Annotated in this window: 42 protein-coding genes, 1 tRNA gene and 3 pseudogenes (1 of these 46 running past the window's edge); 14 read left to right on the top strand and 32 right to left on the bottom strand. The window is 44.0% G+C overall.

From position 1 onward, the window contains the following. The 4 genes from AB5903_RS11495 to AB5903_RS11480 form a co-directional block, all read left to right on the top strand. On the top strand, positions 1–1,691 hold the 3' portion of the coding sequence (locus AB5903_RS11495; protein WP_005652349.1) for a DNA polymerase III subunit gamma/tau. Its footprint begins 133 nt before the window's first position; the window shows 1,691 of its 1,824 coding nt (coding positions 134–1,824); its start codon lies off the left edge, out of view; it ends in the stop codon at positions 1,689–1,691. 90 nt (positions 1,692–1,781) lie between these two features. After that, positions 1,782–3,716, top strand: a complete 1,935-nt coding sequence (locus tag AB5903_RS11490; RefSeq protein ID WP_005652351.1) for a sensor histidine kinase — start codon at positions 1,782–1,784, stop codon at positions 3,714–3,716. Beyond that, positions 3,713–4,804 carry a sensor histidine kinase KdpD gene (locus AB5903_RS11485; RefSeq protein ID WP_005652353.1) on the top strand — a complete coding sequence of 364 codons (1,092 nt, stop codon included), beginning with the start codon at positions 3,713–3,715 and terminating at the stop codon, positions 4,802–4,804. Before AB5903_RS11490 ends, AB5903_RS11485 begins: the two co-directional genes overlap by 4 nt. A gap of 138 nt (positions 4,805–4,942) precedes the next feature. Then, positions 4,943–5,113, top strand: a complete 171-nt coding sequence (locus tag AB5903_RS11480) for a DUF362 domain-containing protein (protein ID WP_004292360.1) — start codon at positions 4,943–4,945, stop codon at positions 5,111–5,113. Between the two features lie 256 nt (positions 5,114–5,369). On the opposite strand, the gene AB5903_RS11475 is transcribed toward AB5903_RS11480, so the two are convergent. The 4 genes from AB5903_RS11475 to AB5903_RS11460 form a co-directional block, all read right to left on the bottom strand. Beyond that, positions 5,370–6,563: a pyridoxal phosphate-dependent aminotransferase gene (locus AB5903_RS11475; protein ID WP_040315509.1), complete on the bottom strand. Its 1,194-nt coding sequence runs from the start codon at positions 6,561–6,563 to the stop codon at positions 5,370–5,372. An 81-nt stretch (positions 6,564–6,644) separates the two neighbouring features. Next, on the bottom strand, positions 6,645–7,859 hold the full coding sequence (locus tag AB5903_RS11470; RefSeq protein ID WP_005652360.1) for a bifunctional 3,4-dihydroxy-2-butanone-4-phosphate synthase/GTP cyclohydrolase II: 1,215 nt from the start codon (positions 7,857–7,859) through the stop codon (positions 6,645–6,647). A gap of 7 nt (positions 7,860–7,866) precedes the next feature. Beyond that, complete coding sequence (locus tag AB5903_RS11465) at positions 7,867–9,774, bottom strand: LptF/LptG family permease (protein ID WP_368117848.1); 1,908 nt, start codon at positions 9,772–9,774, stop codon at positions 7,867–7,869. Positions 9,775–9,850: 76 nt separating this feature from the next. Next, positions 9,851–10,237 (bottom strand): START-like domain-containing protein, encoded by a 387-nt coding sequence (locus tag AB5903_RS11460; RefSeq protein WP_005652367.1) that lies wholly within the window; start codon positions 10,235–10,237, stop codon positions 9,851–9,853. Positions 10,238–10,491: 254 nt separating this feature from the next. Here AB5903_RS11460 and AB5903_RS11455 point away from each other — a divergent pair. Next, positions 10,492–10,565, top strand: a tRNA-Met gene (locus AB5903_RS11455). A 188-nt stretch (positions 10,566–10,753) separates the two neighbouring features. On the opposite strand, the gene AB5903_RS11450 is transcribed toward AB5903_RS11455, so the two are convergent. The 3 genes from AB5903_RS11450 to AB5903_RS11440 all read right to left on the bottom strand — a co-directional run bounded on the left by AB5903_RS11450 (position 10,754) and on the right by AB5903_RS11440 (position 12,877). Beyond that, positions 10,754–11,194 carry a cold-shock protein gene (locus AB5903_RS11450; protein ID WP_005652368.1) on the bottom strand — a complete coding sequence of 147 codons (441 nt, stop codon included), beginning with the start codon at positions 11,192–11,194 and terminating at the stop codon, positions 10,754–10,756. 64 nt (positions 11,195–11,258) lie between these two features. Continuing rightward, on the bottom strand, positions 11,259–12,377 hold the full coding sequence (locus AB5903_RS11445; RefSeq protein ID WP_005652370.1) for a DEAD/DEAH box helicase: 1,119 nt from the start codon (positions 12,375–12,377) through the stop codon (positions 11,259–11,261). A gap of 200 nt (positions 12,378–12,577) precedes the next feature. Next, positions 12,578–12,877 (bottom strand): RNA-binding protein, encoded by a 300-nt coding sequence (locus AB5903_RS11440; RefSeq protein WP_005652372.1) that lies wholly within the window; start codon positions 12,875–12,877, stop codon positions 12,578–12,580. A gap of 356 nt (positions 12,878–13,233) precedes the next feature. Between AB5903_RS11440 and AB5903_RS11435 the strand changes: the two genes are divergently transcribed. Genes AB5903_RS11435 through AB5903_RS11420 form a run of 4 tightly spaced genes read left to right on the top strand, consistent with a single transcriptional unit; the run spans position 13,234 to position 18,243 of the window. Further along, positions 13,234–14,559, top strand: a complete 1,326-nt coding sequence (locus tag AB5903_RS11435; protein ID WP_117858641.1) for a TolC family protein — start codon at positions 13,234–13,236, stop codon at positions 14,557–14,559. Between the two features lie 23 nt (positions 14,560–14,582). Further along, positions 14,583–15,674 (top strand): HlyD family secretion protein, encoded by a 1,092-nt coding sequence (locus AB5903_RS11430; RefSeq protein WP_005652375.1) that lies wholly within the window; start codon positions 14,583–14,585, stop codon positions 15,672–15,674. A gap of 25 nt (positions 15,675–15,699) precedes the next feature. Further along, positions 15,700–17,340: a hypothetical protein gene (locus tag AB5903_RS11425; RefSeq protein ID WP_005652377.1), complete on the top strand. Its 1,641-nt coding sequence runs from the start codon at positions 15,700–15,702 to the stop codon at positions 17,338–17,340. Positions 17,341–17,376: 36 nt separating this feature from the next. Beyond that, on the top strand, positions 17,377–18,243 hold the full coding sequence (locus AB5903_RS11420) for a helix-turn-helix transcriptional regulator (RefSeq protein WP_005652379.1): 867 nt from the start codon (positions 17,377–17,379) through the stop codon (positions 18,241–18,243). 18 nt (positions 18,244–18,261) lie between these two features. Here AB5903_RS11420 and AB5903_RS11415 read toward each other — a convergent pair whose 3' ends face one another. From AB5903_RS11415 to AB5903_RS11380, 8 genes are all read right to left on the bottom strand, one after another. Further along, the gene (locus AB5903_RS11415) at positions 18,262–19,701 is read right to left on the bottom strand and encodes an ATP-binding protein (RefSeq protein WP_005652381.1); all 1,440 of its coding nucleotides are present in this window, start codon (positions 19,699–19,701) and stop codon (positions 18,262–18,264) included. 20 nt (positions 19,702–19,721) lie between these two features. Then, positions 19,722–20,846, bottom strand: coding sequence for a sensor protein KdpD (locus tag AB5903_RS11410; RefSeq protein ID WP_117741486.1), 1,125 nt, complete (start codon positions 20,844–20,846; stop codon positions 19,722–19,724). After that, positions 20,843–21,607 carry a hypothetical protein gene (locus AB5903_RS11405; RefSeq protein ID WP_034535875.1) on the bottom strand — a complete coding sequence of 255 codons (765 nt, stop codon included), beginning with the start codon at positions 21,605–21,607 and terminating at the stop codon, positions 20,843–20,845. The genes AB5903_RS11410 and AB5903_RS11405 overlap by 4 nt, the downstream gene beginning before the upstream one ends. Positions 21,608–21,614: 7 nt before the next feature. Then, positions 21,615–22,190: a K(+)-transporting ATPase subunit C gene (locus tag AB5903_RS11400; RefSeq protein ID WP_005652390.1), complete on the bottom strand. Its 576-nt coding sequence runs from the start codon at positions 22,188–22,190 to the stop codon at positions 21,615–21,617. 17 nt (positions 22,191–22,207) lie between these two features. Continuing rightward, positions 22,208–24,256: a potassium-transporting ATPase subunit KdpB gene (gene kdpB, locus AB5903_RS11395; RefSeq protein WP_040315517.1), complete on the bottom strand. Its 2,049-nt coding sequence runs from the start codon at positions 24,254–24,256 to the stop codon at positions 22,208–22,210. Between the two features lie 26 nt (positions 24,257–24,282). Further along, positions 24,283–25,989, bottom strand: coding sequence for a potassium-transporting ATPase subunit KdpA (gene kdpA / locus AB5903_RS11390; RefSeq protein WP_117985484.1), 1,707 nt, complete (start codon positions 25,987–25,989; stop codon positions 24,283–24,285). 12 nt (positions 25,990–26,001) lie between these two features. Continuing rightward, positions 26,002–26,082: a K(+)-transporting ATPase subunit F gene (kdpF, locus tag AB5903_RS11385; RefSeq protein WP_117666942.1), complete on the bottom strand. Its 81-nt coding sequence runs from the start codon at positions 26,080–26,082 to the stop codon at positions 26,002–26,004. A 464-nt stretch (positions 26,083–26,546) separates the two neighbouring features. Continuing rightward, positions 26,547–27,890 (bottom strand): sigma-54 dependent transcriptional regulator, encoded by a 1,344-nt coding sequence (locus tag AB5903_RS11380; RefSeq protein WP_117858648.1) that lies wholly within the window; start codon positions 27,888–27,890, stop codon positions 26,547–26,549. Between the two features lie 287 nt (positions 27,891–28,177). Here AB5903_RS11380 and AB5903_RS11375 point away from each other — a divergent pair, with 287 nt between their 5' ends. After that, entirely contained in the window at positions 28,178–29,515 is a 1,338-nt protein-coding gene (locus tag AB5903_RS11375) for an aspartate kinase (protein ID WP_117956021.1), read from the top strand. Positions 29,516–29,629: 114 nt separating this feature from the next. Then, positions 29,630–30,180 (top strand): annotated as a pseudogene (locus tag AB5903_RS11370) (aldo/keto reductase); the annotation flags it as partial. 195 nt (positions 30,181–30,375) lie between these two features. Here the strand turns inward: AB5903_RS11370 and AB5903_RS11365 are convergent. From AB5903_RS11365 to AB5903_RS11300, 14 genes and pseudogenes are all read right to left on the bottom strand, one after another. Then, positions 30,376–31,905 (bottom strand): hypothetical protein, encoded by a 1,530-nt coding sequence (locus tag AB5903_RS11365; RefSeq protein ID WP_060386479.1) that lies wholly within the window; start codon positions 31,903–31,905, stop codon positions 30,376–30,378. A gap of 13 nt (positions 31,906–31,918) precedes the next feature. Then, positions 31,919–32,698, bottom strand: coding sequence for a hypothetical protein (locus tag AB5903_RS11360; RefSeq protein WP_195658432.1), 780 nt, complete (start codon positions 32,696–32,698; stop codon positions 31,919–31,921). Positions 32,699–32,705: 7 nt separating this feature from the next. Next, positions 32,706–33,479 carry an endonuclease/exonuclease/phosphatase family protein gene (locus AB5903_RS11355; RefSeq protein WP_060386462.1) on the bottom strand — a complete coding sequence of 258 codons (774 nt, stop codon included), beginning with the start codon at positions 33,477–33,479 and terminating at the stop codon, positions 32,706–32,708. Between the two features lie 32 nt (positions 33,480–33,511). Beyond that, on the bottom strand, positions 33,512–34,468 hold the full coding sequence (locus AB5903_RS11350) for a FecR family protein (RefSeq protein WP_117858653.1): 957 nt from the start codon (positions 34,466–34,468) through the stop codon (positions 33,512–33,514). Positions 34,469–34,581: 113 nt separating this feature from the next. Then, positions 34,582–35,163, bottom strand: coding sequence for an RNA polymerase sigma factor (locus AB5903_RS11345; RefSeq protein WP_060386480.1), 582 nt, complete (start codon positions 35,161–35,163; stop codon positions 34,582–34,584). Between the two features lie 117 nt (positions 35,164–35,280). After that, positions 35,281–37,463 (bottom strand): annotated as a pseudogene (locus AB5903_RS11340) (alpha-N-acetylglucosaminidase). Between the two features lie 6 nt (positions 37,464–37,469). Next, positions 37,470–38,555, bottom strand: coding sequence for an acyltransferase family protein (locus AB5903_RS11335; protein ID WP_195658434.1), 1,086 nt, complete (start codon positions 38,553–38,555; stop codon positions 37,470–37,472). A 14-nt stretch (positions 38,556–38,569) separates the two neighbouring features. After that, a complete protein-coding gene (locus tag AB5903_RS11330) occupies positions 38,570–39,826 on the bottom strand; it encodes a GntP family permease (RefSeq protein ID WP_060386466.1) in 1,257 nt (418 codons plus the stop codon). A gap of 6 nt (positions 39,827–39,832) precedes the next feature. Continuing rightward, positions 39,833–40,975, bottom strand: coding sequence for a glycerate kinase (locus tag AB5903_RS11325; protein ID WP_272710939.1), 1,143 nt, complete (start codon positions 40,973–40,975; stop codon positions 39,833–39,835). 8 nt (positions 40,976–40,983) lie between these two features. After that, entirely contained in the window at positions 40,984–43,140 is a 2,157-nt protein-coding gene (locus tag AB5903_RS11320; protein ID WP_195658436.1) for an alpha-N-acetylglucosaminidase, read from the bottom strand. Between the two features lie 28 nt (positions 43,141–43,168). After that, positions 43,169–43,960, bottom strand: a complete 792-nt coding sequence (locus tag AB5903_RS11315; RefSeq protein ID WP_082709337.1) for an endonuclease/exonuclease/phosphatase family protein — start codon at positions 43,958–43,960, stop codon at positions 43,169–43,171. Between the two features lie 19 nt (positions 43,961–43,979). Next, positions 43,980–45,713, bottom strand: a complete 1,734-nt coding sequence (locus AB5903_RS11310; protein ID WP_272710938.1) for a RagB/SusD family nutrient uptake outer membrane protein — start codon at positions 45,711–45,713, stop codon at positions 43,980–43,982. Between the two features lie 20 nt (positions 45,714–45,733). Continuing rightward, positions 45,734–49,153, bottom strand: coding sequence for a TonB-dependent receptor (locus AB5903_RS11305; RefSeq protein ID WP_272710937.1), 3,420 nt, complete (start codon positions 49,151–49,153; stop codon positions 45,734–45,736). 198 nt (positions 49,154–49,351) lie between these two features. Continuing rightward, positions 49,352–50,060 (bottom strand): annotated as a pseudogene (locus AB5903_RS11300) (ComF family protein). A 789-nt stretch (positions 50,061–50,849) separates the two neighbouring features. Here AB5903_RS11300 and AB5903_RS11295 point away from each other — a divergent pair. Together AB5903_RS11295 and AB5903_RS11290 are read left to right on the top strand one after the other, a co-directional pair. Further along, positions 50,850–51,503 (top strand): DUF4136 domain-containing protein, encoded by a 654-nt coding sequence (locus AB5903_RS11295; RefSeq protein ID WP_195658437.1) that lies wholly within the window; start codon positions 50,850–50,852, stop codon positions 51,501–51,503. 61 nt (positions 51,504–51,564) lie between these two features. Beyond that, complete coding sequence (locus AB5903_RS11290; protein WP_005652409.1) at positions 51,565–52,194, top strand: porin family protein; 630 nt, start codon at positions 51,565–51,567, stop codon at positions 52,192–52,194. Between the two features lie 111 nt (positions 52,195–52,305). Here AB5903_RS11290 and AB5903_RS11285 read toward each other — a convergent pair whose 3' ends face one another. The 3 genes from AB5903_RS11285 to AB5903_RS11275 are packed head-to-tail and all read right to left on the bottom strand — an operon-like array spanning position 52,306 to position 56,988. Beyond that, complete coding sequence (locus AB5903_RS11285; protein WP_368117847.1) at positions 52,306–55,341, bottom strand: glycoside hydrolase family 3 N-terminal domain-containing protein; 3,036 nt, start codon at positions 55,339–55,341, stop codon at positions 52,306–52,308. Positions 55,342–55,344: 3 nt separating this feature from the next. Then, positions 55,345–56,190, bottom strand: a complete 846-nt coding sequence (locus tag AB5903_RS11280; protein WP_117666950.1) for a bifunctional UDP-sugar hydrolase/5'-nucleotidase — start codon at positions 56,188–56,190, stop codon at positions 55,345–55,347. 27 nt (positions 56,191–56,217) lie between these two features. Further along, complete coding sequence (locus AB5903_RS11275) at positions 56,218–56,988, bottom strand: 5'-nucleotidase C-terminal domain-containing protein (RefSeq protein ID WP_368117846.1); 771 nt, start codon at positions 56,986–56,988, stop codon at positions 56,218–56,220. Between the two features lie 225 nt (positions 56,989–57,213). Here AB5903_RS11275 and rplS point away from each other — a divergent pair, with 225 nt between their 5' ends. After that, positions 57,214–57,567: a 50S ribosomal protein L19 gene (rplS, locus tag AB5903_RS11270; protein WP_005652416.1), complete on the top strand. Its 354-nt coding sequence runs from the start codon at positions 57,214–57,216 to the stop codon at positions 57,565–57,567. Positions 57,568–57,671 lie beyond the last annotated feature (104 nt).

Here is a 57,671-nt window from a genome sequence, read left to right as displayed (position 1 = left end):
GCGGTCCGCGTGGCGTTGGAAAGACGACGTGTGCACGTATTTTTGCCAAAACCATCAACTGCATGAGTCCCACTGCAGAGGGAGAGGCTTGTAACCAATGCGAATCGTGTACAGCATTCAACGAACAGCGCTCATACAATATTCACGAGTTGGATGCTGCATCCAATAATTCCGTAGACGATATCCGGCAATTGGTAGAACAGGTACGTATCCCGCCCCAGATAGGCAAATACAAGGTATACATCATTGACGAGGTGCACATGTTGTCGGCTTCCGCTTTCAACGCTTTTCTGAAAACATTGGAAGAACCTCCCCGCCATGCCATATTTATCCTTGCCACTACTGAAAAGCATAAGATATTGCCAACCATCTTGTCGCGTTGCCAGATATACGACTTCAACCGCATCAGTGTGGAAGATACCGTAGCACATCTGGCCTATGTAGCTTCCAAAGAAGGCATTACCGCCGAACCGGAGGCACTGAACGTCATCGCACTGAAAGCTGACGGTGGTATGCGCGACGCCTTGTCCATATTCGATCAGGTAGTGAGTTTTACCGGCGGACACATCACCTACCAAAGCGTAATCGAAAATTTGAATGTACTGGATTACGAGTACTACTTTAAACTGACCGACCATTTTCTTGAGAACAAAGTCGGCGATGCCCTATTACTGCTGAATGATGTATTGAGCAAAGGATTCGACGGCAGCCATTTCATCACCGGGCTATCCTCGCATTTCCGCGATTTGCTGGTAAGTAAAGATCCCGCCACTCTTCCCCTGCTTGAAGTGGGAGCAAGCATACGGCAACGTTATCAAACGCAGGCACAAAAATGTCCGTTACCCTTCCTTTACCGTGCCATGAAATTGTGCAACGACTGTGATTTAAACTATCGCGCCAGCAAAAACAAACGATTGCTGGTAGAGCTCACTTTAATACAGGTGGCACAAATAACCGCCGAAGGAGACGACATAGCTAATGGGCACAGCCCTAAACAAGTCATGAAACCTATATTTACACAGCCTGCAGCCACTCAACAGCCACAGGCTACTCCCGCTGTACCCCGGCCGCAAGCACCCGTCATAGCTAAACCGCAAGCAGTTCCTACCGTTGCTCCCTCCACCGGCACTACCGCCACAACAGCAAATACTGCTTCGCACGCCACCCCTACCTCCATCTTGCTGGCACAAGGCAAAGAAGAAAAGAAAATTCCGGTTATAAAAATGTCAGGACTTGGCGTATCCATTAAACGCCCGAAAGCCGAGGAAGAGGTAAAAAATACGGCTACAGCCACTATCACACCACAAACAGCACAACCGGAAGAGGACTACATCTTCAATGAAAGAGACATAAACTACTATTGGCAAGAGTATGCAGGACGTATGCCCAAAGAGCAAGTAGCCATTGCCAAACGCATGCAGAATATGCACGTCACTCTACTAAATGCTACTACTTTTGAAGCTGTCGTAGATAATGAAATTGTGGCTAAAGAATTTATCTCAATGACTCCCCAATTACAAGAGTACCTACGTACCCGCCTGAAAAACCGCAAGGTAACCATGAGTGTACGTATCAGCACTCCCACTGAGAAAGTCCGCGCGTACGGCCGTGTTGAAAAATTCCAAATGATGGTTCAGAAAAACAATGCTCTTTTACAATTGAAAGACGAATTCGGATTGGAACTTTACTAAGCATTATAAGTAAAGAGGCTCAATATTCACATACACGTCACAACTTATTGAAAATAAAAGCATTATATTTTATTTTGCATATCGCTTTTTATGTTTATTTTTGCCAATAATAGACAAACAAAGCAAACAATGAGAAAAGACGTTGCCGTATTAATGGTGCTGTGGGTGATGTGTATACCATACGCTACCTTTATATGTGCCTCAGCCACTCCGAACAAATTAGATACGCTGAAAGCTTTTCTTCGAAAAAAAATACTTTACGATGAATACGTACCGATAGACAGCGTCATTTGCTGGAGCGAAAACATCCTACCGGTCATCAAGACAAACAATCGGAATGACGAAAACTACTTTTTGCTGCAACTGCAACTTGCCAATGCCTATACATTACGAGGCGACATCAGCCTCGCCATAGACCGGGCACGACTAATGTACGAAGAAGCCAAAGAAACGGAATATGAGTTCGGAATTGCAGTTGCCAACCAAGCCATCGGCGATGCTTACACCATAGCCAATCAATGCGACAAAGCATTGGATTCGTACCAGGATGCTTTAAAGGAATTAAACCATCTCTCGCAGCAACATCCCTACCGGATACAACTCTTATTAAAGATATCCAATGCTTTACAACGTAAAGGACAACTGGAAAAGGCTCAAAAAACATTGCATGACATAGAACAAACTCTTCAGAAACAACCGGACTATGCCACCAGTTTTTTTGCCAATATCGAAAAAGCCAACTATGCAATCTCTCACGGACATCTTTCAAAGGCTTATCTCAAGGAAGCCGCAGCATATCTGCACAACATGGATTCCATCTACCGGATACATCCTGAAAAGTTTTACTGTTTTCACCTGAAATATACTACCGCCGCCTACTATCGGGCAATGGGCAACTGGAACAGAATGTATTGGAACAAAGCCCTGCAGCTGTATGAAGAGCTACGACAAGAATACACGGTCAACAAACAGTCTGCCTATTACCGATGGATCACGCAAGAAACAATATACCTATATAAGATACAAGGGAAATCAATGGCCGCCTGCCTGTTGTATCAAGAATTATATTCCACTGTTGACACACTCACTGCAGAAGGTTATGTCCGACAAATCAATATTCTACGGGCCAAGTATCAGATAGACCAAATGGAAATAGCCAGTAGAGAAGAGCACAACAAATTCATCACTGGCATATTGACCGGGAGTATCCTATTAGTCTTCATATTTATTATTATAACCATCATGCTTAGAAAACAGCGACAGGAAATCGCCCTGTCTACACAAAAGCTGGAACACCTGCGCACCAATGCCGAAAATGCCACATCCGCCAAAAGCATATTCCTCTCGAACATGAGCCATGAAATACGTACTCCGCTCAATGCACTCTCCGGCTTCTCCTCACTACTGACCGAAGAAAACCTGGATAATGAGACGCGTCGTCAGTGCAATGAAGTAATCCTGCAAAATTCCGAGTTATTGTTGAAACTCATCAATGATGTGATAGATCTATCAAGCCTTGAATTCGGGAAAATACAATTCTGTATCAACAAATATAACGTTGTCAATATTTGCCGAAATGTAATCGATACCGTCAGCAAAATAAAACAGACTCAGGCAGCCATATGCTTCATAACCGAATTAGAGAGCATGGATATAGAGACAGACGATGCACGTTTGCAGCAAGTGCTGATAAACCTACTGATTAATGCAACCAAATTTACATCGCAGGGTAGCATTATCCTGGAGCTTAGGAAGCAATCGGAACAAGAGCTGCTCTTTTCTGTCACAGATACAGGTTGCGGTATCCCTAAAGAGAAGCAAGCCGCAATCTTCCGAAGATTCGAGAAACTAAATGAAAATGCACAAGGAAGCGGGCTGGGACTTTCCATCTGTCAGCTTATCATTGAACATATCGGCGGAAAAATATGGATTGACTCCGACTATACAGGCGGCTCACGCTTCTTCTTCACCCACCCCATCCGGCAATCACAGTCCACTAACCCCCAAAAGGAGAATAACGCATGAAAAGATCATTTATCATACCAACCTTACTCATCCTACTCCTGTCCGTACAAATTATCAATGCCGATGTACAAAGCCAGAATTCCGTGCTCCACCAGCATTCTATTGAAATAGAGAGATGCATAAACAACGGCATCCGAAAAGCCGATTCTTTGGTAAAAACCGGAAAACCAGATGAAGCACTTACATATTATAAGAGCAGCCTTAAGTCAAAAGACTCATTATATAATCTTATTACCAACTCCCAGATGGAAGAAATCCTTTCACTCTACAACATGGATAAGCTCATACTGCAAAGAGAACAAAGACACAGTATGTTTCATCAAACCTGTTTATACATCTCAGTCATCATTATCTTAGCTCTACTACTTTCCAATATCCATATATACCGAAGCCGGAAACGGCTGCAAAAGAATGAAAAAGAAATCAGAAGATTAACCTCCATTGCCGAAGAAGCCAATGAAATAAAAAGCCACTTTCTGACAAATATGAGTTACAACATCCGTATACTCTTAAATAATGTAGTAGGATTCTCGCAACTTATGACCGAAGACGGGAACCTGAACGAAAAGGAAAAACGAGAATACTCCGGCATCATTCAAAGCAACTCGGCTGAATTAATCCAACTTGTGAATAACGTATTAGACCTTTCACGTCTGGAAGCCAACATGATGAAGTTTCAGCTACAGAACTGCAATGTGCAAGAGTGGTGCAACGAACTCCCCTATCTGGTGCAGATGCGAAGTGAAGGATATATACATCTGGAGCTTCAAGCCGATGTGAACAATGCAATCATATACACGGATGTCAGCCGCTTCACACAAATAATTTCCAGCATGCTACTCTATCCTGTAGAGTGCAAAAAGCCAAGAAGAATAGGTATGCAACTGGTTTACAATCGGAAAAAACAGGAAATAAACTCCCGAATAGACAACAGTCCACTTGCTGATTCGGCATTTGCCTCACAAAAAGAAGCTATATTACAAAAAATCAATCTATTGTTTTTTGAACATTTCAACGGAAGTTATCGTGTAGAGAACTGTGAAAATAATCCGATTATATTTTTCACATATCCAGCGCTTATAACCTGATTATATGTACATTCACCTCAACCGTTATTTAGACAAGATACAAATTAAATGTTTTTAATCAAGATTGATAGCAAGTATTGAAGAAAACAACTATTTTTGCCAAATCAATTAGTACTAATAATTAAAAAATTAAAGAAAATGGCTTACGTAATTAGTGACGATTGTATTGCTTGCGGAACTTGTATCGACGAGTGTCCGGTAGGCGCTATCTCTGAAGGCGATATCTACTCTATCGATCCTGAAACTTGTACTGAATGCGGTACTTGTGCAGATGTTTGCCCTTCTGAAGCAATTCATCCGGGAGAATAATACAATCCTAAGAAAAAGAAAAAAGGCTCGGTTTCAATGAAATCGGGCCTTTTTATTTCAGTACTAAAAAGACTCAGTGCCAAGAAGAAAAATATACATCTTTATCTATACTGGCCAAACCCGCTTTTTGCGTGAAATATCTAAATATACAAAGAAGCCAACCAATCCACAATACATTTCAAACGTGAATTAGTTGGCTTTTTATATTGCAGAGTTACACCCCATACACCTGAGATGAACTTCTGTCATCAAAAGATTATACCAGCTTTGACAATGCTTCCTTGATACGGCTAATAGCTTCCACAATATTCTCATCGCTGGTAGCATAACTCATGCGAATACATTCGGGAGCACCAAACGATGTGCCGCCTACACAAGCTACATGAGCTACTTCCAACAAGTACATAGCCAAATCATCCGAATTCTCAATCTTACGGTCACCGGCAGACTTACCGAAGAATGAGCTACATTTCGGGAACAAGTAGAAAGCACCTTCCGGTACATTTACTTCGAATCCCGGTACTTCCTTAGCCAGTTTCACAATAAGGTCGCGACGGCGTTCAAAAGCCTTACGCATCTCTTCCACCGGAGCCTGCGTTCCCGTATAAGCAGCTTCAGCGGCTTTCTGAGATACAGAACACGGCCCTGATGTGTACTGCCCCTGCAATTTGTTAGAAGCCTTTACAATCCATTCCGGTCCTGCAATGAAACCAATACGCCAGCCTGTCATGGCATAAGCCTTGGAAACACCGTTTACAATCACTGTACGATCCTTCATTTCAGGGAACTGTGCAATGCTCTGGTGCTTACCAATATAATTGATATGTTCATAAATTTCATCAGCTATGACAATTACCTGCGGATGCTTTGCCAACACGGCAACCAATCCGGCCAATTCCTCCTTGCTATATACAGACCCCGTAGGATTGGAAGGAGAACAGAGAATTAGTGCTTTTGTTTTTGGCGTAATAGCAGCCTCCAATTGAGCCGGTGTAATCTTGAAGTCCTGCTCGATGCCCGCTGTGACAATCACCGGCTTACCTTCTGCCAGCTTTACCATTTCAGGATAGCTGACCCAATACGGCGCAGGCACAATCACTTCATCACCTGGATTCACCAATACCAGAATGGCATTGCAAACCGACTGTTTAGCTCCGTTAGCACAAGAAATTTGCGCAACTGTATAGTCCAGACCATTCTCCTTCTTCAATTTTTCTACGATAGCATTACGTAGAGCTGGATAACCCGGAACGGGAGAATAGCGAGAGAAGTTATCGTCTATCGCCTTTTTTGCAGCCTCTTTAATGTGGTCGGGTGTATTAAAATCAGGTTCTCCGACACTTAAATTAATTACGTCTACACCTTGAGCTTTCAACTCTGCACTTTTTTGAGACATAGCCAGCGTCGCAGAGGGCGACAAGCTATTCAAACGGTCTGATAATTGGTTCATTCTATTTCTATTTAATGGTTGTTATGCAAATCCGGTTGCAAAATAAACGATTTTCTTTGATATAATAAAACAAAAAGACAGTTACTTACTAAAATGGAGAGTGTGTCCCATACGCTCTTTCTTCGTACGCAAGTAACGCTCGTTATACTGGTTCGGAGTAGTTTCAACCGGTACATTCTCTACAATCTCCAGACCATAAGCTTCCAAACCGACACGTTTCACCGGATTGTTTGTAAGCAGACGCATCTTATGCACCCCCAATTCACGCAGTATCTGAGCCCCCACACCATAATCGCGTTCATCTGCCAGATGCCCGAGACAAATGTTGGCATCTACTGTATCCATACCGTCTTCCTGAAGTTTATACGCTCTCATCTTTTCCATCAGACCAATGCCCCGACCCTCCTGGTTGAGATATACGATAACTCCTTTACCGGCTTTTTCTATCACCTCCATCGCCTTGTGCAACTGCTCGCCGCAATCACAACGCATGGAACCGAATATATCCCCCGTAGCACAGGAAGAATGTACACGCACCAACACCGGTTCATCGGGAGCCCAAGTACCCTTAAACAAGGCCACATGCTCCAATCCGTTGGACTTCTGACGGAAAGGAATCAAGCGGAAATGTCCATGCTCTGTCGGCATATCCACCTCTACACCTTTTTCTACGATAGATTCCTGTTGCAAACGGTAAGCTATCATATCGCGGATAGAAATCAGTTTCAAATTAAATTCATCTGCCATTTTACGCAATTCGGGCAAACGTGCCATCGTACCGTCTTCGTTCATGATCTCCATAAGCGCGCCGGCAGGATAGAAACCCGACAAACGACACATATCAATCGTAGCTTCGGTATGACCAGCACGACGTAATACCCCTTTCTCCTGCGCATACAAAGGATTGATATGTCCGGGGCGACCGAAAGTAGCCGGAGTGGAAAGCGGATCGGCCAGTGCCTGAATGGTTGCAGCACGGTCTGCTGCAGAAACACCGGTTGTACAACCTTCTAATTTATCGACAGTCACCGTAAAAGGAGTACCCAATACCGAGGTATTGTCCGTCACCTGATGAGGTAAATCCAGCTCTTTGCAACGAGACACCGTAATCGGAGCACACAATACTCCACGTGCATGCTTCAGCATAAAATTCACTTTTTCCGATGTTATCTTTTCTGCTGCAATAATCAAGTCGCCTTCATTTTCACGATCTTCATCATCGACTACAATCACGAAATTGCCAGCCTTAAAATCTTCAATGGCCTCCTCTATCGTATTTAACTTTACTTTTTCCATATCTTTATTATTTATTCTGATTGACTTTTATAATATTCTGTATCTCTTCGTTTGTGTGGATAATCCGCTCCATGTCCTTATTCAAGCGGATACGGAATGCCCAAATACGGAAGTAAAAGAACAAGCCGACAGGCACTATCGCTCCACACAGCATATTCAACCAATAATTACGGAAAGGACGCACATGGGCATGAACAGCTATTACCGGGTAATTATTCAATGCTGTCAACAACGGTATAGACCTTGTGTTAGACATCTCGTCTATCAAAGTTTCCAACCGTTCATTGAGAGCCACCACCTCCTCATCGTGTGGCGCATCGTTCATCCATAATCTGAAATAATTGGGTGCTCGCATCAGAGTTTTCTTTTCGGCATACGCACGGCAATCCGCCGACAGCCGCTGAAGTTCTCCCGGCAAACGTACATAATCAGGATCGTGAATAATCACTTCTTTCCGGAACAAATGGCGGACACTGCGAATACCTGCTATCTTTTTAAACCAATTGATATAGGCATCAGCATTCAGCACCACCGAATCATTATTGGATTTATAAGTAAGGAATGCACCCAATGGCGCCAGCACAGCTGTACTGGTCCACATACCCATCCACACAATCCACTTACCGTCACGAGCCATCTTATAACCCGTATTGTTGATAATGTAATAGATGATAAAAATAAGCACGGACACTACTACAGGCATGCCTAAACCGCCTTTACGGATGATACCACCCAACGGTGCACCGATGAAGAAAAAAATAAGGCATGCCAACGAAAGCGTCAGTTTCTCGTGCCAGGAAGTCATATGGCGCCTCAAACTGTTTTCCGTCTGCGATATATTGAAACCCTTGAAACTCCAATCACTTGCAGCACTCTCCGCACGGCTGACAGCCGTAGACATTATCTTCTGTTTCTGCACTAAAGTAGCCACATTAAACAGACTGTCCACATCGTAGCTACCCAAAGTTGCAGATTCTATTTTTATCGTATCAGCCTTACTCAGCGTATTGGAGGTCGCCTTATAAGTACTCGCCATAGCCTCTTTATAATAAGTACGCCCGATGCTATCGTTCTGCACCTTCATAGAATCAATGCCGGCCTGCAACATTTTCATGTCCTTGCTATTGGATTGGTTGCTCATAAATCCGGCATCCACCATATTGAAATCCGAGTTGAACTCTATAATCGCATGCTTCTCAACGAACGCTTCCCGACGATAAGGCACATTTTTCTGATTCATACTCTGCGACTTCAGATTTTCAAACTGCTCACCGCTGTAAAGGTGAAGATAAAGATGCTGTTTGTCCGCTGTCATTTCCAATCTGCCGGAATCCGATTTGATAATCTGCGCATTCTCAAACCCTTTCTCGAAATTATAAATCAATACATCATACAGCATACCTGTCTTACGGTTTTTATGCTTTACGTAAAGGTTATACCCGTCTATCTCATCATAAAATACTCCTTCGGGAATGTCCACTTCGGGCGACTTCTGCTTCATGGATACCAGCAATGTCCATAACTTAGTCTGCGCTTTAGGGCCAATAACATTCTGAAAATAAAAGGAAACGCAGCAAATAATGGATATGAAAATTATCAGCGGACGCATAATCTTAAGCAAAGAAATACCTGCCGCTTTCATGGCAAGCAATTCAAACCGCTCTCCAAAATTGCCAAAAGTGATAAGAGCTGCCAGCAAAATAGCCAAAGGCAATGAAGCCGGCACCAGCGTCAGCGCCGAATAGAAAAAAAATTGGGCAAGAACATTCATCTCCAATCCTTTTCCCACCATTTCGTCTACATATTTCCACAGAAACTGCATCATGAAGATGAAAAGGCAGATAAAGAAAGTGCCCATAAAGAGCATGCAAAAGCTCTTTAAAATAAATATATCTAACTTTTTTATGCGCAGCATTTTACTTGTTTCATGCAATAAACGCACAAAAGTAGCACAAAAAAGGGAGTACGGGAAATTTTTAATTGAAAGTTAACTAAAAACCGCATGTTCTACGCAAGGTATCTACCTGAGATTCCCACAATTCACGCAAATCATTTGCTTCGTCTGCATTGGTGAAATCTGTTATTTCAAGTACAAAATCATTGGTTAACTCATTGTTTGTCATCTTTAATTCAAAATACTCACGCGGTTTTTCATTATCCAACCAACGAAAGCGGATAAAAGAGTATGCACGCACTGCAATGATTTCAGCATCACGTCTCTCTGTCTTTCCCCAAAAGAAAGACACTATCTTATCATCCGATTGCACCCTGTCTGCAAACCAACCCTCCAAACCTGTAGGAGTACTTATTGCTGTCCAAAGAATACTTTTAGAAGTCGCATTCAAGAGATATTCCAAATGTATTTTTTCCCTTTCCATAGTCTATTCTGCTTTTATTGCGCCAGCCAAGATAAATACTTTTTTCTAATTAGAAAAAATAATTCATTGATTTTATTCTCATTTGCTTTCTATTCAAAGTTAAAACGTTGATAATGTTATACAATAGATACAAAACAATAAGAGTAAAAAGTTTTTTTATCTCAAATCATAAAATATGCGACAAAAAAATACGCCTGAAAATTTTGGCAGTTTAAAGAAAAGCTATATCTTTGCACCCGCAATCAAGAAACAATGGCGGGATAGCTCAGCTGGTTAGAGCGCATGATTCATAATCATGAGGTCCCCGGTTCAATCCCGGGTCCCGCTACAAAGAAGATTTAGACTGTTAGGAGGCTTCCACTCTTGGCGGTCTTTTTTTGTTTTTTGCCTCAATTGGTAGCAAGTGACGCTATTGGTTGCCCTCCTTTCAAAAAAATTGATCATATTGGGGCAGTCCGAAAAAACACCCGGCAACAAAAGTGGAAAGCAAAGGATTTTTGCACTATGGCAAGCAAGTTATCTTTCCAGACAGATATTAACAGCATTCATCCCCTTTGCTCCTCGTTCGAGGTCGAATGTAACGATATTACCCTCTCTGACATCCGTAACAACATTGTTCACGTGAAAGAAATATTTTTCAATTCCTGCAAGGTCTTTGATAAATCCAAATCCTCTGGCTTCATTAAAGAACTCTATTCTTCCTCTCAAAATTACCGGTTCTTCATCTTCTTTCCTGGGAGTGGAAATCATTATCTCCTCTACATTAATCTCTTGCTTTTTGATATTCTCTTCGGGTGGAGTTGAAGTAATCATACCATATTCGTCCACATAAGCAATCATATCATCAAAACTGCTTTTTGTAGATTTTCTACCTTCTTTTCTTTTTAATTTTGCTTCCCGCTTAGCAAGTCTTTTCTTTTCATTCTCACGCTTTCCTACTGTCATGGATTTTGCCATAGATTTTATAGTTTAATGGGTGTATACTCGTCGGATAAATAAAATAATAAACTTAGAAACGACCTCAGATAGCAAACTCAACCTTGCTGAGTTTCTTACCTGTCAGCTTCTGAATATCGTTAACCAACTTACGCTCTTCCTGCGAGCAAAAAGTCAATGCCGTTCCTAAATTACCAGCTCTACCGGTACGTCCAATACGATGCACATACGTCTCGGGCACATCGGGAAGGTCATAGTTTATAACCAACGGCAACTCATTGATATCAATGCCTCTGGCTGCAATATCGGTAGCTATCATTACACGTATCTTACCCGTTTTGAAGTTTTCCAATGCAGATTGCCTTGCATTCTGACTTTTATTTCCATGAATAGCCTGACTACCGATACCTGCTTTGCTTAATACGCGGACAATTCTGTCCGCATTATGCTTGGTACGTGAGAAAACAAGCACCGACTGTCCCTCCGTTTTATGTAAAATAGAAATCAACAATTTACTTTTCTCTTTCTTCTCCACAAAATAAATAGTCTGTTCGATAGTATCTACCGTAGATGATTTTGGGGTTATAGTAATCTTCACCGGTTGTTTCAGCAGTGAGTTCGTCAAAGCGATTATCGTATCGGGCATGGTAGCCGAGAAGAACAAGGTCTGCTTTTCTTTAGGAAGTTTCGGCAACAAACGTTTGATGTCATGGATAAATCCCATATCAAGCATACGGTCAGCCTCATCCAGTACGAAGTGTCGCACATTATCCAAATGGATATATCCCTGATTCATCAAATCCAACAGACGTCCTGGAGTGGCGACCAATATGTCGACTCCTTTATGGAGCATATTTACCTGCGCACGCTGGTTTACTCCTCCGAAGATAACCCCATGACGGACTTGCGTATATTTGGCATAGTCGTCTATGCATTCGCTAATCTGCAATGCCAATTCACGGGTAGGTGTCAGTATCAAGGCTTTGATACTCTTATCCCGGTTTTTAAGGACTTGCAAATGCTGAATAATGGGAATGGCAAATGCAGCGGTCTTTCCAGTTCCGGTCTGCGCACAGCCTAATATGTCTTTTCCTGTTAAGGCGGCAGGGATTGCTTTTACTTGTATAGGGGTAGGATTGGCATACCCTTTTTCTTCAATTGCTTTTAAAATAGGTTCGGTTATATTTAAATCTTTAAATGTCATATATATTGTTTTTGAATGTGCTAAAACACTAGCACAAGTATAATGAGAGCACGCTTCACTCAAGTGGCCCATACAAAAAGTCTGATAAGTCTTTGCAGAATGAAAAGTGCAGGTAATGAAGCGGAACGCTTCCGCTAAATAAAAAAACGGAGTTTATTTATGAAAGGCAGGAAAGCAAGTTTCCCGCCTTTAGTCTGATATTAATATCTTCTGGAGTTATTATAACCACCACGAGAGCTACCATTCGAGGGTCTTTCCTCGCGAGGACGCGCAACGCTTACAGAAATAACCTTGCTGTCATATTCTACGCCGTTCAATTCGTCAATAGCTTTCTGTCCTTCTGTATCATTGTTCATCTCTACAAAAGCGAATCCTCTGGATCTACCGGTTTCTCTATCGAGAATTACTTTAGCTGAAGAAACTTCTCCAAACTCTGCAAATAAATTTGTCAAGTCAGCATTATTAATGCCATAACTTAAACCTGAAATGTAAATGTTCATTCTAAAAATGTTATAAAATAAATAATAAATGGAGTGAGGAGGATAATTAAAGAAGAGGACTGCTTACTAATAATATATTAAAAAGAAGAACTATACGATAATGATTCGTAACTCAAACTCTGGGACAAAGGTAGTATAATAAATTTGATAAATACATTTCTTCCTGTTTTTTTTCACAAGAAAGACGATTATTATCATTTATTAAGCAGGTACGGAAATTCAAAACAGTTGTTTTTTACCTATTTATATCCATAGTAAGAAGGATAAAAAGGAAAATATGAACACAAGCAGTCTATATATGGATAACATTTTCCCAAAATTAGCAACTAACTTTGCACAAATTATTGGTGATTATTATGAAAAAACTACTATTCATTTTTTCCTTTCTCTGTTTGTCGGCTGTCGAAGGATACGCCCAAAAGACTTTGACGCTGAAAGATTGCCTTGAAATAGGTATCGAAAACAACCTGTCCTTGGAAAGCAAACGCAAGGAAATGCAGAAAAGCAAATATGGAGTTTCTGAAAACCGGGCAAGACTATTGCCCCAAATCAACGGGTTTGCCAATTACAATGACAACATAGACCCACCCGTATCCGTTACCGACGGTTCGGCCTACGGAAATCCGTATAACATTACCTATACCCTACGGAACAGTGCCAATGCCGGCCTGCAGTTGCAAATGCCACTTTACAACCAAACCCTGTACACCACTGTTTCCATAGCCAAAACTATGGACGAGATAAGCCGTCTTTCTTATGAGAAAGCACGGGAAGACCTTATCCTGGAAATATGCAAGATGTATTATCTGGGGCAAACCACAGCCGAGCAAGTCACACTGATAAAGGCCAATATCACCCGGTTGGAAGAATTAAAAAACATCACAGTAGCTTTCCATGACAATGGTATGGCCATGGAAGTGGATGTAAAACGGGTCAATATCAATCTGGAAAATCTGAAAGTACAATACGACAATGTACTGGCCATGCAGGAACAACAACTGAACCTGCTGAAATATATCATGGATTATCCTGCCGAAGAACAGATAACCTTAGTTCCGGTAAACTCCGAGAACATTACGCCTGTTGAGTTGACCGGACTATCCGAAAATCTGTACGAACTCCAACTGCTGCAATCGCAAAGGGTCATGGCTGAAAAGCAGAAAAAGATGATTGGTCACGGTTATATTCCTTCATTAAACCTGACCGCCAACTGGATGTTCTCCGCCTATACGGACAAGGCCTACCGTTGGTTCCATTCCGGACCGTCCAACCATTGGTTCCGTTCCTACGGACTGGGCGTATCCTTACGCGTTCCTATATTCGACGGACTGGATAAGCGTTACAAAAACCGAAAAGCTGCAATAGACATCGAAAATATAAAGCTGGCACAGGAAAATACCCGCAAAAATCTGCAGACCCAATATCTGAACGCCACCAACGACCTGATGAACAACCAACGTAACTTCAAAAAGCAGAAAGATAACTACCTGCTTGCCGAAGATGTATATACGGTCACAATGGATCGGTACAGAGAGGGTATCGCTTCCATGACCGAAGTCCTGCAAGACGAAATGCAGATGAGCGAAGCGCAAAACAACTATATCAGCGCACATTACAACTATCGGGTAACAACCCTGCTGCTGTTGAAGCTGACAGGACAAATAGATACATTAATTAAATAACAAGTTAATCAAATCATCATAATATGGAAGCAATAGAAAAAAATAACGCATCGAACACACATCAGGAGAAAGCTAAAAAACTTCGTAAGCTACGTCGCTGGCAAATCGCAGTCAGCTTGTTGGGAGCAGCAATCGTTGTTTGGGGAATAGTGGAAGTTGCTTGTCTCTTCCTCGGCTACAATCGCACAGAAACCAGTAATGACGCACAGATAGAGCAGTACATATCCCCTATCAACCTACGCGCATCAGGCTATATCAAGAAGATTTATTTTACCGAACATCAAGAGGTACATAAAGGCGATACGCTCCTTGTATTGGACGACCGCGAATATAAGATACGCGTAATGGAAGCCGAAGCCGCACTGAAAGACGCACTGGCCGGCGCTACCGTAATCGGGGCCACATTGCAAACCACACAGACCACCGCTTCCGTGTACGACGCTTCCATCTCTGAAATTGAAATCCGTCTTGCCAAACTGGAGAAAGACCGCCAACGCTACCAGAACCTGGTGCAAAGAAATGCAGCCACTCCCATACAGTTGGAACAGATAGAAACGGAATACGAAGCCACCCGCAAGAAGCTGGAAGCAACAAAACGCCAGCAAAAAGCCGCTTTGTCGGGAGTCAATGAAGTATCACACCGCCGTGAAAGTACAGAAGCCGCCATCCAACGGGCAACCGCTGCTTTGGAAATGGCACGTCTGAATCTTTCCTACACTGTAGTAGTAGCTCCCTGCGATGGCAAATTGGGACGCCGGGCACTGGAAGAAGGCCAGTTCATCACAGCCGGACAAACCATTACTTATATCCTGCCCGATACTCAAAAATGGATTGTCGCCAACTATAAGGAAACTCAAGTGGAAAACCTGCATATAGGACAAGAGGTTACCATCACTGTAGATGCTATCAGCGACAAAGAGTTCACGGGAACAATCACAGCCATATCCGGCGCTACGGGTTCCAAGTACTCATTGGTTCCTACCGACAATTCAGCCGGAAACTTCGTCAAAATACAACAACGCATACCCGTACGCATCGACTTCACCAATCTTTCCAAAGAAGATAACGAAAAACTTGCTGCCGGTATGATGGTAATAGTGAAAGCCGAACTCTGATTTTCAATCATTAATTGTTAAGGAAATGCCCGCATATCCCAAAAACTATCCTTTCTATAACTGGGTGCCTAAACCGATAGGCATTATCATCCTGTTCATGTTCTTCCTGCCCATTCTTACAGTAGGCGGAACTTACTCTGCCAGCGGCACGGAGATGATGAGCGGTCTGGGCATCATATCCGAACATATCCAGTTTGCCAACTTCGCCACATCCATAGGCATGGCGGCATTCTGCCCTTTCCTGTACCGGCTGGTATGTATCCGCAGGGAGAAAATGATGTGTATCGTCGGATTTTCGCTGATGTATATCTTCAGCTACATCTGCGCCAAGACAGACAGCATATTCCTGTTGGCGCTATGCAGTCTGTTTATGGGATTCCTGCGTATGGTGCTGATGATGGTCAATCTGTTTACTCTCATCAAGTATGCCGGTAACGTAGAAGCAACCGAAAAGATCACCCCCGGCAATGAACCCACCACCGGTGAAGGCTGGGACAAACTGGATATTGAACGAAGCGCTGCACAACCCGCCATTTACCTGTTTTTTATGGTATTGGGGCAGTTGGGCACATCGCTTACAGCATGGCTTACTTACGAATACGAGTGGCAATATGTTTATTACTTCATGATGGGGTTGCTGTTGCTCTGTATCCTCATTACCTTCGTCACGATGCCTTATCATAAGTATGCCACCCGCCGTTTTCCTATCAACCTCAAACAATTTGGCAACGCTTCCATCTTCTGTATCACACTGACGTGCATCACTTATGTGCTGACTTACGGCAAGGTGCTCGACTGGTATGACGACCCTACAATCCAATGGGCAACGGTCGGTGCTGTGGTTGCAGGTATTCTGTTTGTCTACATAGAAGTAACCCAGCGCAATCCCTACTATCAGTTCGACGTACTCAAGTTGCGAACTATCCGCTTCGGATTCCTGTTCTACTTTCTGTTAATGGTACTGAACTCCAGTTCAATGTTCGTCAATGTATTTACGGGAATAGGCATGAAGCTGGACAACTATCAAAACGCGACATTGGGCAACTGGTCTATGTTAGGTTATTTTATCGGTGGCATTGCAACGATCTGGCTCAGCGTGAAAGGAGTGCACTTTAAATATCTTTTTGCCGCAGGTTTCCTGTTTTTGGGATTATCCGCCATGTTCATGTACTTTGAGGTACAGGGCGCAGGCTTGTACGAACGAATGAAATATCCAGTTATTATCCGTTCTACAGGCATGATGTTCCTATACTCGCTGATACCGACTTTTGCAACCCAGCGTATGCCTTATAAATACCTCTCATCGTGGATTTGCACAATGCTTACTGTACGTATGGTACTTGCTCCCAGCATAGGAACCGCATTATACAGCAATGTATTGCAGGAACGGCAGCAACACTACATTACCCGTTATGCACAGAATGTGGATATGATGCACCCCGAGGCATCCGCCTCATTTATGCAAACCGTACAAGGAATGCAATATCAGGGGAAAAGCAAGCAGGAAGCCGTTAACATGGCAGCCACATCCACCAAAGGGCGCATTCAGGTGCAGGCCACCTTATCGGCAGTCAAGGAGATGGCGGGTTGGACATTGTATGCTTGCCTTTTTTGCATGATATTTGTTGTGGTACTGCCCTATCCTAAACGGAAATTATTAACTTAGCACTGTTTTCAAACAAGAACCGTAAACCCTACTCTCATGGATACCCGACAAGAACGTTTATCGCGCCTTGACAGTGCGTTATTGGACAAACGGCAAATTTGCAGTTCGGAAGGCGTGCTTTGCGCCTTCCCGTCTGCCTTGAAAAGTCCGTTTATGATAGACGGAGTGGGACTTATAATTTGCCGTCAAGGAAGTTTCACCTTCATCCTTAACCAGAAAACATTTTCCGCCAAAGCCGGTGATACGCTCTTTCTGCCGAAGGACTCCTTGTTTCAGGTACTACAGGCATCCGACAACGTAGAGGTATATATCTTCATCTATCAGACCGACCCCATACGGGACTTTATGGGAAACTCGGTAGTATCCATGCACCTATACTCGCATCTGGCCACCGAACCGTGCTACGTATGGAATACCGGAGAAGAAGAAGAGGTTTTAAAATACCTGTCACTATTGGACAGTACGCTGAAAATAGAAGAGAATCCTTTTAACCGGTATGAACAGAAGTTGCTTCTGTTGGCACTGACCCACAGGCTTTGCTCGGTTTATACACGCAAACTCATTGCCGAAAAGACTTCCGTAAGCCACAAGCACGATATATTTATCCGCCTGGTGCAATTAATAGAACAATATTATACGAAAGAGCGGGGGGTGGACTTCTACGCGGACAAGCTATGCCTGTCGCCCAAATACCTCTCCGCCCTCTCCAAATCCATTTGCGGATACACGGTACAGGAGCTGGTATTCAAGTCCATTATCCGCAAAAGCATTTCACTACTCAAGAATACACAAAAGAACGTACAGGAAATCTCCGATTTCTTCAACTTCCCGAACGCATCCTATTTCGGCACTTTCTTCAAGAAACAGATTGGAATGTCGCCACAGCAATACCGCAGAATGTAGGGAAACATCATATTGCTATTACGCTTTCAGTCGAATAACGAAACGGCTGCCTTTTCCCAATTCACTCTGAACGGTCAGCGTGCCGCCATGAGCTTCTACAAAATCTTTGGATATGGATAGTCCCAATCCGCTTCCCTGCACTTTCGTACCGGGTACACGGAAGTAACGGTCGAAGATGCTCTGGTGATAGCGCGGATCAATACCTTTACCAAAATCTTGTACATAAAGTTCCACACTATTATCTTCCTGCCTTGCGCCGATAATGACATGCCCGTTTTCCTTGGAATAACGAATGGCGTTACTCAACAGGTTAGTGAGCACCCATGCTATCTTCTCGCTATCCACAAACAATTTCGGCATCTTCTCTTCCGGATATTCCACCTCAATCTGGATATTGAACTTATCGGCCTGCACCTGATTTGCCTTGATGGCATATTCTATCAGTTCGATAGGTTTCGTTATCTTCGGTATCATCTGCAACTTGCCGGCTTCCACCTGCGTCATATTAAGAAGCTCGCCTGTAATCCCCAGCAAGCGGTCAGCATTTTCCCTTATACTTTTCGAAAGTTGTTCCTGTTCCTCGTTCAAAGCGCCCACACGGTTGTCCTCTAAAAGCTGCAGACTCATAAGAATGGCGGAGATAGGGGTCTTCAATTCATGCGAAATCGTAGAAATAAAAGTTGTTTTTGCCGTATCCAGTTCTTTAAATTCGGTGATATTCTTCAACAGGATAACATCGCCCAGATTATGAGACTCGTCCGTATCGGCATCCGTATTCATAATAGTAATATAAGATGCCTGAAAATAGCTTTCCTTATTATCCGCATAAATTTTCAAAGGCTCTTTCTTCTCGCCCGGATTAACCAACTCCCTTATCAGCCTCCGGAGCAGATCGTTTTTCAGCGACAGTTCCTCTGCCGAACGGCGTATGACATCCTCACGCTTCAGATTCAGTACGGTCAGCGCTTCTTTATTGACGAAAAGAATTTCGTGTTCGCGGTTTAAGCCGATAATAGGTTCATGAATACTGTTTACGATGGCTTCCAGAAACTTTTTGGCGGATAAAATATCATTCAGCGTACTGGTACGATATTCCGTAAGGCGTTCCGCCATGCTGTTAAAACTATCGGCCACCTCGCGGAACTCTTCGTGTTCGCTCATGTCAAGGCGTTTTTCATAATTATGGTTAGCTATTTCGAGGATGCCCTGCGTCAGTTCCCTGATAGGTTTATTAATGGAGCGGGGCAACCATACCAACAACACGATACTGGCAAGAATGCAAATACCGCCCGTAATGGAAATCCAAAGCAAGGCCCGTTGCAAGCCGGGCATGGCGGCAGGGCTATCCGGCTCCGTAGCCGTCAGTATCTGGAGATTTACAACAGAAAGGGCTACCAGCAGGATTATCATACCTGCCAGAACACCTACACTGAGTATCAGTTTTGTACGAATATTCATAACGGTCAAGATATTAAATTTTATGCAAGTATAATCAAATCTACGTTTGCTTGCGCCAGTTCGTTCACAAATTTTCTATATTTCAGAACCATAAACAAGGATTGCGGCAAAGCGAACGAAGGACTGCCCATACAAACGGTCGTTATCTGCTTCTCTTTACAAGCCGTAACGATGCTGTCCAACACGTCTTTGGATTGCACCTGCATGACCTCTCCGCCCAATTCGGTCACCAGCTTGAAATGATTCAGCAGATGCCGCTGGTTCGCAAGGGCAATGCGGTCGGCACTCTCCCGGGGAGTCTGTACATAAAGGGCAACGAACGACGTATTATAACGGGTTGCCAATCGTGCCGCCTTGCGGATAATGCGGCGTGGCGTTTTCTCATGACTGCTGATACACGCCATGAACTTCTCATGCCGCACGCCCACACAGGAAACCACCACTTCATTCTCCACTTTCTTCTCCACTCTTAACGCCACCTCCTTCAGAGCCAGTTCGCGCAGTTGCAGAATATTTTCCGTCTTGAAGAAATTATTCAAAGCAAGGGCCACTTTATCCGGCTTGTATATTTTACCGGCTTTCAGGCGGGTTATCAGCTCTTCCGCCGTCAGGTCGATATTCACCACTTCATCCGCTTCTTCCAGCACACTGTCGGGAATGCGTTCCTTTACCTCGATACCAGAAATGCCTTGCACTTCTTCATTAATGCTCTCGATATGCTGTATGTTGACAGCGGATATAACATTGATACCCTCATCCAGCAAGTCCATTACATCCTGCCAACGCTTCTCATTCCTACTGCCTTCTACATTGGTATGCGCCAGCTCGTCCACAATAACGATTTCCGGATGGATACGGATGATAGCGTCAAGGTCCATTTCCTCGAGTTCCTTACCCTTATAGAATATCTTACGCCGGGGAATTACGGGCAGTCCCGCCAACACCGCCTCCGTACCGGCACGTCCATGCGTTTCCACATAGCCTATATTCACGTCTACCCCATTGTCCAGCAAGTCATGGGCTTCCTGAAGCATACGATAAGTTTTGCCTACACCGGCAATCATGCCGATGTAGACCTTAAACTTACCACGACGTGATTTCTTAATCAAGTCGAGGAAATGTTGTACACTCTCCTCCCTGCTCATGGCTTCAGAGTTATACCAAACACCAGATGCGCATCTTCCATACGGGGATTCCAAATAGCCTGCGCAAATATCGGTATCGCGAATTTGTCCGTCACCTTTATATCCTTCGTGGCTTTCAGTGCCAGATTGGTTACAGCGAATCCGCTGTTCGGTACTCCGTAAACACCTACGCCGGCTTCGTAAGGCAGAAAACCGCAAGTGGCATTCAAATCGACGGATTTAATGCTGAACGGATAGTTCAATTCTACATAAGAAGAATAATTCTGCTCTCCCTTCTCATTCTTATCCGCGCCGGCAAACATCGTGTACCAGGCTATTGACAGCGGAAACTTCTCCAACGGAAGTGTATAGGCAAGCCCCGCTTCAAAATGGTGGGCCGTTTCATGGCTTTTGAAGTTAAAATACTTATTGCTTCCCTGACCTGCCCACCAAAGACTGGCAACGGACAAGGTCAAACCGGAATCACCGAACGTATAAGCTGCCGTCAAATCTATTTCTTTGGCAGCCTCACCGTCCGAGGAACTTGTTCCATCGAAATCGGTAGAGCCCCATGCCGTCAACGCAAAGCCGCCTATCCCAAAGCCTAAAGTCGGCTGGAAACTAACTCCGGTTTGATAAAAGCCGCGCCATACATAGGAACTGATCAAATCACCCTGTATCTTAAATTCCTGCGCCTGCACTTTATCCACTCCCATAAAATTTACTGCCAAAGCGGCAATAACGCCTATTACCGTTACTTTTACCCGATTCATATCTTTCATTATTTTCTTATTTTCCATTTGCTTTTTCCAATGCAATATTCAGTTTCAGCACATTCACTTTCGCCGTACCGAACAATCCCAGCAACGGTTTTTCAACAGCCTTGTCAACGATGCCCCGGACAGTAGCCTCATCCATTCCCCTTGCCTCAGCCACACGCTTTACCTGTACATAAGCACTGGCAGGCGTAATATCGGGATCAAGCCCCGAAGCGCTGGCCGTTACCATTTCGGCAGGAACTTCTTTACGCTGCAAATAAGGATGATGCAGCAAGAATGTATCTATACGCGCTTCCACTTCCGCAAGGTATTCTTCATTTGCAGGGCCTTTATTGCTACCTGCCGAGCTGCTTGCATCATAACCGTCACCGGCACAGGAAGGCCGTCCCCAAAAATAAATGTCTTCCGTAAACATCTGCCCCACGTTGGCAGCGCCCACTGCCTTGCCGTTCAGGGTCAATACCTCGGCATTTCCTTTATTCGGCCCTGCAAATTGTGCGAATATCCACAATACAAGGATATAGAACACGGAAAAGAATATGCAGAAAGCGACGGTTATTCTAACTGATTTCCAAAGAGTTTTCATTTTCTTTTTATTTTAAATTAAAAAAACAAACTGACAAACATATCTATTAACTTAATACCTATGAACGGCGCTATGACACCACCCAAACCATAAATCAGCAAGTTGCGGCGCAGTAACGCGCTTGCGCCGATCGGTTTGTACCGGACGCCTCTCAAAGCCAACGGTATCAGTATGGGAATGATGACAGCATTAAAGATGATAGCCGAAAGAATGGCCGTTTCAGGGCTATGCAACCCCATGATATTCAATGGGGCCAATTGAGGGATAGCAACCATGAACAGTGCGGGAATAATAGCAAAGTATTTGGCCACATCATTCGCAATGGAGAAAGTCGTAAGCGTACCGCGCGTCATCAGCAACTGCTTGCCTATCTCTACTATTTCAATCAGCTTGGTCGGGTCATTGTCAAGGTCTACCATATTGCCGGCTTCCTTTGCAGCCTGCGTACCGCTATTCATGGCAACCCCCACATTTGCCTGCGCCAGCGCGGGGGCATCATTGGTTCCGTCTCCCATCATGGCAACCAGTTTGCCGGCCTGCTGTTCTTTCTTGATATACTCCATTTTATCCTCCGGCTTTGCTTCGGCAATGAAATCATCCACACCGGCTTTTTCGGCAATATATTTGGCGGTCAACGGGTTGTCACCGGTCACCATAACCGTCTTCACCCCCATTTTACGAAGACGTTCAAAGCGTTCCTGGATGCCCGGCTTGATAATGTCCTGCAATTCTATGACTCCCAATACCGCCTTATTGACACACACTACCAGCGGGGTACCGCCATTGCCCGAAATGACGGCAATCGCTTCTTCCACTTCTTTCGGGAATTTATTCCCCGCGCTTTCCACAATCCGACGAATCGCATCGAACGCACCTTTGCGGATTTGAGTACCATCTTGCAGGTCGACACCGGAACATTTGGTTTCGGCCGTAAACTTAATCATGTGGGCTCCCGCAGTATTGAGGTCGCGCATACGATGTCCGTTCTCACGCCCCAACTCGATGACGGACTTTCCTTCCGGGGTTTCATCGGAAAGCGAGGACAATAGGCAAGCCTCTACAAACACCTTTTCATCAATGCCCGGAGCCGGATGAAACTTGGTAGCCTTACGATTACCGATAGTAATTGTACCGGTCTTGTCCAACAGCAACGTATCAATGTCACCGGCAGTTTCAACGGCTTTGCCCGATTTTGTAATTACATTGGCACGCAGAGCACGATCCATACCGGCAATACCGATTGCCGAAAGCAAGCCGCCGATGGTTGTCGGTATCAGGCAGACAAACAATGAAAGAATAGCCGCAATAGAGATATACGTACCCGGATGGTCGATATTGGTATAGTCCGCCATCGGAATCAACGTAATACATACGATTACGAACACTAACGTAAAACCGGCCAATAAGATAGTCAGCGCTATTTCGTTCGGTGTTTTCTTCCGGGTGGCACCCTCTACCAGCGCAATCATCTTGTCGAGGAAACTCTCGCCCGGTTGTTGCGTAACCAACACCTTTATCTTATCCGACAGCACTTTCGTACCGCCGGTAACGGAGCTTTTATCACCGCCCGCCTCACGGATTACCGGAGCGGATTCACCGGTAATGGCACTCTCGTCAATAGAAGCCAACCCTTCCACAATCTCGCCATCGGCAGGAATCGTATCGCCGGCTTCGCAAACAAAGAAGTCTCCCTTCTTGAGACGTGCGCTGCTTACAGTGCGTAACTTGCCTTCCACCAAAACCTTTGCGGGCGTTTCTTCACGCGTTTTACGCAGGCTGTCCGCCTGTGCCTTGCCACGGGCTTCGGCAATGGCCTCGGCAAAGTTGGCAAACAACAAAGTGACAAACAATATCACAAACACCAGGAAGTTATAACCGAACGTCCCGTATTCCGATGTTCCCAAAGAGAGGATGCAGACTACCAGCATCACCAATGTCACCAGCTCCACAGTGAACATGATCGGATTCTTTATCATCACCCGCGGATTCAACTTCACGAATGACTGTTTCAAACTTTCCATTACTTGCTCCTTTTGAAACAAAGAAGCTGATTTTTTATCCTTCATAAACATATCTGATTATTCTTATCTCGTTACAAACTGAAGTGTTCGGCAATAGTACTCAACGCATGTGCCGGGAAGAAAGACAAAGCTGCCACGATAAAGATTACGGCAAAAGTCATTACGGCAAAAGTGAACGTATCGGTTTTCAGCGTACCGGCACTTTCGGGAATAAATCTCTTCTGCGCCAACAGACCTGCAATGGCAACCTGCCCTACAATAGGAAGAAAACGGCTCAGAATAAGTACCCAACCGCAGGCATAGTTCCAGAAATAAGTATTGTCGCCCAAGCCTTCGAAACCGGAGCCGTTGTTGGCAGCGCACGAAGTAAATTCATAGAATTGCTCGCTCAGCCCGTGAAAACCGGGATTGTTCAGCCAGCCGCCCTCACTCTCTACAAACTCCGGATGGTGCGCAAGGAGGTAACAAGACAGAGCCGTGCCTACCAATATCACAAACGGATGAAGCAGCGCAACGATTGTTGCTATTTTCATCTCCCGGGCTTCCACTTTCTTTCCGAGAAACTCCGGTGTACGTCCCACCATCAGTCCGCTGATAAAGACTGCGATAATGATAAATGTATAATAGTTCATCCACCCTACGCCGACACCGCCGAACCAAGTGTTTATCTGCATGTTCAGCATCTCCATCATACCGGACAGGGGCATCGTAGAATCGTGCATGCCATTGACGGAACCATTGGAAGTAACCGTAGTCGTAATGCTCCATAATGCGGTGGCGCCTGCTCCCAGACGGACTTCCTTGCCTTCCATAGACCCATTGTCCTGTGCAATACCCATATCGTCAATGCGAGGATTACCGTTCATCTCCTGATAAACATTGATGCCGACACCCGCCAAATAGGCACAGAGCATTACGCCGTAAATACTATAAGCCAGTTTCATCCGTTTTGTATAAAAACCCAACGCAAAAACCATAGCCATAGGTATAATCAGGATAGACCAACATTCTACGATATTGGACAGGTAAGTAGGATTTTCCAACGGATGAGACGAATTTACGCCGAAGTAACCACCGCCGTTCGTACCCAACTGCTTGATAGGAACGATGGCAGCCACCGGCCCTTGTGACACCGTTTGTTCCTGTCCTTCAAGCGTAGTCACCTCCATCTTACCGTCAAAGCCCATCGGAGTACCTTGTGTAATAAGGATAAAGCCGACAATCAGTGAAAGCGGCAAAAGAATACGCGTGCAACTCAATACAAGAAAGTTCCAGAAGTTACCGATTGTATTCGTTGTTTTACGGCTGATGGACTTCATAATGCCCGCCATAGCCGCCATACCTGTCGCTGCGGTAATAAACTGGAAGAGCATGATGACGAACAACTGGGTGAAATACGTCAGTCCGCTCTCACCGGAATAATGCTGCAAGTTACAGTTTACCATAAAACTGATGCAGGTATTGAATGCCTGGTCGGGAGTTTGCGGGCCATTACCGTCAGGATTCAGCGGCAGCCATCCTTGACTGACCAACAGCACCATTCCCCAGACAAACCAGAAAGCATTCAATATCAGCAACGCCTTGAGGAACTGCTTCCAGTTCATTTCTTCATTGGGATTAATGCCCGCTACCTTAAATATCAGTCTCTCTACCGGTTTCATAAAGTCCGACCATGTCTTCTCTCCTTTATAAACCTTCGCAATATATTTTCCCAGCGGATAAGAAATCGCCACTAACAGGAAAATCTGTAAAACTACACCTAAAATTTCCGTATTCATTTCTTTAATCTTTTAGAACCTTTCGGGTTTCACCAGAACATACATCAAGTACCCGAACACTGCAACACCTAATACAAATAATACTGTGTACATAATCTTTTCTCTCCTCTTTAAATCTTCTCAAACCAATCCACACATTTCCAGAATAGCCAGAAAGCGAGAAATCCGCTCAATAGGCAGAAAATAAATGAAATCGTTATTCCCATGTTTTTACGTTGTTAAATTAATATTCATGTTTTACCGTCCTCATAATTGCCAAATGCGTGCCAAAATAGGAGCCTAAAAGATAAAACACTGATTGACAAAGAAATAAAACAATAAAGAGGAGTTACAGAAAAAGAAAACACCCTTTCAAAATGAAAGGGTGTCTATCAAAATAGAAAAGGTACATTGCATGATTTGAGGTTCATCTGGCGAAACCATTTATTTCATCAGGGGAAACCGGAAGTTCCACGGGGTGAAACAAAGAGTACCCCGGCATGGTACACTTTGTTTCCCGACATGGAACACTTCGTTCCACGCCGGGAAACTTTCAGCAAGCTACGGAAAAGAACAGATTATATTCCGTATTCTTCGATTTTGCGGTAGAGTGTGGTCAATCCGATTTTGAGCAGGCGGGCTGCTTCGGTCTTATTACCTTTTGTATATTCCAGCACACGGGCGATGTGGCGACGCTCCATAGCAGAAAGTTCAAAACTGCCGGGAGTGGTTTCATCGGATTGTTCGTAATGTGTGTTCTGTATATCGAGCGGCAAGTCGGCAACATCCAGCCGTTCACTCTCGCAAACAATCAGACTGCGCTCTATCACATTACGCAATTCCCGGATATTACCTTTCCAAGGTTGTTGTTCGAGGGCTTCGAGAAAAGCGGGTGTTATTTCCGTAACGGGACGTGCCAACCGAACGGAGAAGTCCTTTACAAAGGCTTTTGCCAAAATACGTACATCGCCCGCCCGTTCACGCAAGGGCGGCAGATGAATCTGGAATACGGAGAGTCTGTAGAATAAATCTTCGCGAAAACGTCCTGCGGTAATCTCTTCCGGCAGATTGCGGTTGGTTGCGGCAACAACACGCACATTCACACGGGTGGGTTTGGTATCGCCAATCTTTATATATTCGCCTGTTTCAAGAATGCGCAGCAGTTTGGCTTGCAGTTCAAATGCCATTTCACCGATTTCATCCAAGAAGATAGTGCCATTGTCGGCCTCCTCAAACAATCCTTTCTTATCTTTCAATGCTCCTGTAAACGAACCGGCTTTATGACCGAACATCTCGCTTTCCAACAGTTCCTTACTGAAAGAGGAGCAGTTTACCGCTACGAAATTCTGCTTGGCACGCTTACTATTATAATGTATGGCTTGCGCAAAGACCTCCTTTCCCGTACCCGTTTCACCCGTCAGTAATACGGGAACATCCGTTCCCGATACTTTCTGTGCCAGTGAAACGGCATCTTTCAATGCTTTCGAATCACCCAAAACAGAATCGAAAGAATACGTATGCCCTACTTTCTTTTCCAGTTTCTCCAAGCGGACGTTCATGCGCGCCTTCTCCACGGCACGGCTGACAAGCGGTATAATCTTATTGTTATCATCACCTTTGGTGATATAATCGAAAGCGCCGTTCTTAATGGCCTGCACCCCGTCCGGGATATTACCGTGCGCCGTCAACAGGATTATCTCTACGTTAGGGGCTGTTTTCTTGACAGACGACACAAGGTCTACCCCGTTACCGTCAGGAAGAAACACATCGCACAAGACTACATCCGGGCTCTGAAATTCCAACTGCTTCAAAGCAGTCCTGCAATCACCGGCCTGGCATACTTCATATCCTTCCAACTCCAACATACGCGACAAAAGGGTACGGATCTGTACTTCATCGTCAACGACTAAAATCTTGCTCATATTTTTCGGATAAGTTTAAAGTAATAAATGGTAAAAACAGGGGATGTGCAAATATAAACGTTTTCCGGGAAACAAACGGCATGTCTTTTGAACTTTTATAAGTGAAGGGAGCGCACATAAGACTACGGAAAAGTAAAAAAACACCTTACAATGTATCCTCAGAGGCATTGTAAGAGAACTGAAAAAGAAACTCGCCCTTCCATTTCGGAAATGAGCCTTCTAAAACGAAAAGGAATACAGAGGCTTCATCCGACCGTAAAAAAAGAATAACTAAAAAAGATTTAAAAATGAAAGTTTGCAAATTCGGCGGTACTTCCGTCGGCACAGTAGAGAGAATGAAACACGTAGCGGAACTCATTTCAGAGTCCACACCGAAGATTGTAGTCCTGTCCGCAACGGCAGGCACTACCAATCATCTGGAAGAGATTGCAGCCAGCCTGTTCAACCGCGACATAGAGCAGGCACACGAGAAAATCACCCGGCTAGAATTCCAGTTCATAGACTTTGCCAACGAACTGTTGACAGACGAGTCCACAAAGCGGGAAGCGATAGATTATATTCTCGACCGCTTCCAACGACTCTGGCAATTTATCAATGATGAATTCACCTCGGTTGAAGAAAAAGAGGTTTTGGCACAAGGGGAACTTATCAGTACAGCCCTGCTGCACTTCTACCTGCGGGAACGGAAGATTGCCAATATCCTGCTCTCCGCCTTCGACTTTATGCGTACCGGGCCGGAAGGAGAACCGGACTTGAAATATATAGAGGAAAAACTGCAGGCGCAATTGGCACAGTATCCCGGCATCAACCTTTTTATTACTCAAGGGTACATCTGCAAAAATGCTTATAATGAAACGGATAACCTGAAACGGGGCGGCAGCGACTATACGGCATCGCTCATCGGCGCTGCCATCCGCGCAGAGGAAATACAGATATGGACGGACATTGACGGAATGCACAATAATGACCCGCGTGAAGTATCGGGAACCCGCTCCGTAAAGCATCTCAGTTTCAACGAAGTCGAGCAGCTGGCCTTTTACGGAGCAAAAATATTACACCCGTTCTGCATCGCCCCGGCACGCAAGCGCAATATCCCGGTACGATTGCTCAACTCAATGAATCCTCAGGCAGAGGGGACATTGATTTCGGATTTACAGGATGACAATATCATTAAAGCCATAGCCGCCAAAGACAACATCTTCTACGTGAAGTTCGAGTCGAAACATAACTTATGTCCTTATCAGTTTATCAGTAAGATTTTTGATACCTTTGCCAAATACAGAACGCCGCTTTGTCTGTTGGTTTCATCCAATCAGGATGTATCCGTCGCCATAGACAACAGCGAACATCTATGCAAAATCCTTGCGGAGCTGGAACAATATGCAAAAATTCTGATGGAAGATCGCATGTCCATTGTGTCCGTGGTGGGAAACATGCGTTGGCAGTATGCCGGTGTCGAAGCACAGATTATAGAAGCTCTGGCAGATATTCCGCTGCGTATGATTTCGTATGGCAGCAATGACAGTGACGTGGCATTCGTCATTAAGACGGATGACAAGAAAAGGGCTTTGCAGGCACTCAGCAATAGACTCTTCGAGCCGGAGACGGATAAAATTGTAAAGTAAATAAAAGTTCAATCTATGGAGCCAATAAACAGATACTTTCAAAGAATTCCGTATTTTTGCTTTCATTGTTTTTACAACCTTATATAATATAAAGTCTAACTAAAACCAACAGATATGATAACTCCCATCTATTCCCCCGCCCCCGGCAGATACGAAAACGGTATGAAATACCGCCGTTGCGGAAAGAGCGGCATCCTTCTACCTGAAATATCTTTAGGACTATGGCACAACTTCGGCGATGTCAATACCTTCACCAACTCGCTATCAATGGCACATTATGCATTCAACAAGGGTATCACCCATTTTGACCTCGCCAACAATTACGGCCCTTCCTGCGGCTCTGCAGAAGAAACATTCGGTATGATTATGAAGAAATCATTTATACCCTACCGGGATGAATTATTCATTTCTACCAAAGCAGGACATGAAATGTGGCCGGGTCCTTACGGTGATTGGGGTTCCCGAAAATCACTGATGAGCAGCCTCAACCAAAGTTTAAAGCGGATGAACCTCGAATATGTAGACATCTTCTATACCCACCGTTACGACCCCAACACCCTCTTGAAGAGACACTTCAAACACTCGTTGACATCGTACGACAAGGTAAACCGCTATACATCGGCATTTCCAAATACCCTAAAGACAAAGCAGAATTAGCATATAAATAACGTGAGTTCGACAAACTCACGTGTTGTTTAAAATCTAACCGCAAAGATAGTACACTTTCGAATATTAACATAACATACCCACAAGCTTTTCGGACTGACCCAAGAAAAGCCGGTTCATAAAGAGATATGACCGGCCTTTCTTAACTTTTACATCAAAAATATAAATGTATTATTTCTCAATTTGTAACAACATTACTTTTGAACCACAATTTTCAACTTACAGGTGCGTCCGTAAAGCAACGCCACACCATCGTAAGTAAGTCCGGCTATGCCAGCTCCCGAATAGGCCGGACCTTTACCTCCCACAACTCCTGTAGGAGTAGCTATTTTACACCCTCCGGTAACTAACGCATCTGCATCGTTTGCGGCTTCAATAACATGAATAACACCATATTTACCCGCTGCAGTAACAAAAGCAATATAGGTATTATCCTTTATCTGCAAACTACAAGGATCATTCGGGTATCCATCAGAAGCATTGACCCTTTGCATTAACATATCAGCACCCTGTGTAGTCACACTTTGCAACATATTCAACGCTTCAAAAGTCTTGGCGTCAGGAACCGCACTCTCCACCATCACATCAACGCCAAGCTCAGTGACCTTATCCTCAGGTATAAGAGTAAACATCGTTCTGTTCGTAGCAACGCCTACCGGTTTGATCCAGTTATCTACATCATAACGCCGTCCCACCGGTCCTCCATTAATTCTTGATGCACTGACATAAGAGAAACCTCTATTTTTAACGGCAACAAACTCCGGATTTCTCCATATATTGACGAAAGCAAAATCTACACTGTTTGCCTTTGAACCATATCCTTTAATTTCCTTCAGGCTTAATACATGCTTCTGCACACCTTGTACCATTATTCCCTCTATGGAGAAAATATAAGGTTGATCCGGTTCTGTTGAATGTTCCCATTCGGGTGCCATTTCTATATTGTTGAAAACAAGCGCAACATTATTGTCAACCCCCTCAAGACCTTCGATATTGATAATTTTTTCCTCTCTTCCTCCCTCTATATCTTCCACCACAATCTTGATTCCATTGGTATCTTTATTGTCTACGACAGTTTTCAGGATAAATTCCATTTCCAACGGATTGCCTGACACCGGAATAGTCGTATATTCCTTCAGGTCACCCAGTACTTTATTGCACAACGTATGTTTTACAGACTTAATACCCACGGCAGAACGAATCACTACAGACAGAGAAACCTCTTCATCGGGTACTAAAACAGGGAAATCCGATGGTTCTGTGAATATCTGAGATGGAAGTTTGGTTATCTTTTTAATAGGTATTACCTTTTGTGACGTTTTTGTCAAAACGTCCGTCGATGTCACCAATATCCCGACTGCTTCACACGTGTTGACCTTGACATTCAAATCAAATTCAAGTGTCATATCAGTTTGCAAAGTATCTATCTTTAGACGTTGACGCTGCGCTGCATTTACCTCTTCATACTCTCCACTATCCCCTACCTTCAATAAAGTGGCATATATACTATGTATACCCACAGCAGAAAAACTTCTGGCAGATACAGTCACCGTCGAGTTATATTCTACTGCATCTATCTCGGCAGGAGAAGTGAGTTCTATTGTGGGTGGCGGATATGCGCTATCATCCGAATAATCGGCTTCACTATCACTACAACTTGTCAACGACAAGCCCCATAGCAGGGCAAACATCAGGATTATGGTGTTTTTGATATATTGTTTCATAGCCATTCATTTTTTATTTTAAAGATTCGATTTGCAATTGAAAACAATGTAAGTCTCCGCTTACACTTGTTTCGGTTACCCCCCTAAAAGCCCACTTATGTGAAGTCAGGACAAATATACAATACTCGGAGCCTCTATTTCTATTTTCCACTTCTACGAAAGAATAGGTACCAGAAGTTAAATTAGAAGTAATTTCCGACTCAAGATTGGACAACAGTGCACGCCTGACAGTACCTACCAGAACAGTCTGTTCACTTACTTTTTTCTTGAAAACGTCGACAGCCGGAGCTATCAAGTCTTCGCTGTTCAATGATACAGAACAGAAGAGCATATCTATTCCGTTCACTGCTTCTGTTTTTGTTTCAAGATATCTGCAATCGTTTTCCACTTCATATTGCGTCACCTCGGAAATAGTGGAAGGAAAAAGCACTGTACTACCGATTATCTTTTTTTCTTCGCTATTATAGCTGACAGGCACAAACACCGGCACTTTCTTACTCTCTCTAGCAGCCTCCGTACCCGTATTTATGATTGCGGTTTGTCCATAGACAGCATTTGTCCTGTCCAACAATGCCACTGAATGAGTAGTATTTCTGATAGATGACGCCACCTCTTTATAACTACAAGAGCTAAATAAATTTTGCTCAGACAAATGCGCATAAACCAAGACATTCGTTGTTCTGAACCGGTTCCATTCCGGGACTTCTTCTCCCTTATTATCCTCGTCACTACACGAAACAAACAGGCAAGAAATAACACATATAAATAGCAGATATAGATAGTTTGATTTCATTTTTCATTCATTTTACAAATTCAACTTCAGCAAACAAAGCCCTGTGGTCAGAAACTTCCGGATTGGATAAAACTTTAAACGACTTCACTTTCCACTTATTCTGTGGAAGCCCGAATATATAATCAATCTTGATTGTCGGCTGATCTGCCGGGTAGGTGAATGTATCATCGCAGATTCTCTGCCAATTCTTCATTACTTCACAAATCACATTAGAATCGTGTCGGGCATTAAAATCTCCTCCCAGCAGTGTCGGGATGTCTCCCGTACCAATCCGCTCATTAATCTGTTCGGCCATTGCACTCCTTATCAGATCTGTCGAATGATCCAGGTGAGTCGTCCCTATCCTGATTACGTCTGAAGTTCCCGGTTCCTGAATATCTACATATAATAGCGTACGGGGTTCTTTGGCTCCGTCTATTCCTTCAAAAGTTTTGTTATTGATATAAACGAAAGGATATTTTGAAAGTATGGCCACTCCATATTCTCCACCGCCAGTATCCATCGCTTTCCCGAATACGGAAAACAATCCCAACTCCGCAGCCAGTTGCGTGGTGAAATCTTGTTTTTTATTCCTTTTTGTGTTGTAATCTATTTCTTGTAACATTACAACATCCGGATTGTATTTCCTGATAAATACAGCGTACTCTTTCACCGAGTAACCAGTCATCTCTCCGGACATTCGACAATTATAGCTCATTATTTTAAGAGCCTGCGCATACGTACTTTGATACGCAAAGAAGAAAAGGCATACCCATACAACGGGTTTTAAAAGTGCTCTCATAAATTTACTTTTTATTATTAGATTAAGTTGACTTATTCAACGGTATATGTATATTCCGATATTTTTTTAAAGCTAACTGGCGTGATGGATTGCATCACCTCCAACACATAGTTCAAATCGTTCCCTTTGCAAACAAAGTTGTACGTAAACGAAGCAATCTTTTCGTTTTTAACTGCAATTTCTATATCAAAATGCCGCTGGAGTGTTGTAAGCACTTCTTTCAGTGATGCATTTCTGAAAGTAAGCTGGTTCCCCTTCCAACTCGAAGCATCATCGTGATATCTATCAGTTTTTATTTTTATTACATTACTTCTTTTTTCATAAACTGCAGTTTGTCCGGGAAATATTTGCTGCATAGGTCTACGACTTCGTATATGCCCGATATTTATACTTCCTTCGTCGAGTGTAGTTTTGATTACCTTATCTGAAGGATATGCTTTTACATTGAAACATGTTCCTGTCACTTGTATTTTTACATTCTCGGCAAATACCTGAAAAGGGGATTTTTTATTTTTTGCTATTTCAAAATAAGCCTCTCCTTCCAACGTAACATCCCTGTTGTATTTTGCAAACTGCTCCGGATAAGTCAATTTAGAATCGGCATTTAACCACACCCGGCTACCATCAGGAAGTAATACAAGTAACTTTTCACCTCTCACAGCACAGACCTCACGATAAACAAGGTTTGCCTCACAACGACTTTGATAAAAATTATATCCTGCACCTACTGCAAACAAAACAATAATACAAGCCACCGCCCACTTAAAGAACAACGGCATTCTGATTCTCCTATTCTTTCGTTTTTCTTCCTGCATCACAGCTTCCTGAATATTCTTATAAATGCGATATTCATCAAAAGGAGGCAGTTCTCTGTCGCCTAATTCGAGCTGCTTACCTTCTATTATCCTCTGAATATCGTCATCCATATATTTCCCGATGCTGTCAACTATTTCAAAGTTCTGATTTGTATGTTTCTTTTTTAATTTCATATTTCAATATCTACTAATAATACACACTGTTACAAAAAAGTATTATACAGGCTACGTTAAACCGTGTTAATTCAAAAGAACGTTCCATATCAGCAAAAAGTGATAGGATCACATTATATAATACAATACACCAACAGCAGGCTAAGCTCTCCCACTGTCGAGCGAATCTGTTTTAAAGATTGGCTATATTGAAATTTAATTGTATTTATTGAAAGATTGAGTTTATCGGCTATTTCCTGATTGGAGTATTTTCCCGAAACTTTCATTTCAAAAACTTTGCGGCGTTGCGGCGAAAGTTGTTCAAGGGCTTGCTGTATGATGTTCATTTGTTCTTGTTTAAGGTTTTCGTTTTGAGAATCGTCTTCCAATTCCAAAACCATTGAAAGACAATCCTCAAGTAAATAGATATTTTTCTTTGAATCTCTCAACGTATTGAGCAGATCATTCTTCAACATCGTAAAAAGGTATCTGTTTATAGGTTTTGTCTCGTCGATTTCTTCTTTTTTCAGCCAGAGTTTTAAGAATAAGTTCTGCACAGCATCTTCAGCCAATTCCTTATTCTGCAAATATTTAAATGCTAAAGAAAAGGTCTGCGCCGCATACATCTTGTATACAATACTAAATGCCAGCTGGTTCCCCCCTTTCAGAGCCTTAACCAAAGCTTGGGCTTCATCCTGTGAGTATTTCCGGAACATCTTAATCATTTTAAATATAAAAATAAAAACTTATCATCTCAAGCCTTTATTTTCAAATATATTAATTCTTTCTGATATAGCATGATTCGCGAGCAATAAATGAAACAGGCCTCTTCTTTATTTCACCAGTCTTTGATATTTACTGAATAAAAAAGCTGAAAATGATAATAATCCACCAGTTGTTAAATGAACATCTTTTCGAGTATTTTTCCGCTCAGTTGCATTCACCCAGCTTTCCTCTATTTCCTTTAATTTATTTTCAAGTTGTTTCTGATCGACCGTTACACCTTCCCCGACCGCATTGATGAATGTATTGATATACACCTCCCAGCGTTTTGAATAATAATCACTTATCAGTCCCGCCCACGAACGACTGGCATAATCGTTCAGGCTCCCCCCCAGGTAGTAATCAAGTTGCGGGCATTCTTTTCATAATAGTCTTTCAATTGAGGGGAGTCTCCCATCTTCCGTGCATCATCAATCCATTTATCCAGCGAACAGTAAGGATGAAAGGCATTCAGCTTATCCAAGTCATTCAATATCTCTTTCATTTTCTCGCCGCAAGCTTTCAAAGCCTGATAATCTTTGGCTTCAACCATCCTATCAAACTCCATTTTCACATCAAGAAAGTAGTTTCCAAGCACCTGTCTGCCTACAGTAATCAAATCCAAGCGAAAAGCATCTCTCCGGTCAGAAGGCGCTTCGTTCAGTTTTCGCCAAACCTCTAATAACTCAACATTACTATACACATTACTTGTCCGTTTTTCACTGTTCTTATTCAATTCAGGGCGATACCCGGGTAAAGTACCCAATGTGCGCGGCACCTGTACATAAATGTCATTGAATAATAGTTTCCAAGCATCGCGTACAGGCTGCGACACGCATCCCACATGTCTGTCAGCCAGACATTCAATCCATTTATTATCATCTACATTCAGATTCCATGCTTTCTCAAGAATGTATTCGTAGGGAAATTGCACCACGTCCAATCCTTCCAGCGTAGAGCCGATTCCTTTAAGGTTACCTCCACCGTTCATGAGAGCATTCTCAAGTCGTGCGCCACTTTCTTTGACGTTACCTGTCAAAGTTGTGTTTCCCCCGAAATTGCCCAGATAACACCAAATATAGGGCTGATCATGAAAATGCTCTGTTCTTTTCCATAATTCAACATTTTCACAATGATAATCAAGTAATATCATTTTATTCTGTGGCACTCCTGTCAACAAAGCCTTCATTCGCTCGGAAGTCCATTTATCTTTATCAAAATAAAACATCCACGTCATTTGCATCCATTGGGCTTTGGGATCGGCAGCCGTCAATGTAGCGTACATATCCGATGCTATCTTCCGCAAATATTCAGGTTCGAAACTGGGTGGGTCAACCTCGTTGAAAGGATCTAAACCATAAATATGATCGGTTCCGAAAAGTTTTTTTTGTTCATCAAGAAATAGTTTCTGAATTTTCGCAAACAAAGCATCGTTAGGGTTCAGAAAGTTACAACGGTATACATCAGCAAAGCCGGCCCATTTGCCCAAATGTTGAATATCAGCCTCGGGATAAATCCGTTTTAAATCGGCAGGTACATGTCCAGCGAAAGCTGGTAATACGGGCTTCATATTCAATTCACGCTCACGTGCGAGTATTTTTTTCTGCAAGTTTACCTGGTGTTCCAACCATTCCATCGGCAACGGACCATTCCAGCGATCTATGTTAGCCATCCGATGCCAGGGCAGATACGGCGGTCCCGTGAAGTAAGAGCGTATTTCGATGTCCGACATTCCCATTTTCGACCAGACTTTATACCACACAGCTTCTTGTCCGGTAATTGCCAAAGGCATATTTATACCATTAAGGGCCATCCAGTCAATAAAGCGCTCCCATTCTTTCCATTGCCACCAAGGCATCGTGTAACCATACGTGCAGTAATTCAGGAAAAAACGAGTATCCACTCTCGCTTCCGAAACAACCTTCTCACCAACCATCGGCAATTCTTCAGGGATTTCAACGGCTATATCCGCATACCATGACACTGTAGTGAGACAGTAATATTTCAAGTAATGGTTCAGTCCCATCGCCATTGAATTGGCGTTGTTTCCACCGATTACAATTTTATCTTTTACGGACTCTATCGTAAAGCAGTCTTTCTCTCCTTTCAACTTTTGAAATTGAAAACTCTCGATATATGACGGCAGCAAACGTTTCAATAATGCTTCCGCAACAGCTACGTCTTTGTCTTTAGCCTGAAGAACCAACGACATAAGTAGCATAACCAGACATGTGTATACACTTTTTCTTTTCATTCTGATTTATAATTTTATATAGATTTTTCTTTTTAACAAAACATATCCCAACAGCCCATTGAACAACAGGAAAAATACACCGTACATAAATGAACCGAAGTAATTTCCGAATAACGGGTTAAACAAATTGTTGAATACAGCCGTATGGATATGCCAATGCACAAGCAATCCTCCGACTATGCAACTAAACACATAAATTACAAGCGGATTCGCTCCAAATGCTTCGAAAAACGAAAACCACTTTTTATTCTGCTTCACATCAATGATATAAAGCAGCAATGCCAATGCCAATGCCGCAATCCCACAAGTAAGCAAAACAAACGAAGGAGACCACAAACGTTTGTTCAAAGGACAGGCATAGCTTAACAAATAGCCGGCAAACAACAGCGTGGTACCTATAAGGAATAGATTCAGCATCCGGCAGTCATTGTCTTTAATATCGATGATTATCTTTCCGCAAACAAAACCGATCATTACTTGAGACACAGCGGGAATCGTACTAAGTATCCCCTCGGGATCGACAAACTGGCGGCCCTGAAGATACATGTGGTTAGATCCTAAAATAGCCGAATCAATCATCCCGATGATATTATCCACACTTTTCTCAAATCCGTTTCCAAATAACTGAAATATAAAGTAGGCAGCCAGCAAAACGATGGCTAATGGCATAAACCACTTATGCGGTATTTTTACAGCCAATAAGGCTGTAATGCCATAACAAATCCCAAGCCGTTGCATAACACCCATCAACCGGAGCTGACTCAAATCAAAATAGTTAGCACTATCTATTGCTGTAAGGAACCACTCTATAACCAGACCGATCAATATTAACAAGAGACTTCTTTTTATGATTTTCGCAATCGCCGATCGATACTGGAAGTTATACTTACACAAGGAGATGTAGGTCGAAATACCCATCAGGAACATAAACATCGGAAATACCAGATCAGCCGGCGAAAAGCCATCCCACTTGGCATGTGCGAACACAGCATAGTTATAGCCACACTTTCCTGTGTTGTTGACCAAGATCATCCCGGCAACAGTAATACCCCGAAGTACATCAAGCGAAAGTAACCGTTTGTTCGGATTCATAATGCCTGCTTCTTTTAATTACTTATTATATATAAAATAGCTGTTCCGGCGGCTAACACTATCCCTATAAGCGATTCATAAGGTATCAGCTTCAAACGTTCCTTAAAGTTAAGTTCACATACCCCTCCTGTCGCATGAAAGAACGAGCCATGTGGCAAATGGTCAAGAACTGTAGCTCCGGAATTAATCATAGCCGCTCCCCAAACCGCAGAAATACCTATAGCCAATATCGTTTCAGCGAACGAAGAAGAAGCCAGTGTCGCTCCGGCTGTTGTCGATGCGGTAGCCGCCGACATCAACGCGCCTGATATAGGAGCAATCAATACATCACTCATATGAGCATGATCCAATCCTGTAAGAATCCAATCTTTCAAAGAAGAGTTCTTTATGATGCCGGCAATAGTTCCAGTTCCTATCAACAGAATAGCTACCACAGACATCTTTTGCAGCCCATATGCTATACTTGGAAGAATATTTTTCCATTGTTTCATACAGATAGCACCACATAACCCACCTACCGGCAAAGCTATCAAAGGATCGATATTAATTCCTACCGCAGGACGTAATGCCAATAAAACAATCGTAACAACAGGAGCAATCAGACTGGTTCTTAACGAAGGAAGATTTCTCTCTTCCTCTTTATCCTCTGTTTGCATCATTGTTTTTTTGTTTTTTACCGATTGAGGCATTAGACGAACAATAACGAAAACAGTGAAAAACAAACCGATCACTGCCGGTAAAATATTGGCAAACATTACAGCCGATAGATCTGCATTAAAATTTCCGGCTGCTATAATGGTGTTCGGGTTAGGTGATATGATATTTCCACATTTACCTCCCCCGATCATAGCAATAAGCAATACAGATGGAGACAGATTTAGACGCTTGCCTATCGAAAGAGCCACCGGCGCAACGGTTATCACTGCCACATCAATAAAGACGCCTACCGTACAAAGCAACATCGTTGCGAGTGCCAATGCCATAAATACCCGTTTTTCACCCATTTTGTTTATAATCGCATTGGAGATGACCGTGGTAGCTCCGGTTTGTATCAATATGCCTGACAAGACTCCGGCTGTCAGAATCCGCAATACCGCCGGGGTGACCTCTTTCACCCCTTCGGTCATCACCGTAACGGTCTCATTCAAAGATAGTCCTCCCAACAACCCCCCGACTATCGCTCCGATAATCAGACTGTATGTCGGAGAAAGCTTTCTTATGATTAACAGTATGGATAATGAAAGCCCGATTAATGCGCCTATCGCTGTCATTGAGTATTATTTAGTAAATTGTTTTATGATTCTCACCACCTGTCGCACCGTTCTCTCTATGTTTTCTTTCGTAAACTCCGGTTGCATCGCCTCTTCAAGTGTTACCGGAAAAGGTTGAATAGGCAGTACGGCAGTAAACCCCATCCTATTAAGCGCTTCGGTGGCTTCGACTGCTCCCCCAAACGCTATCACCGGAACCTGACATTTCTCACCGACACGTAAAATTCCGTCCAGTGCCTTTCCCATACCAGTCTGGCGATCCAGTTTTCCCTCTCCAGTCAGTATCAGATCTGCCTGTCGAACGACCTCCTCGAAACGAAGCGTTTTCAATATAACTTCTATTCCGGATTGCAATTCTGCATTCAAAAACGGAAACAGGCCACCTCCCATTCCTCCAGCGGCTCCGGCACCGGGAAGCTGCGATATATCCATATTTGTATATTCCTTTATCACCTGTGCATAATGCCGCAACCCATTGTCCAACTCTATCACTTGCAAACTATTTGCCCCTTTTTGGGGAGCATATACATAGGCCGCACCCTCTTCTCCAAAAAATGGATTACTAACATCACAGGCAATCATAAATTTACTATCCTTCAATGCCGGATTTAATTGGGAAATATCTATTTGATGGACTTTTATCAGATTTTCGCCGACAGGCTCCAACTCACCGTTTCCACTATCTAAGAAACGTGCACCTAAAGCCTTCAGCAGACCTATTCCCGCATCATTTGTAGCACTTCCGCCGATCCCGATAATGAATTCCCGACACCCGCGTTTTAATGCGTCAGCAACCATTTCTCCAACTCCATAAGTCGTAGTCTTCATGGGATTTCTTCGATTTGAATCAATCAATGGCAGACCGCAGGCCGAGGCCATTTCGATAATAGCCATCGCACCATTGTTTACGATGCCATACGATACTTCAATTGGCTTCATGAATGGATCATGCACCCGACATGACACCGTTTGAGCATGAAGGGCAGAGCATAGAGCTTCTGTAGTCCCTTCGCCGCCATCAGCTATGGGGAAACGTATAATCTGACAGTCGGGTAATTCCTCCTGAATCGCTTTTTCGGCAGCTTTTGCTATCTCGAAAGAACCGACCGAACCTTTAAACGAGTCGAATGCCAATACAATCTTTTTCATAAAAGCTATCACTTATTTGTTTTCTCTATTAAATTCAATGCAGCCTTGACCGGGTCATCAAACGGAGTCGTACTGTTGCTCCAGGGAGATGTAATCCATTGCTCCTCCCATTCCCGGATTTTATCCCGGTCTTTTGTGAAATAGAGCTGTATACGAGGGATATAGTAGTCTTTAATCAGTCCGCTCCAGAAACGGGCGGCATAATCCTCCTGGATACCACCCCAACTTGTAATCAAGCGTTTGGCATTTGCTTCATAAGCATCTTTTTCCTGAAGAGTTGTTCCGCTATTGCGCGCAAGTTCCACCCATTCTTCTAATCGATATAAAGGATGAGAAGCCAACAGCCTGTCAACGTCCATCAACAAATCAACAGTTTGTTGCAGATTACGTTGCGCTGCGAGAACACGATTCTCCAAATCATCTTTTAGGGCCTGCTTATAAAAATTCTCAGCTTTAGCCGCTACATAATACGAAACAAACTCTATGAGGTCGTTTCTGTATAATTCAGAGCTTTTCAGTTCGTCAGCACAACTAGCATACAAACGTATAGCTTGCAAATAATCATCACTAAGGTCGATTTTACTGATCCGCCGTTGATCGGGAATTACAGTTTGCCAGGTAAAACGGGGGTATGAATACAAAGAACTATATGCTGTCTTCCGAAAGAGTTTCCAAGCTTCCTCCATGGCATCGGGATATCCCCCATAACGGGCCTCACAGTACATCTTCATCCAATCGTCCAGATCGATACTATCTGATGACCATCCCATATCGGCCAACAATTCGTAAACAACCTCATTGTTTTCGAGTCCTTCAGGGGCAGAACCGAACCCAATCAAGTTACCTTTATTAGCTGCACATAACGCTTTGACCGAGGAGCTTGCATACATGTCCAAGTCTCCTGTCATGGTGTTTTTCCCGCCAAAGTTGGGTACATAGCTGAATATCCATTTCTTTCCGTAAAATCCATCATGTACTTTCCATGTTTGTTCGGTGTTCCATACCCATTTCGGATAATCATTGCCCAAATCAATGATAATCATTTTATCATCAGGTACATTGCTCAACAGGGCTTTAAGCGATTCTTTATCCCAGAATGAATGTTGATATCCGAATGTCCATCCCTGTGTAACCCAAACGGCATCCGGGTTTCTGGCTGCAATTGATTTATAGATCGTTTCTCCATACTCGGCCAATAACTTATATTTCGCTTCTTTATCTTCCTTATCGATAGGCAGTTCCATCTCATTAAAACTATCCGAGAGATAATACGTATTTTCTCCAAACTCTTTTTCCCACTCTTCGACAAACAGTTTGCCTATCTCTTCGAAGAAAGGCGAATCCGGTGGCAATACATAGGCATTGTACTCTTCATCAAAACCACCCCACCGCATGTGTCGGAATTGCGTATCGGGATGTTTCTGTACGAATGCTTCCGGCACGAAACCTGCAAACGCAGGTGCTATGGGCTGCATACCCAACTCGCGCATACGGGTCAGGATTTGATGCTGCAAAATGATTTGGTTCTGCTGCCAGGCATCAGATAAGGGACCGTCCCACTTGTTCAGATTGCCCATGCGATGCCAGGGAAGGTGTGCAGGGGCAGTGAAAAATTCACGGATTTCTTCTTTAGCCAATCCCATACGCAGCCATACCCGTTCCGCAATGGCCTCGCTGGCCACGGTAGCCAAGGGCATATTTACACCATAAAGAGCCATCCTGTCAATTTCCTTCTCCCAACGCTCCCAGTCCCAGTAAGGGGTAGTGTAGCCGAATGTACAAACATTAAGAAAATAGCGCAACTCATAAGGGGACACCTGTTCATACAATTCATAATCAGGCCACGGCATCACCGACGTTATATGTTCACCGCTCCATGTTTTCATACTCTTGCAGGCCTCTTTCATGTACGTATGAAAAGCGTAACAGATAGCAACGGAGCTACTTCCCCTTAGGGTAAGCCGGCCGTCGCTTGCTATCACTTCGAATATATCTTTACCATCGGATGGTTCGATATATTCAAAGTGGATAGACTGTGCTCTTTCCCCAATCTGACGTTCTATTAACTGTTTGGCGGGGGTGATAATATCCGTCTTAGGCTTGTGGCATGAGCAGAAAAAAAGCGTTGTTGAAATCAGTAAATACTTGATTATTGTATGTATCATAGAAAATCATAAATGTTATAAGTGAGTATCAATATTTTTTCTTCGATGCTTCCTTCACATATTCCAGTTCCGTAATAATCGGTAAATGGTCTGACAAAAGCGACTGAACAGTTTGCGTACTAATCACACGCCATCCTTTTTGCGGGTATGCAAACAAGTAATCAATCTTAATCACAGGTTTCCATGCCGGCATCCCGAAATCATCGTTACTCGCAGCAAACCAACTATCCATACCACGTATTGCCTCGGAGTAATGACGCGCGTTGAAATCACCTCCCAAAATTATAGGATATTTATAATTTTTGAAATGCCCGGTAATAAATTTTATTTGCTCCGCCCTTGTTTCTTGAGAGTTGACGTCCAGATGCGTAGAGGTAAAAACAATGGTATCATTCCCCATTTCGAATAATCCCTCCAGCATGGCCCGCCTCTCATGCTCTTTGACCGGATGGGGCAGCATTATCTTTTGTACAGAAATATATGGATATTTACTTAACATCCCAATGCCATAATAACCGGTAGAATAGTCAATCGTCTTTCCGTAAAGCCCAAACATCCCTGTATGATAGGCAAGTTCGGATATAAAATCCTTTCCCTTCTGATGCGGGGTACGCTTACGGTCTGTTTTGCTATCCACTTCCTGAAGTGCCACAAAATCAGGCTTGAAGGATTTGATGTGATGAGCAAGTTCCTCTAAAGATGCCAGTTCGCCAAATCTCAAATTATAGGTCATTACCCGCACCCGTAGAGTATCTTGCGCATAGGCAACGCCCAAAGTCAGGCATAAAAACAATAATAAATATTTCTTCATTGAATACATGATTTCTATTTTTTAATGATTACTTTTCCCAGCCCGGATTTTGTCCTAACAGAGGGTTCTTCTGACGCTCGGGATTAGGCACGGGCCACAAATAATGTTTCGTTGCGTCGAAGTAACGCGCGCCGCCTTCCGCGGTAGATTTTTCGTAGATAACATCACCAAACTCATCTACTCCGGTATCGGGATATGGGTTGGCGCCCAAATCATTCATACAAACTTTCAGGCTAGGACCGGTGATGGCACGTCCAAAGCGAAGTTCGCCTTCACGCCAGCGCATCACATCGGCGTATCTTGTTCCTTCACCTGCCAACTCAATGCGACGTTCTCTTCTCAATTCGGTTTCGAGATCCATCCCCCATGCGCTAAGTTCGTCGAGGTTCATACGATGCATATTCACACGATCTCTAAGCCTGTTAATGGAGTAGTCAATCTGTGCTTGTGTCAGATTCTTGCCTTGCAGTTCGAAAGTGGCTTCGGCCCAAATCAACAAGATTTCGGCAAAACGGATGACATTAAGATTCCCATGTCCGTTTACACTCGAACCGGCCAAATCAATATCGTTATACTTTTTCAGATAGAAGCCTGTACGGCTATTTGCCCCCACACGGTTATTATTTTGCAATGAAGCAAAACGAGGCAAATTAAATGTCTCGTTGGCCTTATCCGCATCAGGGTCACCGTCATCTCCTCCCGGCCATTTGTCACCCGGAGCATATAAAGTCATCTTCATTCTAGGATCTCTGTTCCGGAAGTAATCCACATAATGCTCTTCAGGCGACTTGTATAACGATGAGGTCTGCACACCGGTCTTTTTATAATATTCCAGTCCGGTTTTTGCCGGCTTACCGTCTGTACACAGATAAGCATCCACTAACGACTTCGTCGGATTGAGACGTATGTAGTCTGTCGGACAGCAAGTTTCATTGGGCAGACTTTGCGTACGGATTTCGGGTACAAAAAGGCTATATACGATGGCTTCGATATTTTTCGGATCATTCTCGACATCCCCTTCGTGATGGAACAGTTTTTCATATTCATACAGGCCATAGGGACTGTTTTCGATGATATATTCACTCGTTTTTGCAGCCAGTTCCCACCTTTCGTTTTGCAAGGCAATACGTGCCAATATAGCCAAAGCGCCCCAGCGGTCGAGTCTTCCCAGCTTGTCTCCTGTATATCTTTCTTCAGGCATGCGCTCTGCCGCCCATTTCAAATCCTCGACGAGCAGATCAATGACTTTCTCTCTAGGAGTACGTTCGATATATGCATCTTCGGGCTGGATGACTTCTCCTACCCAGGGAACATCCCCCCAAAATGTCGTGAGGTAAAAGTACATAAGCGCCCGGATGGTTTTTACTTCTGCGGCATAAACGTCTTTCTTACTTTGAGCTACCTGCGCTTTATTATAATTGTCCAGGAAATTATTGCAGCGATAAATATAACTATACGCTCCTGTCCAATAAGTAGTGAAAGGAAAGCCATCAGTATAAGAGTGCTTGCCTCCCGAAACCTTACTCAGTCCACTGGTAATATTCCCCCACATAACAGTTTCGGCCGTTGATTCGGTCCAATTCACGAGATAGTCTTTTTGCAAAGCTTCGTAACAGGGAGGCAAGGCATTTTCAAGCTGATCTTCATTTACCCAGAATGTTACATTGTCCGGCTCGTTAGGGTTCGTTCTATCCAGAAAATCGCTACATGAGGTAACTATACCCAATAAAGCAATGATTAAAAAGTATTTTGAGTATTTCATCTTTATGGTCATTTAATAGGTTAGAATGTTACTGATAATCCAAAAACATAGGTTTTTACTTGCGGATAGACATCTCCGCTGGTGGTCCTCACTTCAGGGTCATAAGCTCCGAAGTAATCGGTTTTAGTAAACAAGTTATCTGCCGAAGCATATACTCTAAGACTATTAATGCCAAGAGGTGCCACCATTCGGGCAGGAAAACGATAACCTATCTGAATATTCTTCAGGCGCAAGTACGATGCATCCTCTTTCCAGTAATCACTGAAGAGCCTGTTGTGCTCCTGCGACTGATAAAGTCTGGGATAAGAAGCATTTGGATTCATAGGCGTCCATCTGTCAAGATGCTCTTTTTTAGGGATCGAGTAGTCATTGATAAACGCATGCCGAGCCTCATCCTCAAGGTAACCGGCAACTTTGCCTACTCCCTGCAAATAGAAACTGAAGTCGATGCCTTTCCATTCCAAACCACCCTTGATTGCATAAGTATAATGAGGATCTCTATCACCGAACACCACTTTATCGTAGTCATCAACCACCCCGTCGGGAGCACCGTCAGGACCACTGATGTCCCGGTACTTAATGTCTCCGGGCTGTACAATGCCGTTTTGTGATGCAACAAGAGGAAACTTCGGTTTCTGGTACTTACCTGTAGTTGTATTCACTGATTCGAAGTCATACACTTGTGCCAGCCCATCGGTCAGATAACCATAGAAAGCACCTATCGGATCACCTACCCGACGATACGAACCGGAAGCCGTACTGGTCAGAGACTCCGGAGTCCCACCCAAATCGGTAATTTTATTACGGGCGTCCGACAGATTGAACCCGAGATTGTAATTTACATTTCCGATCTTATCACGCCATGACAGATTAAGTTCCCATCCTTTGACATCAATCTTACCAAGGTTGACATAACCTACATTACTACTAGGAACCCCGACAATAGCCGGGACATCGGGACGAACCAATGCATCGATATTTTCTTTCTTATACCAATCGAAGTCCACATTCAGTCTATTGTTCAAAAAACTAAGATCCATTCCGAAATTAAGCATGCGAATGGTTTCCCACTTAATGTCGGGATTACCGATCTTGTTTTGCCAAAGCCCCATAACAGGTGTATTAGAAGCTCCGATAGGATAGGACTCTTCGGTTATGATAGGCGACAAATAAGGATAGTAATTACCGGGAATGTTTTGATTTCCCAACTCACCCCAGGAAGCACGCAGCTTACCCGAGCTCAATACCGGAATAGCGAACTCCATGAATTTTTCACGTGAAAAGTTCCATCCTGCCGAGAATGACGGAAAATATCCCCAACGATTGCCTTTGGCAAACCTTGAAGTTCCATCGGCACGCAGATTGGCTTCAAACAGGTATTTGCCGTCAAAAGCATAGTTGACACGACCAAAGTAAGAACGCAAAGCCCACTCGTCTTTTGTTCCGCTATTCATAAAATTAATCATACCGGCACTAATAACGTGAATATCCTCAACCATCACATTATCACGCGTAGCACCCAGCGTGCTTCTGCTTTCCCATTCTTGCGAAAATCCCAACAATGTTCCCAACTCATGGCGCCCTATTGTTTTATTAAAGTTCAAGGTGAACTGCAACGTCTGGGTCATAACATCGAGATGGCTTTGTGAGATATAGTCCTTGGCATCTTCATTTGCTTTCAACGGACTACCGTCCGAATAATAAGACAACATCTTCGGATTAAACTCATCCACCTGACGGGTATATATATTAGCAGAATACTGCATACCTGCGTTCAGTCCGTCTATAATTTTAAGATCTGCATTGAATATTCCATTGAGCACCCGGGTTTTCCGTTCTTCCGTTCCCGACTCATAGGCTACCTGCAAGGGGTTACGTACCGAACCGTACGACCAGTTCTCACTATCCACCATCCGGCCATTCTCATCAGGAACCTGCCACTTGACGGGTAGTAACGGAGACATACGCTGTGACAGGCGGAACACTCCTGATGTGCCGCTATAGCCTAAGTCCTTCTTATAGAAATCGACATAACTCATCTGCCCGGTCAGTTTCAGACGATCATACACCTCCGTGTTTACACTGATACGCGCATTATGTCTTTTGGAACTGTATCCGTCACCTACAACCAGTCCATCCTGATCCAAGTAACCATACGACATGAAAAATCCGGTTTTCTCGCTTCCACCCCGTGCACTCACATTATGTCCCGTCTGAAAAGCCCGGCTTTTGTATATTTCATCAACCCAATCAGTATTGGAATATTCGTTAGGATACAGTCCCGAATCATATTTATCGAAAGCCTCCTGTGTATAGGGCTTGGAAAATCCGGCAGCACTCATAGCTTCATTGGAAAGTTCCATATACTCCCTTCCGTTGACAAGTTCGGGCAATGCTGTGGGAGTCTGGAAGCCGGCATATCCGTTATATTGGAATTCTACCCGTTCTTTCTTTTCTCCTTTTTTAGTCGTTACAAGAATAACACCGTTGGCGGCACGCGCTCCATAAATAGCAGATGACGCGGCATCTTTCAACACTGATACGCTTTCGATATCCGAAGGATTCAATAAGTTGATGTCTCCCCCGGCTACCCCATCAATCAAAATTAAAGGCGCTGTACTACTATTGATGGTTCCTGTACCACGAATGTTGATATTGGGCACAGCACCCGGCTGTCCCGAAGAGGCAACGATACTAACTCCGGGAAGCAATCCTTGCAAGCCCGTAGTTACGTTAGTAATAGGTCTGTTCTCGATAGCCTCCGCTTTGACCATAGATACGGCACCTGTTACATTTACCTTCTTTTGCACACCATAACCTACAACGACTACATCTTCCAGGCTGACAGCATCCTCTTTCATCACCACATTTACTGTCGTTTCTTTCGCCATGACGCTTTCTTCACGGTAGCCCACGTATGAATAGCGAAGAGTGCTTCCATAAGGCACTTTGATGGAATACTGACCATTGATATCGGTGATTGTACCAGTAGTTGCTCCTTTTACCGATACGGTAGCCCCGATAATCGCTTCCGCATTCTCGTCAGTTACCTTACCTTTCACGTATAGTTCCTTCCTACTCTCCTGCGGCTCGACAGGTTCTGTTTTATTTTGATATTCTTTATTATAAAACAAAATACTGTCATCCAGGAAACGGAATCCGATGTTAGTCCCTTTCAGCAAAAGAGTCAGTGCTCTGTTCACCTCTGTGTCTTTTACCTCCAATGACACTTTCCTATTCGTATCCACAAATTCTTTACTATAGGCTACATTCATCGAAGCCTTCTCCGCTATCTGATTGATAGCTTCTTTAAGAGGAAGCTCTTTGATACTAACCGATATTTTTTGCTGCTGTGCATAAACAAGAGTTGTGACAAATATGCACATTAGAGCTACAATACACCTTCTACCGGTGAATGAAAAAGGAGAATCTTTTTCCATAATATTAGTCTTTAATGTTTATAGTTCAATATCTATTAGGGAATACACAATAGATATTAAAAAGTATTACAGCGAATAAGTTAACAAATATTAATTCAAGAATATAGGGGAAATTTGCCGGAAATTAATCCATAAGTATTGATAAGCATTGAATGGAAGAACAAGTGGGATTTAAGTATTTTCCCCGATCAAGAATAATCAATCCGCCATCGCCAGCGTCAGCACACTAATCGCACTCCTTCAACCTCCGCCAGCCGTGAAGCACACGCAACAGTGGTAACCCCTGTTCTCAATACATCATCCACAATCAGAATATGCTTTCCGACCAGAGAATCCGCATGATTCAATTCAAAAATTCCATCCACATTCTCCCAGCGCTCGAATACGGATTTGCGTGTCTGTGTCTCCGTATTCTTCCGGCGGACTACCGATTCCACACATACGGCAATACCCATCACAGCCGCAATACCCCGTGCTATACATTCACTTTGGTTATAGTCACGGAACTGCTGTTTCTTTTTATGCAATGGTATGGGAATTATCACATCAACTCCCTCGAAGAAATCCGAATCCAATAACTCGGCAGCCATATATCTTCCCATGACTGTTCCGATCTTTTTCTTTCCCCCATACTTCAGCTGATGAAGAATCTGCCGGAAATCACTCCCTTTCCGGTAGAAGAAAAAAGAGGTGCCCTCTCCAAAGGTATCTGCTCCCAGAAAAGCCGTTCTACCGGATTATCCTTCCGGAGATGACAGTTCGTACGCGGAAGGGTGATATTACATATAGTACAAAGACATTCTTCACCCTTTGACAGCGGCCTGCCACAAACTATGCAACAACGGGGAAACAATAAAGATAAGAATGAATGGAGCCAGTCTTTTATAAAAAGAAGTGTATGTTTCATAATAGTAGCAAGGATTAATAAGCAGACCGTTTCTCCTACATCTCCAACGGGGGAACCTCCGCCGACAGCTCCTGAAACAACGGATGCAGGTACCCGTTCGTTGCAATGATATGATGTCCCTCTATAAAGTGCTCCTCACCATAGAAATAAGAGTAGTAAACTTTAAACATTCATAGTAAGAAGCCCAAAATCCCGGCTTGAATTCAGGCATACCAGTTTTTTTTCATCTCTCACGTCTCTCACAAACTACAGCTAACATAATAATTATCAGCAAGATAATAAATAAGAAATGATTCTATTGACCTATATCTCTCATATTTTACCCTGTCGTCTCTCATACTTTTCTCAATATATCTCTCATAGCAATTTGCTTTTTAAAAAACAATCAACCGTATTTTACAGACCAAACTACTACGTTTTATGCACAGAGTATCTATTAACTATTCTGCTTATTGGATAAAAAGTCCCAAAGCGGTAACAACTATTTAAAACCAGCTAATTCCACCGCCTTGAATTATTATTGTGCCACTTTGTTGGCACAACAATGCCTATTTATTGGCACAACTGTGCCACCTATATGGCACGGTTATGCCAACGAACTGGCAATGATAGTCTGAAAAGCCATTCATACCCATCTGAATAAAAAGAAAACATACCAGTTTCTTTATAGTCCACCGCACATTTAACACATCTATTTTTGAACCTTTTATTTTTTATCTTGTTCTTTCTCCAAAAGCCTAAGGTACCAATAGGGCAGGAATTTATATTTAACCTAAACATTATAGAAGTATGAAGAAATTTATTCCCTTATTATTAGCGGTCTTCGCAATAGCATTCGTATCTTGCGAAAAAGACCCCGACATGGATAAGCTGGACAGCAAGTATCTGGTTTATACCAATTATGACACGAAAGCAGACTTCAAAGCTTTCAAAACCTATTACTTACCGGATAGCATCCTTGTTATCGGCAACAGTAAAGACGCCGAATATTGGAAAGACGAAAGTGCACAGGAAATTCTCAGCGCATACGCTGCCAATATGAACAACCGTGGTTATGTCCGTATATACAATCGCGAAAACGCCGACCTCGGTTTGCAAGTGAGTTACGTAAAGAGCACTTACTACTTTACGGACTACGGACGCCCCGAATGGTGGTGGAACTACCCGGGCTATTGGGATGCTCCTTACTGGGGTAACTGGGGCGGATGGTACTATCCGTATGCCGTAAACTATGCTTATAGTACCGGTTCCTTCATCACCGAATTGCTGAACCTCGACGCTCCCCAAGGCGAAAAGGAAAAACTTCCCGTACTGTGGACCAGCTACATGAGCGGGTTATTGAGCGGCTCGACCTCTTTCAACACCAAAATGGCAGTGGAAGGCGTGAACCAGGCTTTTACACAATCTGCCTATCTTAACAGAATGAGTGCCCAGCCGAGATAAACTACCGACTTCTTCTATCCCGATAGAAAGCTATTGTTGAATTTATAAAACAAGAACAAGTATGAAAACATTGAAATATATATCCTTGAGGGCATTCGCAATCGCCGCCCTCGCCCTTGTCTTCGCCATGCCGGCAAAGGCACAGATGACCGATAACGGTTATGCCAACATCGACTGGCAGTTCAATTTCCCCTTAAACAACCACTTTGCCGACAAAGGCAGCGGATGGGGGATGAACTTTGAAGGCGGTTACTTCCTGACGTCCAACTTTGCTTTGGGAGGCTTCCTGGCTTATCATAGCAACCATGAATATTTCAGCCGTCAGACCTTGCCGGTCGGTACGAGCGGCAGTTTGAATACCGACCAGCAGCATACCGTATTCCAGTTGCCTTTCGGTCTTGCCACACGTTATGCGTGGAACCGTGGCGGTGCATTCCAACCGTATGTGGGCGTAAAACTCGGTACACAGTATGCACAGTTGAAGTCCACTTTCAATGTATTTGAAACCAATAAAGATACATGGGGATTCTACGTATCTCCGGAAATCGGTTTCAACGTTTACCCGTGGGCTTACGGTCCGGGCCTGCACTTCGCAGCCTATTACAGCTACGGGACCAACAAAGGCGACCTCTTCACTTACAGTGTGGACGGTATGAACAACTTAGGTCTGCGTATCGGTATTGCATTCTGACATACACACCTAAAACTTAACAGAATAAATTAATTGTTTCAAAAAAAAGAGATGCAGCCTAACGATTTCAAGTTAGCCGGCATCTCCTTTTTTTATTCTGATGCGATTACCTTACTTCAACACAGCCCGATACATCGCTTCCTGTATTCTTTCCCGAATATCCGATTTCAGCAATTTCGCATTCCATACCTCCGGATAAATACGGTTGCTGAGGAATACATACACCAAGCCGTTATCCGGATCTACCCATGCACAAGTTCCGGTAAAGCCCGTATGTCCGTACACCGATGCCGGAGCGGAAAGGGCGCAGGGACTTTTCGCAGGATTCTGCACATCCGGCTTATCGAAGCCCAGACCACGGCAACACCCCTTGGCAACCGTAGTGGTAAAGAGCCTGCACGTCTCCTTGCTTAAATAACGTTTTCCGTTCAACTCACCGCCATTCAGCAGCATCTGATAAATCTGCGCCACTTCCTCAGCCGTAGAGAACAATCCCGCATTACCGGAAACACCGCCTTGAAAAGCGGCCGATTCATCGTGTACAAATCCTTGCAAAACTGTTTTCCGCAGGAAAGGGTCAACGGACGAAGGCACAATCTCCTCTTTAGACAAGAACCGTAACGGAAGATACCCGGTACGCTTCAGCCCCATCGGAGTATAAAACTCTTGAGCAAGAAACTCATCCATAGGCATTCCCGCACGTGCCTCAACCACCTGCTGCAGCAGAATGAAGCCCACACAGCTATAACGATACCGTTTATCCCTCAAAGGCGCATCCGCTATCTTTTGGAGATACTCCTTTTTAAAGGACTTATTCAACCAAAGACTGTCACAGACCTGTAAAGTACATTCGGCTGTACGTACTTTCGACGTCAGCCCCGGACGGAAACGGAAATTCGGGTTAGCCCACGTCTGCCGCCCGATACGGGCAGGATGCAGTTTATCCGGCCGTGCCTTAAATAATGTACCCTCGTAACTATCCTCATCAATGGCATCCTGATAGAACAGCAAGGTGGAAGGCAATCCCGACTGGTGGAACAGCAGTTCCCTGACCGTTATATTGCGTTTATCCGTATCCTGCAGGTAGGGAAGATAATCAGACACACGGTCTGTCAGGCTTAAACGGCCTTTATCATAAAGCTTCATTACGGCCAATAAGGTAGCTGTCGTCTTCGTCAAAGATGCAACGTCATATACGGATGCCGGTGTCACCGGAACCGCTTCCTTATTTCCGGTTGTATATGTATAAGTACCGAAAGCCTTATTATACATCTCTTTCCCGTCCTTCAAAACCACTACCTGGCATCCCGGATAGGCTCCTTCCCGTATGCCTTCCCGGGCAATCATATCAATCCGTGCCAATAAGCGGGAATCCAGGCCATGCTCTTCGGGAATGAAATGAGACTTTGTCTGCGGACTTAAGGTCATCCCTTCTCCGGCGGCAAACAAACTGCCGATACTTGCCGAAAGCCGGCCGTCAGCCACGGCATCCGCATAAAGTATCCCGGCCACCTGCCGCTGTACGTCATCATTCGAAGAATGCGCCAATACCACCGCTTCGGCTGCCGATATGCCCTGACGTATCTGTGGCAGTTGCTTGCCGGGAATAAAGCACACATACACCACCGGAACGTCCGGAGCAAACTCCGCAAAGAAAGACTGATAAGCCGCCAGACGATGCTCGGTAACACATACCAGAATACGTTTATATCCGGACAGTTTATCTCTCAAAGCCTTACGTCCTGCCGCCGGTAAATCTTTTCCCAATTGGAACTCTACCGGATGCGTATATTCGGAAAGCTGCTTGATAAAAGGCCGTATCTCCGCTGCTTCCCCGACATTCAACACCGCAACGTCTTTAATCGCCGGATCCAATGGCAGCACTTTCGTCGCATTGCCCAGCACGGTAACAGCCGCCAGATTCAAACGACGAATCAAATCCCGCGTATAAGGCGTATTAATTCGGGTTCCCAATCCGGAAAGACGAATAAGAGGCTTCTTATTCAGCCCAAGTGCATATTTATAAGTCAATACCTTTCTGCATTTCTCCTCCACCGCCTGCTCCGTCAACTCACCGCGCTTTACGGCAGCCAGTATGGCATCCACTTCTTCTTTTATACGCCGGGGAACGAGCAGTAAGTCATGCCCCGCCTGCAATGCTTTCAAGCAGAGCGACTCATGTTTGGAAACTCCCTTCATAGCCAAAGCATCTGTGAAGACAAGTCCCCGGAACTGCAATTCGCGTGTCAGCAAGTCATAAACCACATTGCGGGAAAGGGAAGAAGGCAATCCGCGCTGCGCCTCAAAAGCAGGCACTTCCAAATGCCCCACCATAATGCCGCCTACCCCTGCCTGAACAGCTTTTCTAAAAGGATACAACTCGACACTGTCCAAACGCTCGCGCGTGAACGGTAAAACCGGAAGCGATTTATGCGAATCCACGTCCGTATCCCCATGCCCCGGAAAATGTTTGGATACCGAGAGTACTCCGCCGTCTTCCAGACCTCTGGCATAGGCGATAACCTTATTGGCAACGTTCACCGGATTTTCACCGAAAGAGCGGGTGTTGATAACCGGATTCTTCGGATTGATGTTGACATCCGCCACCGGAGCAAAATTCACCTGTACACCAAGTTCCCGGCACTGCCTTGCCATTTCCCTGCCATACTCATAGAGCAGGGTATCGTTCTGTATACATCCCAGTACCATATTCTTCGGAAAGACGGGTGTACCCCGCAGACGCATGGAAAGCCCCCACTCACCGTCAAACGTAATCAACAGAGGAATATCCGCCATGCGTTGCGCTTCATTCGTCAGCATGGCCTGGTTTTGCATCAGTCCGCCGGAAAACAGCAAACCGCCGACTTTATAATCCTCGACAACCTTGCGCAGCAACTCCTTGTTGCCCTTGTCCTGATAGGGGGCGATTGTATAGATAAAAAGCTGTCCTATCCGCTCTTTCAGGCTGAGTGTGCCCAAAACCGAATCCACCCACTGCCTGCATCGCACATCATCCACTACCGACCTCACCAGCAACGGCTCTACGGGGGAAACAACGGTAGGTGTAGCCGGACAACGTTTCGCATCCGAAGCAAAACGCCCGCAACATCCCATTATAACCAGTATAAACAGTAACAGCCTTTTCATCCGCTATTCCTTCGTCAGTGTCAAATCCAATTCTCCTACAAAAATGCCGCTTCTCCCGGTGTGCAATACCGGAATACTCTTCTCCTCCGCATTCAGGCAGAAAGCCGGTTTCTCCATAAAAGTATGGGAATGGCCGCCCAATATTACATCAATTCCCCTGGTTGCCGCCGCCAGCTTCTCATCGCAGACTTCATTTTTAAGACGGAAGCCGAGATGGGAAAGACAGATAACGACATCACACCCTTCCTTGGTCCGCAAAAGGTCGGTTACTTCTTGCGCCGCAACAATAGGATCGTTGTATACAATGCCTTCACACTTATCGGCCTGTACCAGCCCTTCCATCTTGGGGCTCACCCCGAACACTCCGATTTTTATACCTCCGCGTTCCAGGACTACATAAGGTTTCACCAGTCCCTCAAGAACTGTTCCGGTGACATCGTAATTGGCACATACCACCGGAAAGTGGGCCATACGGAACAAACGCGCCATATTATCCAGCCCGAAGTCAAACTCATGATTACCGATAGTCATGGCATCATAGCCCATAAGGTTCATCATCTGGACTTCCACCTCGCCCCGGAAAAGATTGTAATAGGGAGTACCTTGCGAAATGTCGCCGCAGTCAAAGAGCAGGACATCCGGATTCTTGGTACGGAAATCTTTCAGAAAAGTGGCGCGGCGTACCACACCGCCCGCCCCTGCATACGGGTCGGCAGCGTGCAGGTCAATCGGTTCGATACGGCTGTGAGTGTCACTTGTGTGCAGAATGACCAATTGCTTGGTCTGCTGTGCCGATGCTGTCAGCAATGCGCAGAACATCAGCAGGCAATATATAGATATACGTTTCATCGAATTCTCTTTTTTAGTTTTCTGTTCTTAATCTTCCACGGTGATTCGTCCTTCCATGCGCGAAGTAATCCTCTTGCCTGCTGCCGTCTGTTGCTCTACATAGTCCATAAACAGACCGCGCAAGGTCGCACCCGGCGGACAATCTCTCTTTTCAGCCTGAATCAGGGCGGTCATATCGCTATTGCCGTCGGCCAGATAATCAATAGTGGCAACCGTGTACAGCTTGTCGTCGACAACCGGCTTGCCGGCTACAGTAGCCCCCAGCAACTTTCCGCTTTTGGTAATCCGCAACTTCACACCGCTGACTCCTTCGCCGCCGCGTGCCGCAATGCTCTCAAACAGTTGCTTCAGATAAACACCTTTCAAAGTCACGACACAAAGTGAGTTCTCGAACGGCAGTATTTCGTAGATGTTGCCGCAAGTAATGGGGCCTTCCGTCAGCACGTTCCGCAATCCGCCCATATTCACAAGCCCCATATCGGCAGGTTTTCCAAGCACCTGCGCAGCCGCTCCGCGCAGCACATCGGCCACCAGATTGGAAAGGAGGCTTTCGGGAGCTCCTTTATCCATAGACATCTCGGCAGTGCCCACTACCCGGTACATCATACTGTCTATCTTCGCCTTGTAGGGGGCAAGCAACGCCATGGCTTCCGCATCGGGAGCAACATCATAGGTAGAGTCTATCGGCTGCATGCGCCCTTCGGCTTTTGTCACTTCGTAGGCCGAATGGCAAGATGCAAACAAAAACATCACTGCCAACGCTGTTCCTGAGACGATTTTCAAATAACATTTCTTCATATTCATCCATTTTTAAATTGCTACAAATATACTTTTCTTTTGCTGTAATCCCAAAGAGGAACGGCATTTCTTTCCATCCGGCAAAAAAGAAAAAGAGTACATCTCTTTGTCAATCAAAAGAAAAACTCTACCTTTGCACCGCTTTCGCGCAATCGCTGTCAGGACACCGAGTGAGAAGCCTGGTATGTTGCGTTGTAACGATCAAACAATTTAATAATAAGAACAATGGATTTAATTAAAATTGCAGAAGAAGCATTTGCTACCGGCAAACAACACCCGAGCTTCAAGGCAGGTGACACTGTTACAGTAGCATATCGTATCGTCGAAGGTAACAAAGAACGTGTACAGTTGTACCGTGGCGTTGTTATCAAGATTGCCGGACATGGAGAGAAGAAGCGTTTTACTGTACGTAAGATGTCTGGTACTGTAGGTGTAGAACGTATTTTCCCGATTGAATCACCGGCTATCGACAGCATCGAAGTGAACAAAGTGGGTAAAGTTCGTCGCGCTAAATTGTACTACCTGCGTGCTCTTACCGGTAAGAAAGCAAGAATTAAAGAAAAAAGAGTTAACGGTTAATCCCAAACTCCTATTTCTAAATAAAAAGAGGTTGTGTCAAAATGCTGACACAGCCTCTTTTTATGCGCAAAGCCCAGACTTTCTCAAGCCCGGGCTTTGTTATT

The organism is Bacteroides sp. 2201st1_D9_2201SCRN_220225 (assembly GCF_040928965.1).
Taxonomy (GTDB): domain Bacteria; phylum Bacteroidota; class Bacteroidia; order Bacteroidales; family Bacteroidaceae; genus Bacteroides; species Bacteroides stercoris.
This window is presented reverse-complemented; position numbering and strand designations above follow the sequence as displayed.

Bases quoted from the DNA above. Each gene is read 5' to 3' on its own strand.
- AB5903_RS11490 (WP_005652351.1), top strand. From the start codon at position 1,782: ATGTTTATTTTTGCCAATAATAGACAAACAAAGCAAACAATGAGAAAA.
- AB5903_RS11485 (WP_005652353.1), top strand. From the start codon at position 3,713: ATGAAAAGATCATTTATCATACCAACCTTACTCATCCTACTCCTGTCC.
- AB5903_RS11480 (WP_004292360.1), top strand. From the start codon at position 4,943: ATGGCTTACGTAATTAGTGACGATTGTATTGCTTGCGGAACTTGTATC.
- AB5903_RS11475 (WP_040315509.1), bottom strand. From the start codon at position 6,563: ATGAACCAATTATCAGACCGTTTGAATAGCTTGTCGCCCTCTGCGACG.
- AB5903_RS11470 (WP_005652360.1), bottom strand. From the start codon at position 7,859: ATGGAAAAAGTAAAGTTAAATACGATAGAGGAGGCCATTGAAGATTTT.
- AB5903_RS11465 (WP_368117848.1), bottom strand. From the start codon at position 9,774: ATGCTGCGCATAAAAAAGTTAGATATATTTATTTTAAAGAGCTTTTGC.
- AB5903_RS11460 (WP_005652367.1), bottom strand. From the start codon at position 10,237: ATGGAAAGGGAAAAAATACATTTGGAATATCTCTTGAATGCGACTTCT.
- AB5903_RS11450 (WP_005652368.1), bottom strand. From the start codon at position 11,194: ATGGCAAAATCCATGACAGTAGGAAAGCGTGAGAATGAAAAGAAAAGA.
- AB5903_RS11445 (WP_005652370.1), bottom strand. From the start codon at position 12,377: ATGACATTTAAAGATTTAAATATAACCGAACCTATTTTAAAAGCAATT.
- AB5903_RS11440 (WP_005652372.1), bottom strand. From the start codon at position 12,877: ATGAACATTTACATTTCAGGTTTAAGTTATGGCATTAATAATGCTGAC.
- AB5903_RS11435 (WP_117858641.1), top strand. From the start codon at position 13,234: ATGAAAAAACTACTATTCATTTTTTCCTTTCTCTGTTTGTCGGCTGTC.
- AB5903_RS11430 (WP_005652375.1), top strand. From the start codon at position 14,583: ATGGAAGCAATAGAAAAAAATAACGCATCGAACACACATCAGGAGAAA.
- AB5903_RS11425 (WP_005652377.1), top strand. From the start codon at position 15,700: ATGCCCGCATATCCCAAAAACTATCCTTTCTATAACTGGGTGCCTAAA.
- AB5903_RS11420 (WP_005652379.1), top strand. From the start codon at position 17,377: ATGGATACCCGACAAGAACGTTTATCGCGCCTTGACAGTGCGTTATTG.
- AB5903_RS11415 (WP_005652381.1), bottom strand. From the start codon at position 19,701: ATGAATATTCGTACAAAACTGATACTCAGTGTAGGTGTTCTGGCAGGT.
- AB5903_RS11410 (WP_117741486.1), bottom strand. From the start codon at position 20,846: ATGAGCAGGGAGGAGAGTGTACAACATTTCCTCGACTTGATTAAGAAA.
- AB5903_RS11405 (WP_034535875.1), bottom strand. From the start codon at position 21,607: ATGAAAGATATGAATCGGGTAAAAGTAACGGTAATAGGCGTTATTGCC.
- AB5903_RS11400 (WP_005652390.1), bottom strand. From the start codon at position 22,190: ATGAAAACTCTTTGGAAATCAGTTAGAATAACCGTCGCTTTCTGCATA.
- kdpB (WP_040315517.1), bottom strand. From the start codon at position 24,256: ATGAAGGATAAAAAATCAGCTTCTTTGTTTCAAAAGGAGCAAGTAATG.
- kdpA (WP_117985484.1), bottom strand. From the start codon at position 25,989: ATGAATACGGAAATTTTAGGTGTAGTTTTACAGATTTTCCTGTTAGTG.
- kdpF (WP_117666942.1), bottom strand. From the start codon at position 26,082: ATGTACACAGTATTATTTGTATTAGGTGTTGCAGTGTTCGGGTACTTG.
- AB5903_RS11380 (WP_117858648.1), bottom strand. From the start codon at position 27,890: ATGAGCAAGATTTTAGTCGTTGACGATGAAGTACAGATCCGTACCCTT.
- AB5903_RS11375 (WP_117956021.1), top strand. From the start codon at position 28,178: ATGAAAGTTTGCAAATTCGGCGGTACTTCCGTCGGCACAGTAGAGAGA.
- AB5903_RS11365 (WP_060386479.1), bottom strand. From the start codon at position 31,905: ATGAAACAATATATCAAAAACACCATAATCCTGATGTTTGCCCTGCTA.
- AB5903_RS11360 (WP_195658432.1), bottom strand. From the start codon at position 32,698: ATGAAATCAAACTATCTATATCTGCTATTTATATGTGTTATTTCTTGC.
- AB5903_RS11355 (WP_060386462.1), bottom strand. From the start codon at position 33,479: ATGAGAGCACTTTTAAAACCCGTTGTATGGGTATGCCTTTTCTTCTTT.
- AB5903_RS11350 (WP_117858653.1), bottom strand. From the start codon at position 34,468: ATGAAATTAAAAAAGAAACATACAAATCAGAACTTTGAAATAGTTGAC.
- AB5903_RS11345 (WP_060386480.1), bottom strand. From the start codon at position 35,163: ATGTTCCGGAAATACTCACAGGATGAAGCCCAAGCTTTGGTTAAGGCT.
- AB5903_RS11335 (WP_195658434.1), bottom strand. From the start codon at position 38,555: ATGAATCCGAACAAACGGTTACTTTCGCTTGATGTACTTCGGGGTATT.
- AB5903_RS11330 (WP_060386466.1), bottom strand. From the start codon at position 39,826: ATGACAGCGATAGGCGCATTAATCGGGCTTTCATTATCCATACTGTTA.
- AB5903_RS11325 (WP_272710939.1), bottom strand. From the start codon at position 40,975: ATGAAAAAGATTGTATTGGCATTCGACTCGTTTAAAGGTTCGGTCGGT.
- AB5903_RS11320 (WP_195658436.1), bottom strand. From the start codon at position 43,140: ATGATACATACAATAATCAAGTATTTACTGATTTCAACAACGCTTTTT.
- AB5903_RS11315 (WP_082709337.1), bottom strand. From the start codon at position 43,960: ATGTATTCAATGAAGAAATATTTATTATTGTTTTTATGCCTGACTTTG.
- AB5903_RS11310 (WP_272710938.1), bottom strand. From the start codon at position 45,713: ATGAAATACTCAAAATACTTTTTAATCATTGCTTTATTGGGTATAGTT.
- AB5903_RS11305 (WP_272710937.1), bottom strand. From the start codon at position 49,153: ATGGAAAAAGATTCTCCTTTTTCATTCACCGGTAGAAGGTGTATTGTA.
- AB5903_RS11295 (WP_195658437.1), top strand. From the start codon at position 50,850: ATGAAGAAATTTATTCCCTTATTATTAGCGGTCTTCGCAATAGCATTC.
- AB5903_RS11290 (WP_005652409.1), top strand. From the start codon at position 51,565: ATGAAAACATTGAAATATATATCCTTGAGGGCATTCGCAATCGCCGCC.
- AB5903_RS11285 (WP_368117847.1), bottom strand. From the start codon at position 55,341: ATGAAAAGGCTGTTACTGTTTATACTGGTTATAATGGGATGTTGCGGG.
- AB5903_RS11280 (WP_117666950.1), bottom strand. From the start codon at position 56,190: ATGAAACGTATATCTATATATTGCCTGCTGATGTTCTGCGCATTGCTG.
- AB5903_RS11275 (WP_368117846.1), bottom strand. From the start codon at position 56,988: ATGAAGAAATGTTATTTGAAAATCGTCTCAGGAACAGCGTTGGCAGTG.
- rplS (WP_005652416.1), top strand. From the start codon at position 57,214: ATGGATTTAATTAAAATTGCAGAAGAAGCATTTGCTACCGGCAAACAA.